At 43.2% G+C, this 57,671-nt stretch carries 50 protein-coding genes, 1 pseudogene and 1 other annotated feature (2 of these 52 cut by a window edge); of the genes and pseudogenes, 48 read left to right on the top strand and 3 right to left on the bottom strand.

Annotated features, from left to right (window positions below; translation table 11 throughout):
- The 31 genes from A8805_RS15535 to A8805_RS15390 form a co-directional block, all read left to right on the top strand.
- Window positions 1-841 carry the 3' portion of an MFS transporter gene (locus A8805_RS15535; protein ID WP_109712780.1) on the top strand. The gene continues 395 nt to the left of window position 1, outside the view, so only the last 841 of its 1,236 coding nucleotides appear in the window; the start codon falls outside the window, past its left edge; its stop codon occupies window positions 839-841.
- A 30-nt stretch (window positions 842-871) separates the two neighbouring features.
- On the top strand, window positions 872-1,663 hold the full coding sequence (gene allE, locus A8805_RS15530) for a (S)-ureidoglycine aminohydrolase (protein WP_109712778.1): 792 nt from the start codon (window positions 872-874) through the stop codon (window positions 1,661-1,663).
- Window positions 1,664-1,722: 59 nt separating this feature from the next.
- Window positions 1,723-2,775, top strand: a complete 1,053-nt coding sequence (gene allD / locus A8805_RS15525; RefSeq protein ID WP_109712776.1) for an ureidoglycolate dehydrogenase — start codon at window positions 1,723-1,725, stop codon at window positions 2,773-2,775.
- Window positions 2,776-2,791: 16 nt separating this feature from the next.
- Entirely contained in the window at window positions 2,792-4,549 is a 1,758-nt protein-coding gene (gene fdrA, locus A8805_RS22630; protein ID WP_242992425.1) for an acyl-CoA synthetase FdrA, read from the top strand.
- A gap of 15 nt (window positions 4,550-4,564) precedes the next feature.
- Window positions 4,565-5,833 (top strand): DUF1116 domain-containing protein, encoded by a 1,269-nt coding sequence (locus A8805_RS22625; RefSeq protein WP_242992424.1) that lies wholly within the window; start codon window positions 4,565-4,567, stop codon window positions 5,831-5,833.
- An 11-nt stretch (window positions 5,834-5,844) separates the two neighbouring features.
- Window positions 5,845-6,678, top strand: a complete 834-nt coding sequence (locus tag A8805_RS15515; RefSeq protein ID WP_181392867.1) for a DUF2877 domain-containing protein — start codon at window positions 5,845-5,847, stop codon at window positions 6,676-6,678.
- Window positions 6,668-7,915 carry a dicarboxylate/amino acid:cation symporter gene (locus A8805_RS15510; RefSeq protein ID WP_109712772.1) on the top strand — a complete coding sequence of 416 codons (1,248 nt, stop codon included), beginning with the start codon at window positions 6,668-6,670 and terminating at the stop codon, window positions 7,913-7,915. Before A8805_RS15515 ends, A8805_RS15510 begins: the two co-directional genes overlap by 11 nt.
- Window positions 7,916-7,919: 4 nt before the next feature.
- The gene (gene arcC, locus A8805_RS15505; protein WP_109712770.1) at window positions 7,920-8,855 is read left to right on the top strand and encodes a carbamate kinase; all 936 of its coding nucleotides are present in this window, start codon (window positions 7,920-7,922) and stop codon (window positions 8,853-8,855) included.
- Window positions 8,856-8,985: 130 nt separating this feature from the next.
- Window positions 8,986-10,614 carry a PucR family transcriptional regulator gene (locus A8805_RS15500; RefSeq protein WP_109712768.1) on the top strand — a complete coding sequence of 543 codons (1,629 nt, stop codon included), beginning with the start codon at window positions 8,986-8,988 and terminating at the stop codon, window positions 10,612-10,614.
- 132 nt (window positions 10,615-10,746) lie between these two features.
- Window positions 10,747-11,745 (top strand): LacI family DNA-binding transcriptional regulator, encoded by a 999-nt coding sequence (locus A8805_RS15495; protein ID WP_109712766.1) that lies wholly within the window; start codon window positions 10,747-10,749, stop codon window positions 11,743-11,745.
- A gap of 453 nt (window positions 11,746-12,198) precedes the next feature.
- Window positions 12,199-13,242, top strand: a complete 1,044-nt coding sequence (locus tag A8805_RS15490; RefSeq protein WP_109712764.1) for a LacI family DNA-binding transcriptional regulator — start codon at window positions 12,199-12,201, stop codon at window positions 13,240-13,242.
- 37 nt (window positions 13,243-13,279) lie between these two features.
- The gene (locus A8805_RS15485) at window positions 13,280-14,680 is read left to right on the top strand and encodes an L-fucose/L-arabinose isomerase family protein (protein WP_109712763.1); all 1,401 of its coding nucleotides are present in this window, start codon (window positions 13,280-13,282) and stop codon (window positions 14,678-14,680) included.
- A 2-nt stretch (window positions 14,681-14,682) separates the two neighbouring features.
- Window positions 14,683-15,516 carry a transketolase gene (locus tag A8805_RS15480; protein WP_109712760.1) on the top strand — a complete coding sequence of 278 codons (834 nt, stop codon included), beginning with the start codon at window positions 14,683-14,685 and terminating at the stop codon, window positions 15,514-15,516.
- On the top strand, window positions 15,509-16,441 hold the full coding sequence (locus A8805_RS15475; protein WP_109712758.1) for a transketolase family protein: 933 nt from the start codon (window positions 15,509-15,511) through the stop codon (window positions 16,439-16,441). Before A8805_RS15480 ends, A8805_RS15475 begins: the two co-directional genes overlap by 8 nt.
- Before the next feature lie 70 nt (window positions 16,442-16,511).
- A complete protein-coding gene (locus tag A8805_RS15470) occupies window positions 16,512-17,546 on the top strand; it encodes a D-ribose ABC transporter substrate-binding protein (RefSeq protein ID WP_109712756.1) in 1,035 nt (344 codons plus the stop codon).
- Window positions 17,547-17,704: 158 nt separating this feature from the next.
- Window positions 17,705-18,358: a DUF2291 domain-containing protein gene (locus tag A8805_RS15465; RefSeq protein WP_109712754.1), complete on the top strand. Its 654-nt coding sequence runs from the start codon at window positions 17,705-17,707 to the stop codon at window positions 18,356-18,358.
- Window positions 18,359-18,389: 31 nt separating this feature from the next.
- Complete coding sequence (locus A8805_RS15460) at window positions 18,390-19,946, top strand: sugar ABC transporter ATP-binding protein (protein WP_109712752.1); 1,557 nt, start codon at window positions 18,390-18,392, stop codon at window positions 19,944-19,946.
- A 3-nt stretch (window positions 19,947-19,949) separates the two neighbouring features.
- Window positions 19,950-21,002, top strand: coding sequence for an ABC transporter permease (locus A8805_RS15455; protein WP_109712750.1), 1,053 nt, complete (start codon window positions 19,950-19,952; stop codon window positions 21,000-21,002).
- Between the two features lie 122 nt (window positions 21,003-21,124).
- Window positions 21,125-21,526: a D-ribose pyranase gene (rbsD, locus tag A8805_RS15450; RefSeq protein WP_109712748.1), complete on the top strand. Its 402-nt coding sequence runs from the start codon at window positions 21,125-21,127 to the stop codon at window positions 21,524-21,526.
- A 27-nt stretch (window positions 21,527-21,553) separates the two neighbouring features.
- Window positions 21,554-22,438 (top strand): ribokinase, encoded by an 885-nt coding sequence (locus tag A8805_RS15445; protein WP_109712746.1) that lies wholly within the window; start codon window positions 21,554-21,556, stop codon window positions 22,436-22,438.
- A 56-nt stretch (window positions 22,439-22,494) separates the two neighbouring features.
- Window positions 22,495-23,970: an FGGY-family carbohydrate kinase gene (locus A8805_RS15440; RefSeq protein WP_109712744.1), complete on the top strand. Its 1,476-nt coding sequence runs from the start codon at window positions 22,495-22,497 to the stop codon at window positions 23,968-23,970.
- Window positions 23,971-24,324: 354 nt separating this feature from the next.
- Entirely contained in the window at window positions 24,325-25,383 is a 1,059-nt protein-coding gene (locus A8805_RS15435) for an autoinducer 2 ABC transporter substrate-binding protein (protein WP_109712742.1), read from the top strand.
- 101 nt (window positions 25,384-25,484) lie between these two features.
- Window positions 25,485-27,005, top strand: coding sequence for a sugar ABC transporter ATP-binding protein (locus A8805_RS15430; RefSeq protein WP_109712740.1), 1,521 nt, complete (start codon window positions 25,485-25,487; stop codon window positions 27,003-27,005).
- Window positions 27,002-28,312, top strand: a complete 1,311-nt coding sequence (locus A8805_RS15425; protein WP_109712738.1) for an ArgE/DapE family deacylase — start codon at window positions 27,002-27,004, stop codon at window positions 28,310-28,312. Before A8805_RS15430 ends, A8805_RS15425 begins: the two co-directional genes overlap by 4 nt.
- 21 nt (window positions 28,313-28,333) lie before the next feature.
- Window positions 28,334-29,311, top strand: a complete 978-nt coding sequence (locus A8805_RS15420; RefSeq protein WP_109712736.1) for an ABC transporter permease — start codon at window positions 28,334-28,336, stop codon at window positions 29,309-29,311.
- A complete protein-coding gene (locus A8805_RS15415) occupies window positions 29,308-30,285 on the top strand; it encodes an ABC transporter permease (RefSeq protein ID WP_109712734.1) in 978 nt (325 codons plus the stop codon). Before A8805_RS15420 ends, A8805_RS15415 begins: the two co-directional genes overlap by 4 nt.
- Before the next feature lie 15 nt (window positions 30,286-30,300).
- On the top strand, window positions 30,301-31,044 hold the full coding sequence (locus tag A8805_RS15410; protein ID WP_109712732.1) for a glutamine amidotransferase: 744 nt from the start codon (window positions 30,301-30,303) through the stop codon (window positions 31,042-31,044).
- A 70-nt stretch (window positions 31,045-31,114) separates the two neighbouring features.
- Window positions 31,115-32,242, top strand: a complete 1,128-nt coding sequence (locus A8805_RS15405; RefSeq protein WP_109712730.1) for a M20 family metallopeptidase — start codon at window positions 31,115-31,117, stop codon at window positions 32,240-32,242.
- Window positions 32,243-32,310: 68 nt separating this feature from the next.
- Entirely contained in the window at window positions 32,311-33,369 is a 1,059-nt protein-coding gene (locus A8805_RS15400) for a LacI family DNA-binding transcriptional regulator (RefSeq protein ID WP_109712728.1), read from the top strand.
- A gap of 42 nt (window positions 33,370-33,411) precedes the next feature.
- On the top strand, window positions 33,412-34,314 hold the full coding sequence (locus A8805_RS15395) for a ribokinase (protein ID WP_109712726.1): 903 nt from the start codon (window positions 33,412-33,414) through the stop codon (window positions 34,312-34,314).
- Window positions 34,315-34,388: 74 nt separating this feature from the next.
- Window positions 34,389-37,586, top strand: a complete 3,198-nt coding sequence (locus A8805_RS15390) for a response regulator (protein WP_109712724.1) — start codon at window positions 34,389-34,391, stop codon at window positions 37,584-37,586.
- Window positions 37,587-37,682: 96 nt separating this feature from the next.
- On the opposite strand, the gene A8805_RS15385 is transcribed toward A8805_RS15390, so the two are convergent.
- Window positions 37,683-40,205 carry an FAD-dependent oxidoreductase gene (locus tag A8805_RS15385; RefSeq protein WP_109712846.1) on the bottom strand — a complete coding sequence of 841 codons (2,523 nt, stop codon included), beginning with the start codon at window positions 40,203-40,205 and terminating at the stop codon, window positions 37,683-37,685.
- 444 nt (window positions 40,206-40,649) lie between these two features.
- Here A8805_RS15385 and A8805_RS15375 point away from each other — a divergent pair, with 444 nt between their 5' ends.
- The 4 genes and pseudogenes from A8805_RS15375 to A8805_RS22615 all read left to right on the top strand — a co-directional run bounded on the left by A8805_RS15375 (window position 40,650) and on the right by A8805_RS22615 (window position 44,784).
- Entirely contained in the window at window positions 40,650-42,911 is a 2,262-nt protein-coding gene (locus tag A8805_RS15375) for an ATP-binding cassette domain-containing protein (protein ID WP_109712720.1), read from the top strand.
- Between the two features lie 12 nt (window positions 42,912-42,923).
- Window positions 42,924-43,346, top strand: coding sequence for a MarR family winged helix-turn-helix transcriptional regulator (locus A8805_RS15370; protein ID WP_109712718.1), 423 nt, complete (start codon window positions 42,924-42,926; stop codon window positions 43,344-43,346).
- Window positions 43,347-43,971: 625 nt separating this feature from the next.
- Window positions 43,972-44,309, top strand: a pseudogene (locus tag A8805_RS22620) (recombinase family protein); the annotation flags it as partial.
- Window positions 44,310-44,643: 334 nt separating this feature from the next.
- Window positions 44,644-44,784, top strand: coding sequence for a DUF4368 domain-containing protein (locus A8805_RS22615; RefSeq protein ID WP_242992422.1), 141 nt, complete (start codon window positions 44,644-44,646; stop codon window positions 44,782-44,784).
- A gap of 100 nt (window positions 44,785-44,884) precedes the next feature.
- Here A8805_RS22615 and A8805_RS15360 read toward each other — a convergent pair whose 3' ends face one another.
- Together A8805_RS15360 and A8805_RS15355 are read right to left on the bottom strand one after the other, a co-directional pair.
- Entirely contained in the window at window positions 44,885-45,604 is a 720-nt protein-coding gene (locus A8805_RS15360; protein ID WP_109712717.1) for a flagellar motor protein MotB, read from the bottom strand.
- A 12-nt stretch (window positions 45,605-45,616) separates the two neighbouring features.
- Window positions 45,617-46,423, bottom strand: a complete 807-nt coding sequence (locus tag A8805_RS15355; protein ID WP_109712716.1) for a motility protein A — start codon at window positions 46,421-46,423, stop codon at window positions 45,617-45,619.
- 364 nt (window positions 46,424-46,787) lie between these two features.
- On the opposite strand from A8805_RS15355, the gene rpmG reads away from it, so the two are divergent.
- The 13 genes from rpmG to araA all read left to right on the top strand — a co-directional run.
- Window positions 46,788-46,937, top strand: a complete 150-nt coding sequence (gene rpmG, locus A8805_RS15350) for a 50S ribosomal protein L33 (RefSeq protein WP_009001657.1) — start codon at window positions 46,788-46,790, stop codon at window positions 46,935-46,937.
- A gap of 22 nt (window positions 46,938-46,959) precedes the next feature.
- Window positions 46,960-47,160, top strand: a complete 201-nt coding sequence (secE, locus tag A8805_RS15345; RefSeq protein WP_109712715.1) for a preprotein translocase subunit SecE — start codon at window positions 46,960-46,962, stop codon at window positions 47,158-47,160.
- A gap of 30 nt (window positions 47,161-47,190) precedes the next feature.
- Entirely contained in the window at window positions 47,191-47,709 is a 519-nt protein-coding gene (gene nusG, locus A8805_RS15340; RefSeq protein ID WP_109712714.1) for a transcription termination/antitermination protein NusG, read from the top strand.
- Between the two features lie 52 nt (window positions 47,710-47,761).
- Window positions 47,762-48,190 carry a 50S ribosomal protein L11 gene (gene rplK, locus A8805_RS15335; RefSeq protein WP_109712712.1) on the top strand — a complete coding sequence of 143 codons (429 nt, stop codon included), beginning with the start codon at window positions 47,762-47,764 and terminating at the stop codon, window positions 48,188-48,190.
- 217 nt (window positions 48,191-48,407) lie between these two features.
- A complete protein-coding gene (gene rplA / locus A8805_RS15330; RefSeq protein ID WP_109712710.1) occupies window positions 48,408-49,100 on the top strand; it encodes a 50S ribosomal protein L1 in 693 nt (230 codons plus the stop codon).
- 236 nt (window positions 49,101-49,336) lie between these two features.
- Window positions 49,337-49,972: a hypothetical protein gene (locus A8805_RS15325; RefSeq protein WP_109712708.1), complete on the top strand. Its 636-nt coding sequence runs from the start codon at window positions 49,337-49,339 to the stop codon at window positions 49,970-49,972.
- Window positions 49,973-49,985: 13 nt separating this feature from the next.
- Window positions 49,986-50,123, top strand: a sequence feature (ribosomal protein L10 leader region).
- 158 nt (window positions 50,124-50,281) lie between these two features.
- Entirely contained in the window at window positions 50,282-50,842 is a 561-nt protein-coding gene (rplJ, locus tag A8805_RS15320; RefSeq protein ID WP_109712706.1) for a 50S ribosomal protein L10, read from the top strand.
- A 102-nt stretch (window positions 50,843-50,944) separates the two neighbouring features.
- Window positions 50,945-51,319 (top strand): 50S ribosomal protein L7/L12, encoded by a 375-nt coding sequence (gene rplL / locus A8805_RS15315; RefSeq protein WP_109712704.1) that lies wholly within the window; start codon window positions 50,945-50,947, stop codon window positions 51,317-51,319.
- Window positions 51,320-51,625: 306 nt separating this feature from the next.
- Window positions 51,626-53,050, top strand: coding sequence for a pyruvate kinase (gene pyk / locus A8805_RS15310; protein WP_109712702.1), 1,425 nt, complete (start codon window positions 51,626-51,628; stop codon window positions 53,048-53,050).
- Window positions 53,051-53,362: 312 nt separating this feature from the next.
- Complete coding sequence (locus A8805_RS15305) at window positions 53,363-54,502, top strand: GntR family transcriptional regulator (protein WP_109712700.1); 1,140 nt, start codon at window positions 53,363-53,365, stop codon at window positions 54,500-54,502.
- A gap of 58 nt (window positions 54,503-54,560) precedes the next feature.
- Window positions 54,561-56,165: a xylulokinase gene (locus A8805_RS15300; RefSeq protein WP_109712698.1), complete on the top strand. Its 1,605-nt coding sequence runs from the start codon at window positions 54,561-54,563 to the stop codon at window positions 56,163-56,165.
- A 25-nt stretch (window positions 56,166-56,190) separates the two neighbouring features.
- Window positions 56,191-56,877 (top strand): L-ribulose-5-phosphate 4-epimerase, encoded by a 687-nt coding sequence (locus A8805_RS15295; RefSeq protein WP_109712696.1) that lies wholly within the window; start codon window positions 56,191-56,193, stop codon window positions 56,875-56,877.
- Between the two features lie 96 nt (window positions 56,878-56,973).
- Window positions 56,974-57,671, top strand: partial view of an L-arabinose isomerase gene (araA, locus tag A8805_RS15290; RefSeq protein WP_109712694.1) — the beginning only. The gene runs 799 nt beyond the window's last position; 698 of the gene's 1,497 nt are visible here — the first part of the coding sequence; the start codon lies at window positions 56,974-56,976; its stop codon lies beyond the right edge, outside the window.

Here is a 57,671-nt window from a genome sequence, read left to right as displayed (position 1 = left end):
TGAGAAAAAGGGACTTGCAACAGCCATTGTAAACAGTGGTTCCGCACTTGGTATGATTCTCGGTATGACCGGTTCCAGTTTTGTGGTAAAACAACTTAAATTACCGTGGCAGGTTATGGTATCTATCTCAGCTACTCTGATTGTACTTCTCGTTATATGGTTTGCCATTGCTATAAAAGACAATATAGCAGAGAAAAAGGCAATGGGCCAGGCAAAAGTAGAAGCGAAAGAAAAGGGAGAAGTGAAAGGTAAAACAAACTTGTTCAGCATCAAGCTGATTTCATGCTACTTCTTGTATTTTACGACCTGCTATGCTTACTATCTGATCGTAACCTGGCTGCCGTCCTTCCTGGAATCTGAGCGTGGAATTTCAGGCGGACTTGTAGGTTTGGTAGTATCCATGATTGCCGTAACAGCAGTTCCCGGTGCGTTATTCTTCGCACATTTATCTGATAAGAAACGGAAATACAAGGCAGGAATTGTTACAGGACTTGAATGTGCGGCATTTGTGTTAATTGCAGTTTCCATGTTCGTACCCAGCGCGGGACTCCTTGCAGTGATTCTTCTGCTGTATGGTTTCCTCGGAAAAATGGCAGTAGACCCAGTACTGATTTCTCATGTATCAGATAATGCAGATCCCAAAAGTGTGGCAACTACCCTGGGTATGTTTAATTTCTTCGGAATGTCTTCTTCTGTAGTTGCTCCTGCGCTGACAGGAAAAATCATAGACACTACAGGCTCCGGAGAGTTTGGATTCTATATCGGAGCAGCTCTGCTGCTGATAGGAACAATTTTCTTCCTGATATGTAATGCAGGAAGCATGATGAAAAAAAGTGCATAATGTTTTAACTGAAAGGAGCAAGTAACAAATATGAGTTATTTAAATGGAGTAACAGGATACAGAAAAGATATTTTAAGCACACGATCTATTATCAAGAAGGATAATTATGCGGTAATTGAACCAGACGGCCTGGTGAAAAATACAATTCCAGGATTTGACAATTGTGAAATTACTATTTTAGCGTCTCCTAAATTAGGAGCATCTTTCGTGGATTATCTGGTAGCCGCCGAACCTGGCGGAGGCAATAAGCAGGGATTCGGAGCAGCAGGCGAGGAAATTTTCTTCTATATACTTGAAGGAACAGTGAAAGTATGGAATGGTGAAAAAGAAGCGGAATTAACCGATGGCGGATATATTTTCTGCCCGGAAGGAACGAAACTGTACTTTGAAAATGCAGGGGACAAAAAAGCAAGAGGGTTCTTATACAAGAGGCTTTATGACAGAATCGAAGGATATGAAGCACACACCGTAATTGAAAATATTAACAATGTAGACTGGGTAAACTATGAAGGAATGGAAGATGTTCTCGTGAAAGACTTCCTTCCGGCCGCAGGTGATTTGGGATTTGATATGAATTTCCACATTCTGGCGTTCAAACAGGGTGCATGTCATGGATATATTGAGACGCATGTACAGGAGCATGGTGCTTATGTTTATTCAGGAGAAGGAATGTATGTACTTGACAATGAATGGATCTCAGTGAAAAAGGGTGATTACCTGTTTATGTCAGCTTATTGTCCACAGGCTGCGTATGGTATAGGACGGGGTGAAATGTTTGCGTATGTTTATTCCAAGGATTGTAATCGTGATGTGAGATTATAGTAACTGTTCATGGCTTTGAACAGTTACAGATCATAAATAAAAGAGTGGAGGACAAGATTTTGAAATTAGAGCGCAGCGAACTGAAGGATTTAATGAAAAATAAATTTGTGAAAGCCGGATTAAAGGAAGATCATGCAGATATGATGGCAGAAGTTCTGACCTGGTCTGATGAAAGAGGAATTCATTCACACGGAGCGGTTCGGGTGGAATATTACAGTGAAAGAATCTCCAAAGGCGGAATCACTATAGAGCCTGATATTAAATTTACAAAAACAGGTCCATGCAGTGCAATGCTGGATGCTGATAACGGCTGTGGATATGTGGGAGCAACTGTAGGTATGGAAAAAGCCATTGAAATGGCAAAAGAGAACGGCATTGCTGTAGTGGGGATACGAAATATCTCTCACAGCGGCAGCATTGGCTACTATGTAGAGATGGCAGCAAAACAGGACCTGGTAGCATTGACCCTGTGCCAGTCCGACCCAATGGCTATCCCATTTGGCGGTGCAGAACCATTCTACGGAACCAATCCGATTGCCTTCGGAGCACCCTCAGCAGATGAGAGAAGAGTGATTTTTGATATGGCGACCACTGTTCAGGCTTGGGGAAAAGTTCTGTACGCACGTTCAAGAAAAGCGGAAATCCCAGATACATGGGCAGTAGATGAAGATGGAAAACCAACTACAGATTCCATGAAAGTAAATGCTTTGGTACCAATTGCCGGTGCAAAGGGATATGGCCTTATGATGATGGTGGACATCTTATCCGGTATTATGACAGGTGTTCCTTTTGGTCAGCATGTAAGTTCCATGTATGACGATTTGACAAAAGGAAGAGAATTGGGACAGCTTCATATTGTAATCGACCCGTCCAGATTTATACCTCTGGAAGAGTTTAAGAAGAATATGTCTGCATGCCTGGATGAACTGGCACAAGCAAAACCGGGAGAGGGATACGATAAAGTTTACTATCCGGGAGAAAGAGGACTTTTGCGTAAGGCGAATTATGAAAAGAATGGCGGTATCGAAATCGTTGATGATATTTACAATTATTTAATCAGCGACGATATCCATTTTGACCGCTACGACCACAAAAACCGGTTTGCAGAGTAAAAGGCAGGTAAAGAATATGATTAAAACTGTGATAAAAAAAGGCAGCTATCAGGACTCCGTAGTCCTGATGCTCCTTACAAATAAAATCAATGCAATGGAAGGAATCAACAAAGTTTCCATCATGATGGCGACACCGGCAAACAAAGATATTTTCCGTGCCAGTGGCCTGGACGGAGAAGAGTTGAATGCAGCTGGAGCCAATGATATGGCAATCGTTGTAGATGTGGAAAGAGAAGACCTGGTTCAGGCAGTTCTTGATGAGACAGAAGACTTCTTAAAGAACCAGGCATCTAAAAATGAGGGGAAATCTGGAAGAAAAGCAGCAAAGAACTGGGAACAGGCACTGAAAGAACTGCCTGATGCAAATCTTGCAGTCTTTTCCATTCCTGGAATTTACGCTGCAGCCGAAGCGGACAGGGCGCTTGATGAAGGGCTTCATGTATTTATGTTCAGCGACAATGTGAAATTAGAGGATGAAGTAAGCCTGAAGAAAAAAGCCCACGAGAAAGGTCTCCTGGTAATGGGACCTGACTGCGGGACCGGGATTATTCAGGGCGTGCCGATTGCTTTTACAAATAAAGTAACAAAAGGAAACATTGGTATTGTTGGTGCATCAGGAACAGGTATTCAGGAACTGATTACAATCATTGACAGGCTTGGAGAAGGGGTGACAAATGCTATCGGAACCGGCGGAAGAGATTTAGCTTCTGAGGTGGGGGGTATCACCATGCTGGATTCAATCAATGCAATGGAACAGGATCCGGAAGTGAAAATTGTAATTGTTATTTCCAAACCGCCTGCAAAAGAAGTGCGTGACAAAATCCTAAAACGTCTTTCTAATTATAAAAAACCGGTTGTGACTTTATTCCTTGGAGAAAAACCGGAAGTGCACACAGACGGATTCTATCATGCTTATACACTGGACGAGGCTGCCAGAATTGCAGTGCAGTTAGCCAGAGGTGAAAAGGTTACTGCTAATGCCTTCACACCAAACATCGCAGACCCTTATAGCAAAGAAGAGAAAAAGACTATCAAAGCATATTATTCAGGCGGAACCCTGGCAAGTGAAGCTGCCATGATGTTCAAAGATACTATGGGTCTTGATGTGAAGTCTGGAAAAAAGGAAGGATTTATGTTAAATCATGAAGGCCATATTGTGGTAGACCTTGGTGATGATGTTTATACACAGGGCAAGCCTCATCCAATGATTGATCCGGCAAAAAGAATTGAATGTATGGAGGAAGCGGCAGACGATGAGACTACAGGTGTGATTCTCTTTGATATTGTTCTGGGATATGGCTCCCACGAGGATATGGCAAAAGCACTCCTTCCGGCAATTCAGAGTCTGAAAGAAAAAGCGGAAAAAGACAGCCGCAAATTGTTCTTTGTGACAACGGTATGCGGAACACGTCTGGACCCTCAGGGATATGATTACCAGAAGAAACTCATGGAAGATGCAGGCGTGATTGTATGTGAGAGCAACAAGCAGGCTGTAGAAACCGCACTTTTCTGTGCAGGCTATACCTATCAGGAAGCGGAAAAAGAAATTGTTGAGGCAGAGGCAAAAGAAATTGTTGAAGTGGAAGTTTCCCAGAAAGTCAAAGCTTTATTTGGAAATAAACCAAAGATTATCAACATCGGTCTTCAAAGCTTTGCAGAAGTGTTGAGAGAATTTGACTGCGAAGTGGAGCAGTTTGACTGGGCGCCAGCTGCCGGAGGCGACATGGAACTGATTCAGGCACTTAGTTTCCTTAGAAACTATACTTTTGCATAAAGGAGGGAGAAGAACATGAGCTACCAGACAATCGATGATGCAAATCAGGCAGTGATTGAAAAAATCGTAGCTGCAAATCCGGTACTGTTAGATGTTGTACCGGCCAAAACCGTAATTCGGGAATTTGAAGAGGGGAAAGTTCTTCTTCATGCGGGACCTCCGATTCTGTGGGAAAATATGCCGGACCCTATGCAGGGCTCTTGTATAGGTGCGGTACTGTTCGAGGGTTGGGCTGCAGATGAAACGGAAGCCAGAAGAATGCTGACTGAAGGCGAAGTAACCTTTATTCCATGCCATCATGTACAGGCAGTGGGACCTATGGGTGGCTTAACATCTGCAAATATGCCGGTTTTTGTTGTAGAAAATACTACAGATGGAAACAGGGCTTACTGTACTATGAACGAAGGCATCGGAAAAGTACTTCGTTTCGGTGCATATTCACAGGAAGTAGTGGACCGTCTGACTTGGATGAAAAACGTTCTTGGACCAATTCTTGGGAAGGCAATACGTACTCTGGATGGAGGAATTAATGTAGGTCCCATGATGGCTAAGGCAATCGCCATGGGTGATGAATTCCACCAGAGAAATATCGCGGGATCGCTGGTATTTATGAAGGAGGTTGTTCCGATTATCACAAGGCTGGATATTGATGAGAAAGAAAAGCAGGAAGTCATTCAGTTCCTGGCAGATACTGACCAGTTCTTCTTGAATATCATGATGGCAACCGGTAAGGCAATTATGGATGGAGCAAGATTGATTCAGGAAGGAACTGTTGTCACCGCTATGTGCAGAAACGGAGAAAACTTTGGTATCCGTATCAGTGGAATGGGAGACGAGTGGTTTACTGCTCCGGTTAATACACCTCAGGGACTATATTTTACAGGCTATGACGGAGAAGATGCCAGTCCGGATATGGGTGACAGTGCTATTACAGAGACTTTTGGTGTGGGTGGTATGGCTATGATTGCAGCACCCGCGGTAACACGTTTTGTTGGTGCCGGCGGTTATGAAGACGCAAGAGACACCAGTGAAGAAATGATGGAAATTTGTATTGGAAGAAATCCGAACTTTACCATTCCTACATGGAGTTTTCAGGGGATCTGTCTGGGAATTGATGCCAGAAAAGTGGTTGAAAAAGGTATTACACCGGTAATCAATACAGGTATTGCGCATAAAGTGGCAGGCTATGGACAGATTGGTGCCGGAACTGTACATCCTCCGATCCAGTGCTTTGAAAAGGCCGTGCTGGGTTATGCTCAAAAGCTTGGATATCAGAAAAAATAGAGGAAATGCCAATGGAAATCTCAGCAAAGATTATTTCCATTCAGCTGCAGGACAGGTTAAAGGAAGAACATGTATATTCGATACACAGCCGTTTTCCCCATGGAATTAATGTAGAGGCGGAGGGGAGGCTGGTATTTATCGGAAATAAGGAAAATGAGATTCTTCCATATGGAATTGTGATTTCGCCGGAGAAGCTTTCGGATTTGCACTGGTTGGCAGAATTAGAGACAGTTCTTTGGAAAGACAGCAGTTTTGTTACGGCCAGGGGGTGCCTTAAGACAAAACAGGCAAGGGCTTTTTCAAACACCCTTCCTGTTTTGTCTGCTTTATGGGGAGATCCCCCGACTCTGAATTTCCCGGAGTTTGACAGCCTGCAGACAGGTTTTGGAGAATCCATCAGAAGTGCCGGAGGCCTTCTGGGAGAAAAAAAAGAAAAACTGGCAGAAGCGGTCAGAACCGGGGAAAAGCTGGAAATGATACTTACCCAATGGGTGGGATCAGGTCCCGGACTAACTCCTTCGGGAGATGACTATTTAACAGGAATTTTGGCGGCGGATGAGATTTATCATTTTACCTGCCTCCAGTTTAGAGATGCCATAAAAAATCTGTTGGATCAGGGATATACCACAGATGTTGCAGCGAATCAGCTTATTTGTGCGGCTGAAGGAGCATTTTCCGGTTCCTGGATTGGCTTTATGAAGGCTTATGTCAATGCAGACGAAGGAGAAATGAAGAAAAATTTTTATAAAATTCTGAGTTATGGGCACACGTCAGGAAGGGACATGTTTGCGGGTTTCCTGACAGGACTAGAGATAGCAAAACATGGTGTAAAATATGGAGAATAGTAAAAAAACAAAAAAAAGAATAAGTTTAACAAATCAGATTATAGCAGCTATGGTCCTTGGAATCATAGCTGGGCTTATAGGGGGAAAGGCAATCGCCCCGGTAGAAGTTGTAGGAAATATTTTTCTGCGGCTCATTCAGATGTCCGTTATCGTCCTGATTATGGGGGCTGTAATTGAAGCGGTTGGGAGACTGGAGGTTTCCGAATTGGGAAACCTGGGTGTGAAAATACTTATTTTATTTGGAGTGTCCACCATAATTGCGGCGGCAATCGGATGTATCTTTGGCATGGTTTTACAGCCGGGCAGGGGAGTACTTATTGAGACAGATCTTAATGCAGCAGCGTTTGCCGCGAAGGAGATGAGCCTTCAGGATATGCTTTTATCATTCGCTCCGAACAATATTGTGAATGCTATGACGGAAGGCAATATGATTCAGGTCATTGTTTTTGCTATTTTGTTTGGAATTGGGACCAGCATTATGAAGGGGAAAAAAGGATCAAGCCGTATATTAGACCTGCTGGAGGAAGTTAATGGAATCCTTATAGAGATGGTAAGCAAGATTATGATATTTGCGCCCATTGGAATCGGTGCTCTGATAGCAGCTACGGTTGGAAAATCGGGAGTCGGGATTTTACTTCCTCTTATAAAGTTTCTCTTAATACTGGCAGTGGGAACATTTCTACATCTTGCGTTTTGTGTGGCTGTTACAGCCGCTTATTGTAAAACAGGGTTTTTTAATCTCTCTAGAAAAATTGCAAATATGACTGTGGTGGCTTTTACCACCACATCTTCTGCAGTTACTCTGCCCGTGAAGATGAAAGACAGTGAAGAAAAGCTGGGAGTGAGTAAGCGGATTTCCGATCTTGTAAATCCACTGGGAATGTCATTAAACAGCAATGGACTGGCTATGTTTCTTTCACTGGCAGTGGTAACCATTGCACAAATATACGGTCAGGAGGTTACCATAGAAATGCTTCTGAAGATAGTGGTTCTGGCGTCTCTTGCATGTCTTGGTACCGTGGTAGTGCCTGGCGGCGGAATTGTAGCTCTTACCATAGTAGTTCCAAGTTTGGGACTTCCTCTTGGAGGAATTGCTATCATGGCGGGCATTGATTGGTTTTCCGGAATGTTCAGGACAATATTAAATGTAGACGTGGATGCTCTGGCGGCTATGATGATTGCAAAAAGTGCAGGAGAACTGGATGATAATATTTTGAATAATCATACAGGAGGGTAATAAAGTGAAAGAACAGGTGGTAGTAATTGCGCTGGGCGGAAATGCGCTGGGTTATAATTATGAAGAACAAAGAAAAGCAGTAGAAGGAACGGCGCTGATCATTTCTGATTTAATTGAAGAAGGCTTTAAAGTGGTGCTTACACATGGAAATGGACCTCAGGTGGGAATGATTCAGACTGCCATGGATGAACTGAACCAGATATATTCGATGTATACTCAGGTTCCTATGCCGTCATGTGTTGCAATGAGTCAGGGATATATTGCTTTTGAATTACAGCGCGCCATTAAGGCGGAACTGGAAAAGAGAAATATCCAAAAGAATATAGTTTCTATATTGACCCAGGTAGGTGTGGACGCCAACGATCCTGCATTTGAACATCCTACTAAACCAATCGGCCGTTTCATGTCAAAGGAAGAAGCCAGAATCATGGAAAAGCAGGGCTTGAAATGCATGGAAGATGCAGGAAGGGGCTATCGTCTCACCGTAGCATCCCCGAAACCAAAAAAAATCATAGAACTGGATGTAATCCAGCGGCTTATTGATGAAGGGGATCTGGTGATTGCCTGTGGCGGAGGCGGAATTCCGGTAGCAGAAAAGGGCGGAGAATTGGAAGGGATCAGCGCTGTAATCGATAAAGACTTTGTAAGTGCTCTTTTGGCAAAAGAAATCGGGGCAGACTTTCTTGTAATTCTTACGGCTGTGGAGAAAATTGCTATTAACTTTGGCAAGAAAAACCAGCAATGGCTGGAAAGTATGTCCTTGGATGAGGCGGACGCCTATATTAAGCAGGAACAATTTGCACCTGGCTCGATGCTTCCAAAAGTGGAGGCGGCTATGGAATTTGCAGCTTCCGGGATGAACCGAAGGGCGCTCATCACCCTTTTGGGAAAAGCCAGAGAAGGTCTTCTTGGAAAGACCGGAACGGTTATTTATAAATAATATTGAGGCTTATTCAGAGGCTTTTGCTGCACCTCTGAATAAGCCCTTTTCTTTTGTTTGTGGGGATGATAAGATAATAATATAGAGTAGTCCGTAAAAGCGTGAAAGGGGTTATCCGGGAGGAAAATTAATGATTTTAGAAGAACTGCTGAGAGAAGAACGATTCAGATATCTAAAAGTTTTGAATAAGAACGCTGATTTATCTAGGGACGTAATGACTGTAGAGTCTACAGAGACACCGGATGTAGAAAAGTATATTCCTCAGAATACGTTTTTACTTATGACTGGCATGGCATTTCAGAACAACCCACAGCTTTTGTGTGAATTTCTTGAGGCATTGAACGGGCACGACTGCGCTGGCATTGCAATTAAGCTGGGGCGCTATGTTGATGAACTGGATGAGTATGTCCTGGAAACGGCAGACCGTCTTGGAATTCCTCTTTTTCAGATTCCCATGAATATGACACTGGGGGAAGTATACCATGAAATTTTGTCTTATATATGGAATAACCAGAATGATAACTTTTTAAGTGCGGTGAATATTCATAGAAACATATCTAGTTTAATTCTCCGCGGGAGTTCTATGAAGAATATCTTAAATAACCTGACCGCGATTTTGAATAAGCCTGTGATGGCTGTGGACATGTTCGGAAAGATTCAGGATTATGGATATACCTTCAGCAAGGCCGATAGAAAAAAAGGTGTCGAGATTATAGAAAAACTTATGAATAATGGGGCGCTGGAGAAAGATTCTTATTATCTCTACGAAGAAGAGGAAAAAAGATATTGTATCTATCCAATCAAAGGGATAGGCAGGAACACAAATTATTTGATTGTACTGAATTTTAATCCTGAGGGAAAAGAACAACTTGTCTTAACTATGGAGCTGGTACTTATGGCATTGGGACTTTATTTTTATAGAGATCTGTATGTACAGTACAGCCATATGAAGACCCTGGAGGAGTTTTTCTATATTCTTCTGGAACAGTTGGGTGATAAGATGTGGACGGAAAGACAAGTGTTGTCCATAGGAGGAGCTTATGGATTTACAGCAGCCGCAGAATATCAGATTGTTCTGATATCCATGGAAAGCTCAAAGAGGAAGAAGTTTGATTCTGATTGTTTTTCCCAAAGTGAAGAGAGTTATATTTTGGTTTATGCATGGATAAAACAATGGTTGGAGGAAAGAGAAGAAAAGGACGTATTAATTTTCCCCCAGGAATCAAAATGGAGATATATACTTTTAATACAAGGGAAAAAGACTGAATTAAAAGAAAGATACGCCCAGCTTTATAATTACATAAAAGGAAGATTTGGTAAAAGAATTACTATTGCACAAGGCGGCATTATTTCATCCATTTTAAATATAAAAAATTCCTATCAGGAAGCGGAAGACTGTATGGAGAATGGAGAAAGAAATGAAGAATATTCTTATCTTTTGAGCTATAAACCTAAAGACATCATGGAACTTTTTAAATTTGTACCGGAAAGAGAGCGGAAAGATATTTGCAGATTTACATTAAAGGAACTGGCATTTCCGCAAAACCAAATGCAGGAGGAACTGCGAAAAACGTTGTATACATATCTGTTTTCAGGTAACAGTATTACAAAGACGGCTGAAAACATGTTCCTTCACCGGAATACGATTAAATACAGGGTAAAGAAATGCGAAGAAATTTTGGGAGCAGAACTTTCCAGTGTATCCGATTGTTTCCACCTTCAACTTGCTTTGCTTCTATCTGAGTATGACAATAAATAGTATTTATCTTATAAAAGGTGCTTAAAGGGTTCTGTAATAATATCTTTTCTTTTGAAAGCAGTTGATATATAATAATTTTATGTGTGACTTTAGCTGCCAGTCACTCCATTTTTGAAAGGATGGGCAATTGTTATGAAGGTAAGCATAAGAAAAATCAGTGAGCTTACGGGATTCTCTCCCGCTACAGTGTCTAATGCCCTGAACCACAAGAAGGGCGTGAACCGGGAAACTTCGGAGAAAATTCTGAAGATGGCAGAGGAACTTGGCTATCGTACCGAGGAAAAGATTAAAAAAATCCGCTTTGTTATTTTTCGGAGAAATGGATTGATTATTGATGACAGTCCGTTTCACCCGGCAGTGATTGAGGGGGTGGAGCGCCAGGCAAAGAAGATGGGATATGATACGGTGTTTTGCCATGTAGATGTAAATGATGTGGGATGCCGGGTGCAGATAGAGGAAATTTTGTCTGATACAGAAAGTGCTGTGGTTCTCTTGGGAACAGAGATGATGGAGGAAGATTTCGAACCTTTTCAGCGTGCGCAGAATAAGGTGATTTTGTTGGATGGCTGGAGTGATGAGCATTTCTTTAACAGTGTGCTGATAAGCAATACGGATTCTGCAGCACGGGCAGCGGAATATCTGCTGCATAAAGGGCACCGGGATATAGGGTACATACGCGGAGACTTTCGGATTCAGGCATTCAGATATCGGGAAATTGGGCTGCAGCGGGTACTGAGCCGGGAAGGAATTCCGTTCAGGCAGGAATATGTAGCTACGGTTGGGACAAGGATTGAGACGGCGTACGAAGGGATGAAGCAGTATCTGGATAAGGCTTCTGTAATTCCTACGGCATTCTTTGCGGATAATGATACCATTGCTATCGGAGCAATGCGGGCACTGAAGGAATATGGTTATGGCATTCCGAAAGATGTGTCTATTATAGGGTTTGATAATGTGAGTTTTGGGGCGATTTCCGATCCGCCCCTGACGACTATTAATGTATATAAGCATGAGATGGGGGAGATGGCAGTGAGGCAGTTGGCAATGTCTATCGAAGACCCCAAGAAAGTAAAAATGAAAATACAGGTCTGTACTGACTTCGTGGAACGCGGGAGTGTACGGGAGATATAAAAATGTCTGTGGTGTAAAAACTGCAGACATTTTAGATTATGAATAAACAAGATTTGCCCCTATGTTGCTATTGAAACCGAGCAATTTCTGTACTTTATCCAAATATCAATTTTATTTGTGGCCGGGGATGCCTGAGGTGTAAAAACCACAGGCGTTTTTCGTGTAAAAACTTTTGATGTCTCAAGCTCACAAGGTATTAAAATGCATAGGGAAATAATTTATATAAACGTTTATATGAATATTTATATAAAGATTTAACAAAAACCAGTTTGAAGTAAAGAGGAAATAAGAAGTAGAACTAGAATTATTATAAAAAATATACAAATAAGTAGAGTAAAATCTATGATAAGTAAACAAAATAAAGATTATAACAATATTTTTAAATGAAAACTATTGAAATATTTATGTAAACGTTTATAATGTAGACATAAAGAGTTAAGGGGCGGTGAAAAAGTGAAAGTCAGCATAAAACAAATCAGCCAGGTTACAGGCTTCTCCCCGGCAACTGTCTCAAATGCTTTGAACCGCAAGAAAGGGGTAAACGGAGAAACCTCTAAGAAGATATTCAGGGCGGCTGAAGAACTGGGGTATCAGGCAGAGAAGACAGCTACAAAAATCCGGTTTGTAACTTACCGGAAAAATGGACGGATCATTGATGACAGCCTGATATTTCCCGCAATGATCGAAGGCGTGGAGCGTCAGGCAAAGGCCCTGGGGTATGAGACTACATTCAGCCACCTCAATTGTGAAGATTCCAACTTTGAAGAGCGGTTAAAGGAAGTGACAGATGATGTAAATTCGTTAGTAATACTTTTAGGTACGGAGATGTTAGAGGAAGACTACAGCTCCTTTATGAATTACAAAGGATACATCATTGTGCTGGACGGCTGGTGTGAAGACATGATATTTGATGCGGTACTGATTAACAATACAGATGCTGCCTGCAATGCAGTAGAATACCTGATTGAAAAGGGGCACAGAAAGATTGGCTACCTCAGGGGTGATTATAGAATCAAAGCCTTCCAGTACAGAGAGTATGGATATTACCGGACTCTGGGCAAGTATAGCTGCACAGAAAAGCCGGAGTATATAGTGACGCTGGGAACTCAGATTGAGACAGCATATGAAGATATGAAACATTATCTGGAGAAAGAACCTGAACTTCCCACTGCATTTTTTGCAGATAATGATGTTATTGCTTTAGGCTCTATAAGAGCTTTACAAGAAAAGGGGATAAAAATTCCGGAACAGGTTTCTGTAGTAGGATTTGACGATATCCGCTTTGGTGCGGTATCTATGCCGGGGCTTACAACAATACACGTATATAAGCAGGAGATGGGGGAAGTGGCGGTAAGACGGGCGCTGGACCACATCAAGTATTCCGGGAGACAGGTGAGGATGAAAATCCAGGTTGGCACAAAGTTCCTTGAAAGGGGCAGTGTTATGGATATCAATCATATAGAACAAGCAGGGTTACAGGTCACCTGTGAACAGTAACCAGGCAGGAAGATAAGGAAAGAATGGAGGAAAAAAAGTGGCAGCAATTAAATTAGGTTATGCACCTACGAGAAGAAGCATTTTCAGCGCTCCGGATGCAATTAAGTACAGAGGGCTGACAGCCGGCAGGCTGAAGGAACTGGACATTGATTTTATAGATATAGATGATATCAATGAAGAAGGTCTTCTCTATGATGATAATGATGTAAAGCGGATAGCAGCTAAGTTTAAAGCTGAAGGAATTGATGGGTTGTTTCTTCCGCACTGTAATTTCGGTACGGAGTACGTCTGTGCAAGACTTGCAAAGGAGCTGAATGTTCCGGTACTGCTTTGGGGACCTTTGGATGAGAGGCCGGATGAAAATGGTGTCAGGCTGAGAGATACACAGTGCGGCCTGTTTGCAACCGGGAAGGTGCTCCGCAGATTCCAGATTCCATTTACATATATGACAAATTGCAGACTGAACGATCCGGTATTTGAGAGGGGATTAAGGGATTTTCTTGCAGTATGTAATGTGGTAAAAACTTTCCGCAATATGCGCATTCTTCAGATTTCAACAAGACCTTTCGATTTCTGGACTACAATGTGCAATGAAGGTGAATTGCTGGAGAAATTCAACATCCAGCTTGCACCGATTCCAATGACTGAGCTGACGGAAGAGGTAAAAGCAGTGAAATCTGAAGGTAAGAAAATAGCTAAGACAATTGCATATATCAACGAAAATATGGATGTCAGGATTAAAGAGAGCCAGGTGGAAAATGTGGCGGCTCTGGCGGTCGCTATGGAGCAGCTGGTTGATAAATATGGATGTAAGGCAGGGGCTATCCAGTGCTGGAATGCATTGCAGACAGAATTGGGAATCATGCCTTGCGCAGCCAATGCCATCCTGAATGAAAAAGGAATTCCGATAGTCTGTGAGACGGATATTCACGGAGCCATCACTGCCCTTCTGGTAGAGGCAGCAGGAATGGATGAGACAAGAGGATTCTTCGCAGACTGGACCATACGCCACCCTGATATTGAGAACGGTGAGCTGCTGCAGCACTGTGGGCCGTGGCCCATTTCAGTGGCAAAGGAGAAGCCGCAGTTGACATACCCCCTGGCATTTGAGCACCCGGGCAGCCTGACGGCAGAGGCAAAACACGGTGATATTACACTGTGCCGTTTTGACGGAGACAATGGCGAATATTCCATGCTTTTGGGGAATGCAAAGGGTGTAGAAGGGCCAAAGGGAATGGGAACTTATCTTTGGATAGAGGTAGAGAATATTAAAAGGCTGGAAGCAAAAATTGTGGAAGGTCCATACATACACCACTGTGTGGGCATTCACAAGGATGTGGTGCCGGTGTTATATGAGGCATGTAAATATATTGGTGTGAAGCCGGACTTGTATGACCCTGTTGAAGAAGATGTAAAAGCATATTTAAGAGGAGAATAAGGATGGAAAATCTGAAAGCATTGGCTTATGAGTTAAGAGAGAATGTAATCGATATGATTGTGGAAGGCAAAGGCGGACACATCGGCGGTGACATGAGTGTCATGGAAGTGCTGACGGAGATTTATTTTAACCAGATGAATATCAGCCCTGAGAATGTGAACGACCCGGACCGTGACAGGTTTGTTATGAGCAAAGGACATTCTGTAGAAGCTTATTACGCCGTACTGGCTGCAAAGGGGTTCTTTGATATTAAGGATGCCATTGCACAGTTCAGCAAATTTGGCTCCAAGTTCATTGGACACCCGAATAACAAAATACCTGGTATTGAGATGAATTCAGGCTCTCTGGGGCATGGACTTCCGGTTAGCGTAGGAATGGCTCTGGCTGGTAAGATGGATGACCGGGATTACAGAGTTTACACGGTGATGGGAGACGGTGAGCTGGCAGAAGGTTCCGTATGGGAAGGCGTTATGTCCGCCAGTCAGTATAAGCTGGATAACCTGTGTGCAGTGGTTGACAGGAACCGTCTGCAGATTTCAGGAAATACAGAGGATGTCATGGGGCATGATGACCTGCATGATAGATTTGCTTCCTTTGGGTGGAATGTCATTGATGTAAAGGACGGAAACGATATCGGACAGTTAAAAGAGGCATTTGAAGAGGCCAGGACTGTAAAGGGCAGACCTACTGTACTTATTGCCAATACAGTGAAGGGAAAAGGCTCGGCCGTTATGGAGAACAAGGCAAACTGGCATCATAAGGTTCCTACAGGGGAGGAACTGGCACAGATTAAAGAAGATCTTGCCCAGCGAAAGGAGGCGGCGCTTCATGGCTAAGATAGCGAATAAACAGGTGATATGTGAAGTGTTAATGGAAGCAGCGAAAACAGATAAAGATGTAGTAGCACTTTGCAGTGATTCAAGGGGCAGTGGTTCATTCACCCCATTTGCTGAGGAGTTTCCAAAGCAGTTCGTAGAGACCGGAATTGCAGAGCAGAATCTGGTAGGTATTTCAGCAGGACTTGCAAAATGTGGTAAGAAGCCCTATGCGGTATCCCCTGCATGTTTTCTTTCGACCAGAAGCTATGAGCAGGCTAAAGTGGATGTAGCATATTCCAACACCAATGTGAAACTCATCGGTATCAGCGGTGGTGTTAGTTATGGTGCATTGGGTATGAGCCATCATTCTGCCCAGGACATTGCGGCTATGTCAGCAGTTCCGAATATGAGAGTCTATCTTCCAAGCGACAGGCTGCAGACGGAATGTCTCACGAAGGCATTGCTGAAAGATAATAAGCCGGCTTACATACGTGTGGGAAGAAATGCAGTGGATGATGTGTACGTGGAAGGTAATGTACCGTTTGAGATGGACAAAGCAACGGTGCTAACAGAAGGAAAGGATGTTGCAATCATTGCATGCGGAGAGATGGTAAAACCATCTGCAGAGGCAGCAGCACTTCTGAAAGAGCAGGGAATCAGCGCTACAGTTATAGACATGTACTGTGTAAAGCCATTGGATAAAGAAGCCATTGTTAAGGCAGCATCTAATGTGAAGGCAGTCATAACGGTAGAGGAACACTCACCCTTCGGGGGCCTGGGGTCTATGGTCAGCCAGATAGTGGGAAGTGAGTGTCCAAAGAAAGTAATTAACATGTCGCTGCCGGATGAGCCGGTGATTACCGGAACATCCAAAGAAGTATTTGACTATTACGGACTGAATGGGGAAGGGATTGCACAAAAAGCTGCGGAAGCAATCCGATAGAGGATATTGACAGGAGGTGCCTGTTAATATATACATTTATTACTTTATAACACATAAGGAGGATTGGAAAATGAAAGGTTTCAAAAAGGTATTAGCTACAACACTCGCAGCAGCTATGGTAACAGTCATGGCAATTGGATGCGGCTCCAGCAAGGACACAACCGATACAAAAGCAGAGGAAAAAACAGAGACATCCGACAGCGCAGAGGCAGATAAGAGCGCAGACGTGTTAAAGGGCGGCGGCTCTAACATCATTTATATTATTACACCGTCTGTATCTAACCCGGCTTTCAAGGCAGAAGCTGACACAGCATCTGCAAAAGCAAAAGAACTTGGATATGAAGTAAAGACCGTATCTCACGATGATGATCCGACCAAGCAGACAGAATTGTTTGACAGTGCAATCGCTGATAAGGCAGCAGCAATCATTTGTGACAATGCAGGCGCTGATGCAACAGTAGAAGCAGTTCAGAAAGCGAGAGATGCAGGAATTCCTACATTTTTGATTGACCGTGAAATCAACGAGGAGGGTGTTGCTATTTCTCAGATCGTTGCAAACAACTATCAGGGTGCAAAAGCAATTGCTGAGAAGTTTGTAGAAGCGATGGGTGAAAAAGGAAAATATGCTGAGTTATTGGGGAAAGAGTCTGACACAAATGCAGGTGTACGTTCTTCAGCATTCCACGAAGTGATTGACCAGTATCCGGACATGGAAATGGTAGCACAGCAGACAGCAAACTGGGAAAAGACAGAAGCATATGACAAGATGGAAGCAATTATCCAGGCGAACCCGGATTTGAACGGTGTTATCTGCGGCAATGATACAATGCTGGAAGGTGTTTGTGCAGCACTTGCAGCCCACAACATGACACTTCCTGTTATCGGTGTTGACGGTTCTGATGAAGCGGCAGCCTTAATCAAATCAGGCCAGGCTACCGGAACAGCTCTTCAGCAATTTGCAGTTATCGCTGAAATGGCAGTAATTCAAGCTGACGATTACTTAAAGAACGGAACAACAGGCTTAGATGAGAAACAGCTGGTAGACTGTATCGCAATTACGTCTGACAATGTAGGTAAATTATCAGGATTTATATTCACAGAATAATCGGATATAAACATAAGCATTAAAAAGACAGGGAGGCGTGTAAACATGCTTCCCTGTGTGTAAAATGGAGTTTCGCCTGGGAAACACTCTTTATGTAAAAAGAAGTATGAAATGACGATAGGAAAATAAATATCCTACAGGATATGGAGGAGGCAGCTATGAAAAAGCGTATAATAGCGCTCGGACTTACACTGGCACTTGTTGCATCTGCCCTGCTGACAGGGTGTGGAATTGTAAAAGTTGTAAAAATTGGAGAAGAAGGAAAATATACCGGAGAAGTGGAATTTAATGCAGGAGATGATGTGGCAGCAATATGGGAAACCTCCGCACTTCCGGAATTGAATGAGACAGCAGTGGATTTAACAGAGTTCCTCACGGAATCAAAGGGGAATCTGACCGCACTTGCTGATAAATATGGAAAATATTCTATGGGAACTTCCGGAGAACTAAGTTATGTGGTAAAAGGCACCGGAACGGTGGAGGAAGTCAATACCGAGTCCCAGGCAGGATATTTAACGGTGAAGCCGGATGGTTATAGTGGAGCGGAGGCTATAAAAATTCAGATCGGACCTGTATACAAAGGATCATCCATCCGGGATACGTTAAGCTTTATCAAGTTCGGCGATTACAAGAATCAGGAAGAATGGGCAGCAGTATCCCAGGGAATCAATGCAATCGTTGCAAAAGATGTTGTGGAACCGGCAGAGCCTGAATCCCTGCAGGGAAAGACACTCTCTTTTGTAGGCGCATTTACGGTGTCATCAGGAAGCACAGATGTGCTTATTACACCGGCAGTTCTGGAAGTACAGTAATCACTGCTGAATAAAAAGGAGAAAGTAGACTATGGGTGAAAATGATAAATGCAGGGACGATGTGTTTCTACATGCGGAAAAAATAAGTAAGATTTACCCCGGTACAAAAGCTCTTGATGAAGTATCCTTCGATCTGCTTAAGGGAAAGGTGAATGTGCTCATTGGAGAAAATGGTGCCGGAAAATCTACTCTGATGAAGATGATTGCCGGAATTGAGCAGCCCAATGAGGGGAAAATGTATATCGGAGACCGGGAAGTGTATTTCAAGAATACGACAGAGGCAAGAAAACATGGAATTGGCATTATACATCAGGAACTGAGTCTGTTTCCTAATCTGAACGTGTATCAGAACATTTATATGAACAAAGAGAAGACTAAGGGCAGGATAGCACTGGATAATAAGTCACATATGGACGGTGCGAAAAAGGTTCTGGAGAGGCTGGAGCATCCTCTGGATTTGAATGCCAAGGTTGGGGAATTGCGTGTAGGACAGCAGCAGATGATTGAGATTGCCAGAAATTTGGTGGAAGATGACCTGAAAGTACTGATTATGGATGAGCCCACATCTTCCCTGAGCCAGCAAGAGGTTAAAGTTCTGTTTAAGATTATGAAAGAGCTTACGGCGGAAGGAATTTCTATCGTATACATTTCCCACAGGTTAGAAGAGATTATGGAAATCGGTGATCATGTAACCATACTCCGGGACGGTAAATATGTGGCAGATTCCGATGTAGGGGATATTGATGTGCCTTGGATTGTGCAGCAGATGACAGGGGGCTCCAAGTCTTACCCTAAGAGAAACAGGAAGGTGGACTGGAGTAAGATTGAAAATGTGCTGGAAGTAAAGGATTTATGTCTGCCAAAGGCGGGCGGAGGCTATCTTGTAGATCATCTGGACTTTAATCTGAAAAAGGGAGAGGTTCTTGGAATCTATGGATTAATGGGAGCCGGACGCAGCGAGGTGTTTGAATGTCTGATGGGGCTTCATCCTGAGCATACCGGGCAGATACTTATGGGGAGCAAAGAATTAAATATCAAATCAATCTCACAGCAGATTGACAATGGATTTGCTTTAATCCCTGAGGACAGACAGGGCCAGGGCCTGGTGCAGACACTGGATATAGAGAAGAACTGCTCATTGTCGGCATTAAAGCGTTACACGAAAGGTCCGTTCCTTGACAATAAATTAGAAGGGGAAAAAGTAGACGGACAGATTCAGGATATACATATTAAAGTGGCAGATAAGAAGCTGCCTATTCTTTCCTTGTCAGGTGGAAACCAGCAGAAAGTAGTTATCGGAAAAGGTATTCTGACAGAGCCTAAAATTTTATTAATGGATGAGCCAAGCCGCGGTATTGATATTGGCGCTAAAACGGAGGTATTTGATATCATTAACCAATACGCGGAGCAGGGATTGTCTATCATCGTGATTTCTTCGGAGCTGCAGGAGATTGTAGCAATCGCAGACCGGGTAATTGTGTTATCCAACGGCCTGAAAACAGGAGAATTTTATGGGGATGAGATACATCAGGATACATTGGTATTGGCTTCATACAAGGGCCATCATAAAGAGGAGAAGGAGAGTTAAATTATGGCAGCGAATCAAAAAACAGGAAATAATAAATTGGCGATGACCCTTTTGAAGGGGCGTACCTTTATTGTATTAGTTATTCTGCTCATATTCTTTAGTGTTACGGCAAATAACTTTTTGAGTGCAGGAGCACTTCTGACAGTAGCAAAGCACGTGGCGCTCTACGGTATACTGGCAATCGGCATGACATATGTCATCATTACCGGCGGCATTGATTTGTCCGTTGGCTCCATCGCAGGACTTGCCGGAATGATTGCGGGCGGCCTGATTGAAGAAGGGCTTGTATTAAAGATTTTTGGTGTAACCTTATATTTCAGCGTGCCGATGATAGTTCTTATTACCGTACTTCTCGGAGCGGTTATGGGCATGGTGAATGGAATTGTAATTACAAAATTTAATGTGGCTCCGTTCATTGCAACCTTAGGTACCATGTATATCTGGCGAGGATTTGCAAATATCCGTTCCGATGGTAAAACCTTCTCAAAACTGGCAGGAAATGAAGGGCTCGGAAATACCGGCTTTGAAGTGTTTGGCCGTAATATTGCAGGAACAGCCATTCCGGCAGGTGTAGTCATCCTCATTCTAATTGCCATTGTAGCCGGGCTGATTTTGAAAAAAACACCTTTTGGCTGGCATGTACTATCCATCGGAGGGAATGAAAGAGCATCTAAATTATCAGGTATCAAGGTAGATAAAGTAAAAATATGGGTCTATGCATTTTCTGGATTTTGTTCCGCAATTGTAGGTATTATTGCAACATCCCAGTTAGTATCAGCGACTCCGAAAACAGGCGAATCATGGGAAATGAACGCCATCGCTGCATCCGTACTTGGAGGAACCTCCATGGCAGGCGGCGTGGGAACCATCGGAGGAACGATTGTAGGTGCATTCGTTATCGGTGTTATCAACGATGGTATGACAATGTGCGGGGTTACAGAATTTTGGCAGAAAATTATCAGAGGGCTCGTTATCATCCTGGCTGTTATCATTGACCAGGTACAGAGAAACTTACAGGCAAAAATGGCACTCCAGGCCCGTAACGAGAATAAGTAAAAAGATCAGGAGAAGATCAGGAGGCCATCAGGAGGTCATCAAGAGGGTCAGTCCCTTTTGAAAAGGGACTGACCCTCTTGAGAGCCGTATTCAGAATATTCTGAAAAGAAGGGGTAAACGGTATGAAAAAAAGAGGTATTATAAATGCACAATTAGCAGGATTGATTGCCGGCCTGGGGCATAAAGATAGATTTATGATAGCGGATGGCGGGATGCCTGTCCCAAAGGATGTGGAGATTGTGGACCTGGCTTTGTGCGGGGGAGTTCCTGGATTCCGGCAGGTAATGGATGCAGTGCTGGACGAGGCGGAAGTGGAATATTATATCCTGGCAGAAGAAATTGCAGAGAAGAATCAGGAGTTACTTTCTTATATACAGGGGAAGCTCCCTGGTGTAGGGTCAGAGAGGGTCAGCCATATAGAATTAAAAAAAATGACGAAGAATATCAAGTTTGTAATACGGACAGGAGAGTTCACACCTTATCCAAACATTATATTGAGAGCTGGCGTTGCATTTCCGGCCTGACATAAGAAACTTTGAGGGACAATAATTATGAAGGTATTAAATTTTGGATCATTAAATTTAGATTATGTGTATTCTGTTGACCATATGGTGGCGCCGGGAGAGACGCTGGCCTCCTTTGGCATTGATATATTCTGCGGGGGAAAGGGGCTGAACCAGTCCATTGCACTTGCCAGGGCAGGGGTATCCGTGTATCACGCCGGAATGGTGGGCGAAGAAGGCGGGGAACTTTTGAAAGCCTGTGAGGAAGGCTGTGTAAAAACCGACTATATCCGTACAATTTCAGGTAAATCAGGACACACCATCATTCAGGTGGATAAGGAGGGGCAAAACTGCATCCTGCTGTACGGCGGTGCGAACAGGCGGATTACGGAGGAATACGTGGATGAGGTGCTGAGCCACTTTGAAAAGGGGGATATTCTGCTGCTTCAAAATGAAGTGAATCTGCTGGATTACATCATAGACCAGGCTTATGAGCGGGGCATGATGATTATTCTGAATCCATCACCTTATGACAGCGCCTTGGATGCTTGCGATTTCGGAAAAATTTCTATGTTTCTGCTTAATGAGATTGAGGGAGAACAGGTAACTGGTGAGACAGATACGGAGGAGGTGTTGGAGAAACTGAAAACCATCTATCCCAATGCAAAGGTTGTGCTGACGCTGGGAGGAAACGGAGCTGTTTACCAGTACAGGGATGAGCAGTACAGACAGGGGATTTACAGAGTAAAAGTGGTTGATACTACGGCAGCGGGAGATACATTTACCGGATATTTCATTTCTTCAGTTATTCAAGGACTTCCAGTACCAGAAGGTCTTGCATTGGCGGCGAAGGCATCTGCAATGGCAGTATCCCGTCAGGGAGCAACAGCCTCCATACCATTAAGAGAAGAGGTTCTGAAGGCAGAACTGTGAATGATTTTGCCTTATACAGCGTGAGAAATTTTAGAGACATATAAAGGAGCAGCACTATGGCGGAACAATATATTATTAGCATTGACCAAAGCACCCAGGGAACGAAGGCACTGCTGTTTGATGAGAGGGGAAGTCTGATTAAGCGTACAGACAGATCTCATGAACAGATTATTAATGAAAAAGGATGGGTATCCCACAATCCCTCTGAGATTTATACAAATGTCATTGATGTAGTGGCCCAGCTTACGGAAGGAATTGATAAGACAAAGATTATAGGTGCGGGTATCAGCAACCAGCGTGAAACCTCCCTGGCATGGGATAAAACAACTGGGGAACCTTTGGGAAATGCAATTGTATGGCAGTGCGCCAGAGCAGCAGAAATCTGTGAGCGGATAGAAAAACTAGGAGAGGCAGAGAATATCCGTAAGAAAACGGGGATGAATTTGTCTCCCTATTTCCCGGCCGCCAAAATTTCCTGGATTTTGGAAAATGTAGAAGGGGCAAAAGAAAGAGCAGATGCAGGGAATATCTGTCATGGAACCATTGATAGCTGGCTGGTGTATAAACTGACAAAAGGCCAGTCATATAAGACGGATTATTCTAATGCCTCAAGAACTCAGTTATTTAACATCTTTGATTTAAAATGGGATGAAGAGGTATGCATGTTATTCGGTATTAATGCAAAGAATATGGCCGAGGTCTGTGATTCAGATTCAAATTTTGGAGAGACAGACTTTGAAGGGGTACTCCCCCGCTCAATCCCGATTCATGGAGTGTTAGGAGATTCGCATGGTTCTCTGTTTGGACAGGGCTGCTTACAGCCTGGAATGACGAAGTCTACCTACGGAACAGGCTCCTCCATTATGATGAATATTGGCGGAACTCCGGTTCTGAGCACCCACGGGGTTGTAACTTCTCTGGCGTGGAGTATAGGGGGAGAAGTCCATTACGTGCTGGAAGGAAACCTGAATTATACGGGGGCGGTTATTACCTGGCTGAAAGATGATCTGAAATTGATTCAGTCTCCGGGTGAAACGGAAACTTTGGCAAAGGAAGCTGTGCAAGGCGATTCCCTCTACCTGGTTCCGGCATTTTCCGGCCTGGGAGCACCTTACTGGGACAGCCACGCAGCGGCCTCTATCCTGGGAATGACCCGTACGACCGGTAAAGCAGAAGTTGTGAGGGCAGGCGTGGAATGTATCGCTTACCAGATTACCGATATCATCAGAGCTATGAGTGAGGATGCCGGGGTCAAAGTAGGGGAACTCCGTGTAGACGGCGGCCCCACGAGAAATACCTATTTGATGCAGTTCCAGAGCGATATTGCGGATGCCGTCGTACAGGTACCGGATTCCGAAGAACTTTCCGGTATTGGCCCGGCTTATGCAGCAGGGCTTGCTCTGGGCATATGGGATAATACGATTTTTGAGAAACTAAACCGGGTGAAGTATGAGCCGGAAATGGATGGGACGCTGCGAGAAGAGAAATATGCAGGGTGGAAGGCAGCGGTGAAAACCGTGCTGACGAAGTGAAAAATGTAATAAAGAAAATTCAGATGAATGGCAGGTCTCCTCTCAGGGACCTGTCATTTTTTTGTTTCTCTAGAGATCTGAAGGAGCGGATATAGCAGTTGGAGTTTCCAAAATATCTTTAGTAAAACGGTTTTCCAAAACGCTATATGTGACAAAAATTTATTTTTGATTTGTATAAAATGACTATAAAATCAAAGAAATACATCAAAATAAACAAAAAATATATAAATAAATAGTAAAATAATGACGATTGACTTTTGGGTTTTTGTAAAGTACTATGAATTTATAAAAAATGGAAAAACGTTTTACTAGATGGTTTTTCCAGGAAAACAAGGAATAAGGAGGAGAAGAAGTATGAAAAACAAATGGAAGAAAATGATGGCGGCATTACTGGCAGCAGCTATGGCAGCAAGTTTACTTGCAGGGTGTGGAAGCTCTGGTAAGGAAGAGGAAAAAGGCACGGGCACCAAAAGTGAGGAGAAGACAGAAAGCTCAGGAGATAAGCTGAAAATTGCATTTATACCTCAGCTTATTGGTATTCCATATTTTACGGCCATGGAAGACGGCGGAAACAAAGCGGCTGAAGATTTGGGAGTTGAATTCTTGTATACCGGAGCTACACAGGCCAACGCAGCAGAGCAGGTAAAGATTATGGACAGTCTCATCAAACAAGGTGTGAACGCAATGTCCTTATCCGTACTGGACAGCTCATCCACCAATCCATATATTGAAAAGGCGCAGGAAGCAGGAATTCATGTGTATACAAGTGACTCTGATGCACCGGACAGTACAAGAGAATTTTATGTGGCGCAGGCGCTGGATGAAGATCTGGGAAGAACGCTTATGGACAGACTGGCAGCCCAGATTGGTGAAAAGGGACAGGTTGGTATTGTTTCTGGAGAATCTACTGCTACAAACCTGAATACCTGGATTTCTTACATGGAAGAACAGCAAAAAAACAAATATCCGGATATAGAGATTGTTGATATCCGTTATACACAGGGCGGAAGCAGCGAGCAGGCATTAAAACAGGCACAAGAACTAATGACCAGATATCCTGACCTTAAAGGACTGGTTGCAGTTGCATCTTCCACAATTCCAGGTGTGGCACAGGCAGTTCAGCAGGAAGGAAAAGCTGGAGAAGTAAAAGTGATTGGCTACGGGTCTCCGGCTACGGTAAAACCTTTTATTGATGCAGGTGTTATGGAAGAGTCCATTTTATGGGATGCGTATGAACTTGGCTATCTGACTGTATGGGCAGGAAAAATGGTTGCAGAAGGCAAAGAATTTGAAGAAGTAAATGAGATTGAAGGAGTATCCAATCCGGTTAAATGGGATGCTGAAAATAAAATTTTACTATTAGGAGAACCGTTGATTATCACAAAAGATAATGTGGATGATTTTGATTTCTAGACAAGGTCCGGGCAGAAGTTAGGCACCGGGAAATAGGGAGTATATTCAAAGTGAAGACGCAGGATATGCTCCCTTCCTTTAGTAGAGAGGAGAGAAAGAAGTTGGCAGAAGAAATCATTTTAAAAGCAGAGGGAGTGAGCAAGTCATTCGGCGGAGTAAAGGCCCTTCAGAATGTTAGCTTTGAACTGAAAAAAGGAGAGGTTCTGTCTGTAATTGGAGAGAATGGTGCAGGTAAATCCACGTTGATGAAGATTATTGCCGGTGCCCTGAAAAATGACAGGGGCCATATTTATTTTCAAGGAGAAAAGCTGAGTCTCAATTCTCCGTTAGATGCGGTGAAAAAGGGTATTTCAATTGTGTATCAGGAGCCGAATATTTTTGCGGATATGTCTGTGCTGGAAAATATCTTTATGGGCAATGAGCTGGTAAGTAAAAACAAGACAATCCAGTGGACGGAAATGTACGAGGAAGCTAAGGAAGCACTGAAAATGGTAGGGCTCTCCGGGGATATTCTTCATCTGACCATGAGCAAACTGTCTATAGGAAATCAGCAGCTGGTGCTCATTGCCAGAGGTATTTATAAGAAATGCAAGATACTGATTTTGGATGAGCCTACCTCCATTTTGAGTCATAACGAATCTGAAAAACTGTTTGAAATTATTGCCGATTTAAAAAAACGCGGAGTAAGCATTATGTACATCAGCCACAGAATCCCTGAAATTTTGAGAATATCCGATGATATTATTGTTTTAAGGGATGGATGCCTGACCGGTACTCTTCTTCCGCAGGAAGCTACAGAGGAAACAATTATTACAGCAATGTCAGGCAGAAAAATTAATATGAGCGTATATGAAGAACGGACATGGGGAGAGAAAGCGATTCTGGAGGTTAAGAATTTATCATATAAATCCGCGTTTCAGGATATTTCCTTTGAAGTGAAGCCGGGGCAGATTCTTGGAATGTACGGTCTGGTCGGTGCCGGAAGGTCTGAAGTTGCCAGAGCTATCTTTGGAGAGACAAGTGCAGAGCGCGGGCAAATACTTTTTGAGGGGCAGGATATCAGCCGGATATCCATCAATGAGGCAATTGAAAAGCGTATATTCTATGTACCCGAAGACCGGGGGGCGCAGGGCCTGTTTGATATACATCCAGTCAGGGATAACATGAGTGTCTCTTTCCTGGACAGTCTCTCAAATAAAATTGGAATTATCAATAAGAAAAAAGAGAAACGGGTCGTACAGGATAATATTGATAAATACAGCATCAAGACACCGGGCCAGTCTATAAGTGTCAACAGCCTGAGCGGCGGAGGGCAGCAGAAAGTCCTGTTTTGCCGCTGGCTTTTGCAGGAGCCCAAGGTATTGATTCTGGATGAACCGACCCGCGGTATTGATGTAATGACAAAAACTGAGATACACAAATACGTAATTGAACTGGCGAAGACAGGAGTGGCGGTTATTGTAATATCTTCTGATTTACCGGAGGTTATGGAGCTCAGTGACAATATTATTACTTTGTATAAAGGAAAAATAACAGCCAGATTCGACAGAAATACTGTTACAGAAGAGGATGTGCTGAAGAATGCATTGAATTTGAAGGAAGACCAGGAGGTAGCGGGATGAATCAAAAGGAACTTGTATATCAGTGGATAGAGGAAAATAAGCAGGAAGTAGTAGGGCTGCTTCAGGCATTAATCGAGGTGCCCAGTGTAAATCCTTATTTTGACGAAGAGGATGTCTACAAAAAAGAAGGACTGGCACAGGAGGTTTTAAAAGTATATCTGGAAGACATGGGAATGAAGACGGAGTTTACTTATCCTGACGCAGAAAAACTTGCAGAATATGAAGGAAAAGCAGGTTATTATGCAGACCATACTTTTGAAAACCGTCCGAATTTATTTGCTAAATTAGAGGGATGCGGCGGCGGAAAATCAATGATGATGTCAGGACATATCGATGTGGTGCAGAGAGGGAGTAAATGGACAAAAGACCCATTTGGAGCAGAAATTTCCGGTAACAGACTTTACGGACGTGGGGCAGTTGACATGAAAGGTGGAATTGCAGCCATGACAGCAGCCCTGAAAGCGATACAAAAAAGCGGGCTTCAGTTAAAAGGAGATGCCATGATTGGCACTGTAGTAGACGAAGAAGCAGGCGGTATGGGAACACTGGCGCTGGTGGCTGAAGGGTACCGTGCTGACGGATGCCTGATTACAGAGCCGACACATCTGAAAATTGCACCACTGTGCAGGGGGATTTTGTGGGGAAAACTTACGATAGAAGGCAGAGCAGGACATATTGAGTTGAAGCAGGGGGATTTCAGAACCGGCGGAGCCGTAGATGCTATTGATAAAGCTTCCCTTTATCTGGAGCAATTCAGAAGGCTGAATAAAGAATGGTCCGTGACAAAAGAGCACAAATATCTGCCCATTCCATGCCAGATACATATTGCTGAATTCCATGCAGGAGAGTACCCGACTACATTTGCAAACAGGGCGGAGCTTACATTTAATGCCCAGTATCTTCCGTCTGAGAAGGATGAAAACGGACTGGGCTCTAAAGTAAAGAAGGAAATCGAGGATTTTGTACAGGCTGTGGCACAGACAGACCCATGGCTTAAAGACAACGTGCCTCAGATAGAATGGCTTATTGATGCGGACTGCGGAGAAACACTGGACGACCAGCCGTTTTTCCAGATTGCAAGGGACAGTGCGCAGGAAGTAAACCCGGATTCCATTGTGGAAGGAATCTGCTGCCATACAGATATGGGATGGTTCTGCAACGTGGGAATTCCGACTCTTAACATCGGCCCTGGTGATCCAAGGCTGGCACATCAGGCAGATGAGTTTATTGAAATAGAGGAACTGGTAACCTGCACGAAAATGATAGCATCCATTTTAATGGACTGGTGCGGTGTGCAGGATGCATAGAGAGGATGGAGGTAAATTCGGATGTTGAAGAAATATGTCCCCAAACCAGGGAGAAGAGAGTATGTTACGTTTTTACTTCTGGCTGTGGAAATTATATTGTTTGGAATACTTGCGCCCAACTTTCTGACAGTGGATAACTTAATCCGTGTAGTGCAGAACAATGCGGAAATTGCTATGGTTAGTATCGGAATGACAATCGTAATGCTTCTGGGAGGAATTGACTTATCTGTCGGTTCTGTAATGGGGGTTATTGCAATTGTTATCGGATATATGCTTCAGGCAAAAGTTAATATTTTTGTAATCATAATTACAGCAGTGCTGATTGGCATCGCGGTAGGATTTATGAATGGATTTCTTGTATCCAAGTTCAATATTCCTGATCTCATTGTAACGATTGCCACTATGAATATATGGAAAGCAGTTATCTTTGCCCTTCTCGGCGGAAAATGGCTGACCGGTTTAAATCCCAGCTGGGGAGCCGTCACAAGAGCAAAGGTACTGGGAATACCGGTGCTGTTAGTATTGATTATTGTGGTATATGCAGTATTTTATTACTTTTTAATGTACCGGCGTTTCGGACGGTATATTTATGCTACAGGCTGTAATCCCCAGTCGGCAAACCTAAGTGGGATTAATGTGAAAAAAATTCGCCTGGTTTCTTACTGCATCTCAGGAGGAATCGCGGCATTTGCAGCAATGCTTTATATTGCAAGAATGGGAAGTGTAGAGATGACTATTGGTTCTGACCTGCCGATTGCCTGTATTGCGGCGGTAACTATTGGTGGTACAGGAGCCAAGGGAAACGGAAAACGAGGAAGTGTTATCGGAACACTGGCAGGCGTTTTATTTATTGCATTTTTGAAAAACGGTATTGTTATTCTTGGAATTCCTTCGCTTCTGGAAAACTGTTTTATCGGTACACTGATTGTATTATCCGTATTGTTTGATGCGGTGACCGCAAATGACAGATTCAAACAAGGCAAGGAGGCAGCACTATGAAAAAAATAGCCTTTTCAATTGCAAAAAGCAGGACAAAATTTTTACTCTTACTGCTTGTGGCAGAGATTATTATCTTATCTTTAATCAGCCCCTATTTCCTTAGCGTAAATAACCTGATGCAGGTTACACAGTTTGGAGCGTCACTGACTCTTATATCGCTGGGCGAAGCTTTGGTAATGATTGCAGGACGTGATGGAATTGATATTTCGGTGGGTTCGGTTATGAGCCTTTCAGGAGTTATTTTTGGTCTGGTTGTGATAAACGGCGGCAGCATTTTTGCAGCTGTACTGATTGCACTGGCAACAGGGGCCGTTCTGGGGCTGATTAACGGGCTTTTGGTAGCCGTGGCAAAGGTGCCGGCACTGATTGCCACATTGGGAACACAGTATATTTATGGCTCTCTTGCCCTTTACCTGACAGGAGGAGTTCCAATCAGCGGGTTCCCGGACGGATTTAAGGTACTTTCCCTGGAAAGTACGTTTGGCATTCCAAACCAAATATTGTTTGTGATTATACCTGTTTCTATTTTGGTATTTATCTTGATTTATAAAATGAAATTTGGGCGCAGGGTATATTTGATGGGAACCAATCCTGAAGCAGCAAAATTTACAGGAATCAAGGAAAAGAGAATTCGTTCCAGTGTTTATATCCTGGCAGGAGTTCTGGCTGCAATCAGTGCAATTATCAACAATTCCTGGCTTATGACTGCCCGGGCTGATGCTGGTACAGGTATGGAGATGCAGGCGATTACAGTAGCTGTTCTGGGCGGAATCGCAGTAGCAGGGGGCAGCGGCCATCTGGGCGGTGTATTGATAGGAGTGGTAATTATTACCATGATGAATTCAGGCCTGCAGATTGCAAATGTAAATTCTATATGGCAGCTGGCAACATTGGGGTTGATTTTGATTATTGCGATTATTCTGAATCAGCTTATGAGCAGATATGTCGCAGCAGTAGAAAAAAACAAAGAATAAAAGGAGAATGTAAGTATGAGTAAGAAAGTATTATTAGCCGGAGAATCATGGATAAGTTATACGACCCATGTAAAGGGATTTGACAGTTTTTATACATCTGCATATGAAAGCGGAGAAAAATGGCTGGTTGCTGCACTGAAAAAAGGGGGGTATGAGGTAGATTTCCTGCCGAATCATGTGGCCCCGGAGCAGTTCCCGTTCACGGTTGATGAATTGAAGAAATATGACTGTGTGATTTTATCTGATATCGGAGCAAACACATTGCTGCTTCCGGTATCCACATTTATGAAAAGTGAAAGAGTACCGAATCGTGCAAAGGTAATCAGAGACTATGTTATGGATGGAGGAGCACTTTTGATGGTAGGGGGATATCTTACATTTTCGGGTGTAGATGCTAAGGGAAAATGGCATGACACTGCTGTACAGGATGTTCTGCCGGTTGAGGTGCTGACGGTGGATGACCGTATGGAACACTGTGAAGGGGTACGCCCTGTTACCGTACAGGAGCATGAGGCACTAAAGGGAATTAAAACAGAATGGCCGGAAGTGCTGGGATATAATAAGACGGTTGCAAAGCCGGAAGCCTTTGTTGCGGCGACTGTTGACGGGGATCCGTTTATTGCTTTTGGAACATACGGAGCAGGAAAGAGTGCCGTGTTTACCACCGATTGTGCACCCCACTGGGCACCGCCGGAGTTTTGTGAATGGGAGAACTACGATCAGATCTGGCAGGGCATTGTAGGCTGGCTGACTGATTAGCAGAAAAAGGGATACGTCTGCTGCCTGGAGGGGCGGCAGACGTTTCTATAGGTTTTACAAGGAGAAACAGATGAAGTACGATGCAGAGACATTTTTAATGGAAATATTGAGGATACCTACGGTTAACGGAAAGGACGACGAACGGGCACTGGCGGTATTTCTCCGTGATTTTCTGAAGGACTGCGGAGTGAGCGCTGTTGTTCAGGAAATTGACAGCAAACATGCGAATGTTGTAGGTGTTTTGGATGGAAGATCCAAGGAAACTGTCATCTGGAACGGACATCTGGATACAGTGCCTTACGGTAAAATGGGAGAGTGGAAGACAGACCCTTCTGTACCGGTGAAAAAAAACGGATGTATTTATGCCAGAGGAGCCAGCGATATGAAGAGCGGTCTGGCAGCCATGGCATATGTATTGGGAAGTATGAAGGAAAAAGGGCATGTACCTTCCCATACTATTTATTTTTGCGGAACATGTGATGAGGAGAAGGGCGGGCTTGGAGCCAGACATCTTTTAGAAACACAGATGCTAAGAAAGCCTGCACTGCTTCTCATCAGTGAGCCTACCGGACTGCGTCCCGGAACCGCTCAGAAGGGCTGTATATGGATGCAGATGAAGATACACGGAAGGACCAGCCACGGGGCATATCCGGAGCAAGGCGTTAATGCACTGGAATATGGAATCCATATTTTTGAGAATTTGAAGGAACGCATTGAGAGATATAACCACGAGGTTCTGGGAAAGCCAACTTGCCAGATTACTATGGCAAAGGGGGGAATCGTTCCTAATATGACACCGGATGCGGCAGAAATTATGCTGGATATCAGGGTAATCCCGGGAATTACCACGCGGATGGTCAGTGAGTGGGTGCAGGAGATTATTGACCAGTGCAGACAAGAAACAGACGGGGAACTGAATGTAGAAGTACATATTAAAAATGACAGGCAGGCTATAGAAATTGACAGCGGCAATTTATGGCTTAAAAAACTTCAGTGGGAGCTGGAACTCAGGATGCTGTCAAAAGAGCGGATAGGAATTAATTATTTTACAGATGCATCTATTCTGGCAAAAGGAATACCGGATACACCTGTCCTGCTTTGCGGACCCGGGCAGCCTGAGATGGCACATAAGCCGAATGAATATGTTGAAGTGGAAAAATATTCGCGGTATATTGGGATTTTAAGCCGATTATTTTAACCATATTGTGGAAATCTACGGTATAATAGAGACAGAAAAATATTATAGTTCGGTAAGGATGTGAAAAGTTGAGAACGACAATTAAGGATATTGCAAATTATACAGGTTTTTCCGTTACTACCATATCCTTGGTCCTGAATAATAAAGCGGATAAGATTCCTAAGAGCACAAAGGATACGATTTTGGAAGCTGTTGAAAGATTAAATTATCGTCCGAACCAGCTGGCAGTAGGATTGGTAAAAAAACGGACTCAGACAATCGGCCTGATTATATCAGATGTAAGCAATGTATTTTTTTCCACATTGGCAAAAGGTGTGGAGGATTCCTGCCGCAGGCAGGGATGGAACTTGATTTTGTGCAATACGAATGATAAACATGAGCGGGATATGTCCTATATTCAGGTGCTGGCGGATAAGGGAGTAGATGGAATTCTATTTTGTATGGCGAGAGACAGCGCTAAGAAAAAGGCAAAGGAAAGTATTCAGCTGCTGAAGAAGCTGAAGATTCCTTTTGTTATGATAGACCGTTATCTGGAGGAGGCGGACTGCAGCTCAGTCATAGTAGACCATATGCAGGGAGGCTATATAGCTGTAAAATATCTGCTGAGCCTTGGACACCGAAATATTGGATGTGTGACGGGGCCAAGTGGCTTGGAAGATTCCCGGGAGCGTCTGAAAGGATACAAGAAGGCGCTGGAGGAATATAATATTCCTTATCAGGATGAGTTTATTTATGAAGGGAATTATGACCGGGAAAGCGGTGCGGGAGCAGTAGAATTCTTTGAAGGCAAGAATATAAGTGCTGTGTTTGCTTTTAATGACATGTCTGCCTACGGTGTTTATAACAGTTTGAAGAAAAAAGGAATCTCAGTACCGAAAGGAATGTCCCTGATTGGATATGACGATATATTCTTTTCGGAAATTTTGGATGTACCGCTGACAACAGTGAAGCAGCCTATTTATGAGATGGGTGTGGAGAGTGTGAAGCAGTTGATTGAAGAGGTAGAAAGCAGTGAGGGTTCACGCAAATGTATTGTATTCCAGCCGGCATTAATTGTGAGAGAAAGTGCAGGACGCGGGCCGGAACGAACAGAAGAAGGTTCTGGATATCCAAAGGAAATTGGATGAAGTTTATATTATGATAATAACAAAGATTTCGAGGGACAATATATGAAGGTATTAAATTTTGGATCATTAAATTTAGATTATGTGTATTCTGTTGACCATATGGTGGCTCCGGGCGAGACGCTGGCTTCCTTTGGCATGGATATATTCTGCGGGGGAAAGGGGCTGAACCAGTCTATTGCACTTGCCAGGGCAGGAGTATCTGTGTATCACGCCGGGATGGTGGGCGAAGAAGGCGGGGAACTTTTGAAAGCCTGTGAGGAAGGTGGTGTAAAAACCGATTATATCCGTACAATTCCAGGCAAGTCCGGACACACCATCATTCAGGTGGACAAGGAGGGGCAAAACTGCATTCTGCTGTACGGCGGTGCGAACCGGCGTATTACGGAGGAATATGTGGATGAGGTGCTGGCACATTTTGAAAAAGGGGATATTCTGCTGCTTCAAAATGAGGTGAATCTGCTGGATTATATCATAGACCAGGCTTATGAGCGGGGCATGATGATTATTCTGAACCCTTCACCCTATGACAGCGCACTGAATGCCTGTGATTTTAGTAAGATTTCCATGTTTTTGCTTAATGAGATTGAGGGAGAACAGGTAACTGGTGAAGCAGATACGGAGATGATGCTGGAGAAACTGAAAACCATCTATCCCAATGCAAGGGTTGTGCTGACACTGGGAGGAAACGGAGCTGTTTACCAGTACAAGGATGAGCAGTACAAACAGAGGATTTATAGGGTAAAAGTGGTGGATACCACGGCAGCAGGAGATACGTTTACCGGGTATTTTATTTCTTCGGTTATTCAGGGGCTTCCGGTACAGGAAGGCCTTTCACTGGCGGCGAAGGCATCTGCAATTGCAGTATCCCGTCAGGGGGCAACAGCCTCCATACCATTAAGAAAAGAAGTTTTGGATGTGGAATGGAATAAACAGGAACTTTGTTGAATTATAGGGGAAAATAGAATATACTAATAAGTAGGAACGGAGGAGTTATAGAGAGGCAGAGGTAGGAAGACGCGATGGGGAATTGGAAAAGACTTTTCGCATTGACATTGAGTATGTTAATGCTTGTAACCATAATGTTTCCAGGAACAGTGCATGCAGCCCGGGAGAAGACCCTGAGAATCGGTTATATAGATTATCAGGGTTTTATTCAGCAGAATGAAGACGGAACTTACGAGGGCTATGGAGTGGATTATTTGAATGAAATCTCCAAATACACAGGCTGGAAATATGAGTATGTGTTTGGCACCTGGCCAAAGCTGCTGGAAAAGTTGAAAAATAAAGAAATTGATTTCCTCTGTTCAGCTCAGAAGGTGGAGAGCCGAAAGGCTAATTTCGATTACTCTGAATACCCAATCGGATATACCCAGGGACTTTTGTATACTCTGCCGGAAAATGATAATATATATTACGAGGATTACAAGGCACTGAATGACACAAAAATAGGCGGCTTGCGAAGTTCTGCTACCAATGATTTTTTAAAACGATATGCAAAACGGTGTGGCTTTAAGTATAAACTTGTGGAGTATGACAGTGAGGCAGAGATGGTGCAGGCATTAAAAGTGGGTGAGGTGGAGACAATTGCCACAGACCGTTTTGCCTATCATAATGACCTGAAGCTGGTAGCACAGTTTGGTGCAGATGCTTACTATATGATGTCCTATAAGGGCAGCCCTTACATAGAAGAAGCAAACTTTGCTTTGAGCGAGATTAAGGTGGATTTTTCTTTTGAGACAGAACTTTTTAAGAAGCATTACAGTGAAAGTACTGAGGAAACGGGACTTTTGCTTACCCGTGAAGAAATGGAATATATAAAATCTGCCCCGGTTATTACAGTGGGCAATCTGGCAGACCGGCATCCGATGTCCAGATTGAATCCGGAAACAGGAAAGGCAGAAGGAATTAATGAGGATATACTGGATTTGATTTCACAGGTCAGCGGACTTACTTTTGAACAGCAGATAGTTCCCCAGGGGGATAAACCAATCGAAGCACTGAAAGAGGGTCGGTTTGATTTGATTGCAGGGATAATTCAGGCAGATACTTTTAGGGAAGATCAAGAGCTTTCACTTTCTGATCCATTTTTGAAAAGTGATTTGGTTGTTGTTGTGCGGAAGGGATATAGCTATAATCCCCAGAATAATACGGTGGTGGGGGTTAACCGGACTTTCCGGACATTGCAGGAACATATAGCCGCAGAATATCCGAATGCCCGGGTTGCTGGCTACAAAACGGTAGAAGATGCTCTGAAAGCAGTTCAAACCCAGGAGGCTGATGCTGTAATACAAAATATCTATATGATGACCTATCTCCTGCAAAACCCCCGTTATTCAAATCTGCAGATTTTACCTACCCGTTTTATGGAAGAAAACTCTTCTATCGTAGGACTCCGCAGTGCAGATTCCAGACTTATGTCAATTATTAATAAGACGATTGGCGTAATTGGGGAGGAGAAAGTGAATGAAATTGTAACTGCAAGAACAATTGCAGATCCATATCATGCCACTTTACTGGATACGATGTATGAATACCGTGTACTGTTTTCCGTTTTAGGAGTTTTGGCAGTTACAATATTTACGGCTATTGGGGTTATTTGGAAAATGCGGCGGAGAAATTTGCTCCGGTTACAGAGCAAGAATGAGCAGCTGGCGGAAGCGGTGAAACGGGCGGATATGGCAAGTCAGGCTAAAAGTCTTTTTCTTGCAAGAATGAGCCACGAAATAAGAACCCCCATGAATGCTATTGTAGGACTTACTACCATTGCCAAGAGTCATAAAGACAGTGGGGAGAAGATGGAGGAATATCTGAATAAGATTATGTCCGCCTCTAAGGTTTTGCTGGGAATTATTAATGATATACTGGATATGTCTGCAATTGAGAATGAAAAGCTGAAGATAGCCAGCACCCCCTTTGATTTTAAGCAATTATTAACAGGCATTTCTACGATGTATTATGGACAATGCAAGGAAAAAGGTGTCAAGTTTGATTTGATTTTATCCGGTGTATCAGAGGAAATTTTGGTAGGAGATGCACTTAGAACTAATCAAATCCTGCTGAATATAATGTCCAATGCGTTTAAGTTTACTCCGCCAGGGGGCTCCATACGGTTCCTGGCCACACAGACCTTGATTCAGGATGGAACGGTTTATATCCGTTTTAAAATAACAGATACCGGTATTGGAATGACGGAAGAGATGAAAGAACGGCTGTTCCAGCCTTTTGAGCAGGAGAGCGCAATGACTGCTCTGAAGCATGGCGGCTCGGGTCTTGGGATGTCTATTACTAAAAGTCTGGTGGACATGATGCAAGGCAAGATTGAGGTCGAAAGTCAGAAAGACGCAGGAACTACCTTTACTGTAGATCTGCCGTTTGGCCTGCCGGACGAAAGCTTTGGTGAAAAAGAAGAAGTAAAAGATATTTGTGCTCTGGTGGTGGACGATGATGCAGATGCCAGAGAATATACTTCAAGTATACTGAAACGTTTGTGCATTAGCCATGATACTGCAAGTTCGGGAGAGGAAGCAGTGGAAAAGCTGGTCCTGGAACATGAAAAGGGACGGGGATATGACGTTTGTTTTATAGACTGGGTGATGGCTGGTATGGATGGAATTGCTGTCACACGTAAAATTAGAGAACTATTTGATGAGGACACCATTATTATCATTGTTTCGGCCTATGATATTTCGGAAGTGGAGGAGGAAGCAAGGGAAGCGGGGGCTGACATGTTTATCACAAAGCCAATGTTCCAGTCTACCGTAGTAGATTTATTAATGACCCTTTCCGGCGGCATATACAAAAGTCAGACGGTAGAGCCGGATGAGTATGACTTTACGGGGTATCGTGTGCTTGTGGCAGAAGACAATGCAATGAATATAGAAATTGTTATAGATTTGCTTGGACTGGTAAAAATGGAAGTGGACTGTGCTGAAAATGGAAAAGAGGCGGTGGAAATGTTCGAAAAGAGTGAGCCGGGAACCTATGCGGCTGTTCTGCTGGATATTCAGATGCCTGTTATGGACGGACATGAAGCATCAAGGGCCATACGCGCGGGAAATCATCCCGAGGCAAGGACTATGCCCATTTATGCCATAACGGCCAATGCATTTACAGAAGATGTTTCTGCGGCTCTTGCGGCCGGGATGAATGGTTATATTGCAAAACCAATAGACAATGGACTTCTGTACAGTACGCTTGCGAAGCATTGTAAAAAATAAAAAGTTTTAAGTATGAATGGCAAAGCAGCCGGGAGAGCCACTTTTTATGTGCTCTTCCGGCTGCTACCATATCTTATGCCTGAAATTGTTTTACATCTATACAAAGAGGTTCACATTGGCTTCCTCCGCACTTCCAAGGTAAGAAGTGACACCTGCAAATTCCACGCCGTCAATGAGCTCCTCCTTCTTAATTCCCATGACATCCATGGACATGGTACAGGCAACCAGTTTTATTCCGCCTGCCAGAGCGTGGTTCATCAGTTCTTCCAGAGAACTTACATTCTTGTCTTTCATGACCTTTTTCATCATTTTTGTACCCATACCACCCATGTTCATCTTGGATAATTTTAGTTTCTTTGTCCCTCTTGGCATTATAGTACCGAACATTTTCTCAATAGCTGATTTTTGGACATGCTGCTTTTCCTCTTTCCGCAGTGCATTCAGCCCCCAAAATGTAAAGAACATAGTGACTGGGCGCCCCATGGCAGCCGCGCCGTTAGCAATGATGAAGGATGCCAGGACTTTATCCAAATCCCCGCTGAACACAATTAAAGTTTTTCCCTGAGGTATGGCAGATGATGGAGGGGATGCCTGAATTGTACCACACTCACAGCGGCCAGCACCCTTTTTAATATAAACAATATTCTCCCGGTCCTTTCTCTCTGTTTTTATGAGCAGATTCCCGGTCCGTCTGCACCATGCGTCTATATCTTTTGCAAATCCCATGTCTGTGGCGGATACCTGTAATATCTGGCCTTCTTTTAATCCGGAAAGTGCTTCATGTACCTTCATGATTGGTCCCGGGCACTGCAGGCCGCAGCAGTTTATAATTGTAATTTCTTTACAGTCGCATAGGGGCGTCTCTCCGTTGTCACCATCTGCAAGTCTGCTTCCTGAGTTACCTCGGGAATCCCGGTTTTCAGGTTCTCTGTTACGGGAAAACCCTTGATCATGCATAGATTTATAAAATGCAGTTCCTGCTGAAAGTATTTTCACCTGACTGAATCCGTTCTGTGTCAGGATTCGGGCTGCATTGTAGGAGCGGACACCTATAGCGCAGTAAGGAATAATGAGTTTGTCTTTATCAAGCTCCCCAAGCCGGCTGCGCAGCTTACCCAGAGGAATATGGACGGAATCTGGAATAGAGAATACCATCCGCTCTACATCCTCTGTAACGTCCAGAATTATGTAAGTATTTTTTTTATCTTCGTCTGTCAGCAGTTCATCCATCTCGTCATATTCTATAAATGACGCCAGACCCTCCAAGACATTCTGTGCTACGAAGCCCAGCATATTAACCGGGTCCTTGGCAGAGGAGTAAGGCGGTGCATAAGCAAGCTCCAGCTCTGCTAAATCGTAAATAGTACCTTTTAGCCGCATTGTTACGGCTATGGTATCGATTCGTTTATCTACTCCGTCCTGCCCCACAATCTGTGCACCATATATACTTCCGTTTCGGTCAAAAATCAGCTTCAGGGTAATGGGAGTGGCCCCTGGATAATACCCTGCATGGGATTTCTGGTTAATCAGAACGGTCTCATAATCTATGCCTTTTTGTTTTCCGGCTGCTTTTAGAGCCTTTTCATTCATTCCCACAGCGGCTGCGGTTAAATCAAATACCTGTGCCACGGAAGTTCCCATTGTGCCTTTATAAGAAACCTGCTCTCCGTCGATATTGTCGGCGCAGATACGTCCCTGCTTGTTAGCAGGACCGGCCAGAGGAATCATTGTTTTATCTCCTGACACATAATGGTCCACTTCAATCACATCGCCCACAGCGTAAATATGCTCATCAGAGGTTCTCAAAAACTCATCCACAATAATCCCGCCTCTGGAGTTTAATTCCAGACCTGCTCCTTTTGCGAGTTCACTGTTGGGGTGGACTCCTATGGAAAGAAGTACCATGTCTGCAATGATTTCCCTGCCGCTTTTCAGATGAATGACTGTATGCTCTTCGACTGTCTCAAAAGAGCTTACTCCATCTTTTAGAATCAGCTCCACATGATTTGCAGAAATGTTTTCATGTAAAAGCTGTGCCATTTCATAGTCTACCGGAGCCATAACCTGGTCCTGCATTTCAATAATAGTAACTTCAATCCCTGCCTTATGAAGGTTTTCTGCCATTTCCAGTCCAATAAATCCGCCCCCTATGACAGCTGCTCTTTTGGGCATTTCTTTTGTGACAACTTCTTTGATGATATCTGTGTCAGGAATTGTCCACAGTGTATAGATGTGGCTGCCGTCAATTCCGGGTATAGGCGGTTTCAGAGGCGAAGAACCTGTGGCTATGAGCAGGGTATCATAACTTTCTTCATACTCTTCCCCTGTCTTTAGATTTCGGACTTGTATGGTCTGTGCATTTCTGTTAATCTTTTGCACTTCACTGGAAATCCGTACATCTATGTTAAATTTTGCCTTCATAGCCTCAGGCGTCTGCAGGAGTAAAGCATCCCGGCTTTGGATTACATCTCCGATATAATAAGGCAGGCCGCAGTTAGCGTAAGAAATATAGTCCCCTCTTTCAAACATAACGATTTCCATAGCTTCATTTCTTCTTCTTAATCTTGCTGCGGCAGTTGCACCTCCCGCCACGCCGCCGATAATTATTGTTTTTGACATTGCCATTTCCCTCTCTTTCACTGGAATCACTTTTGCAGCTAATTATATAAAAGAAAGGAAAAAGTGTCGGTGATTTAGTCACACAAAAAAAGAACTTCGCAAAGGTAGTCCGTCATAAGACAGTACGAAACTTTAAACTGTTAATGGGCAACTGTCAAGTAAAATGTCTAAAACAAGCGTATCGCTCACCGTGAGCGATACGCTTGTTTTTACTGCCTGTCGTAATGGGCAGTTTCCATAAGGAAGCAACTACCGACCATCGGAACAACGCGATAGACAGCCAACAGACGAATGTATGTATAATGCTGCCGCCGTTTTTGGCGGCTTCTCTTTATCAAGTATAGAAAATTTGTTCTGAACGTTGAAATCGCAATTCAGGTGTGCTAAAATATAGTTAACCCACTCATATATTAACTGTATCATGTAAAACAACGAGGTAAAAGTATGTCTGATAATTATATTCAGGTATCAGGTGCAAGGGAACGAAATCTAAAAAACATAAATGTCTTGATACCCAAAAAAGAAATCACGGTTTTTACAGGTGTTTCCGGTTCAGGGAAATCATCTTTAGTATTTGATACAATAGCGGCAGAATCGCAAAGACAATTAAATGAAACTTACACCAGTTTTATCCGTCACCGTATGCCATATTACGGAAAGCCCGATGTGGACAGTATCGAAAATTTGTCCGTAGCCTTTATTATTAATCAAAAACGATTAGGCGGTAATGCCCGGTCAACGGCCGGGACAATTACAGATATTTATTCTGTATTACGTTTACTTTTTTCCCGAATTGGGAAACCATTTGTAGGTTATTCAGATGTATTTTCATTCAACAACCCGGCTGGAATGTGTGAACATTGTGAGGGCTTAGGAAAAATTGAAACCATTGATATAGAAAGACTGTTAGATAAAAATAAATCCTTAAATGAGGGAGCTATCCGTTTTCCAACTTTTGAACCCGGAGGTTGGCGATTAACCCGCTATATTCATTCAGGCTTTTTTGATAACAATAAAAAATTGAAAGACTATTCTTCTGAGGAATTGGAACTGTTACTTTACGCTGATGGAATTAAGATCAAAAATCCCGCTCCTGAATGGCATAAAACCTCATTGTATGAGGGTTTGATTCCACGTATTGAACGGAGTTTCCTTAAAAAAGAAGATGGTGAAAAGGTCAGATATGGAAAAGAAATCGAGCGGTTTGTTGTAAAACAGGATTGTCCCCACTGTCATGGAACACGCTTGAATGATAAGGTATTGTCTTGTAAAGTGAATGGTAAAAACATTGCGGAATGTGCAGATATGCAGATAAATGAGCTTTTGGATTTTGTCAGGTCTGTTCATGCTCCCGTAGCCGCTACAATCGTTTCGGAACTTGTGAATCGGATTCAGCACATGGTATCCATAGGACTGGGCTATTTAAGTTTAAGCAGAGAAACATCTACACTTTCGGGTGGGGAATCTCAAAGAATTAAAATGGTTAGCCAACTTGGCAGCAGTTTGACTGACCTTACTTACATTTTTGACGAACCAAGTATAGGGCTACACCCTCATGACATAAGCAAAATTAATGAGCTTATGCGATTGTTGCGTGATAAAGGGAATACTGTTCTGATCGTCGAGCATGACCCGGACATGATAAAAATTGCAGACCATATTATTGATATGGGGCCGGGTGCTGGAACCCACGGAGGGAAAGTTGTATATCAGGGGAATTTAAATGGGCTGAAAACAGCGGGTACTATCACAGGAAAGTATTTATCTTATTGCCCCAAGCTAAAGCCTGACACTCGTACCTCGAAAGACTGGCTTTCCATTAAAAATGCAACCATGCATAATTTAAAAAATCTTTCAGTTGATATACCAAAAGGAGTAATGACTGTTGTAACCGGGGTTGCCGGTTCAGGAAAAAGCACGCTAATTAATGGCGTATTGCCACGGCTATATCCTGAAACTGTTTTTATTGACCAAAAAGGGATTCAAGCGTCAAAACGTTCCAACATAGCGACCTTTACGGGTATCTTTGATATTATCAGAAAACTATTTGCGAAAAGAAACGGCGTAAGCGCCTCTCTATTCAGTTTCAATTCACAAGGTGCTTGTCCTGCCTGCAAAGGCTTAGGGGTCACTTATACAGATTTGGCTTTTATGGATACAATCGTTACGGTATGTGAGGAATGTCACGGAAATCGCTATACGGACGAAGTACTTGCCTATCAGCTAAGAGGAAAAAATATTGCTGATGTTCTTAAAATGACGGTCACGGAAGCCTTAGAATTTTTTGAGGAAAAAGAAATTGTTACGGTACTAAAACGGCTTTCAGACGTTGGTATCACTTATGTATCTTTGGGACAGCCATTAAGTACGCTTTCAGGTGGAGAATTACAGCGAATTAAACTTGCTTCCGAACTTGAAAATGGAGGTCAGATTTATGTTTTGGACGAACCGTCAACAGGCTTGCATATGGCTGATATAAAACAGTTGATTAATGTAATGAATCGCCTTGTAGAACGAAATTCCACTCTTATTGTTATAGAACACAATTTGGATATTATCTGTCAAGCAGATTGGATTATTGACATAGGCCCCTATGCAGGGCAAAATGGTGGTAAAATTATGTTTACAGGATTACCGAAAGATTTAATCAACTGTCCAGATTCTTTAACTGGAAAGCACCTGAAAAAGTATATTAATGAAAAATAGGAGGCTGACTTAATGGCTATAAAAGAATTAGAGGAAAGTTATGTTCCCTTTCAATGCATGATTGTATCAGATTCAAATCGGTTCAATGTTGAGGGCGTTTCAACAGCACAATACTATATACTCGACACATTGAATAAGCAGGGAGCAAAAACCACAAAAGAACTTGCTGAAATGAGAGGTATCTCACAATCTGGTATTTCAAAATTAACAAAGCGTTTGCTGGAAAAAAAGTATATTATTCAGGAAAGGCAGACGAATGACCGCCGTTCTTATAATATTGTACTTACCAAAGAGGGGCAAGCGTTTTTGAATCGTGTCGAGGATTTTGGAAATGAAATAATGAATCTAATTGAAGAAGCATTGACAGAAGAAGAAGTCCACGTTTTTTCGCTGATGTGCAAAAGGATTACAAACTTATACACAGAAAAGCAATAGACATACTTAGCAGAACACAAGAAAAAGTATCTGCCCTACGGTAAATAAAAAAACCGTGGTTATAGCAGATGTTTCGTTGTGCTGTAATTGCATAGACAGAGCCAAGCAGCGGTTTTGAAATAAAATCAAAGCCGCTGCTATTTTTTCAAAAAGGAAATTGCAGGGGGCGTAATAAGTGCGCCCTGTTTTAGCTGGCGGCTTGGGAAATGGAGGATTCCAATGTGTCCAAAGCCGCATTTCTGCATTAAAGATGGGCCGTTACTGCATAGTGACGGCTTGGCATAGCTAATGTTCTAAGGCAATATAATTTCAAAAAATCATATAAAAAAATGAGCGGCTACTGCGCCCATTTTTCATACGACACCGTTCGAGGTTTTTTCGGATAGGTGTCTTTTTATTTACTCACTTTTGGGACAAGACTCCATACAACTTCGGGCCAACTTGGCCCGAAGTCACCGAAAGGAGTTTTCTATGAACAGCAGTTATGATGGGAAACGAACTTTGCCCGCCAAGTTGTTGAACCTCATGGTTCAAAGCGGTGACAACCATGACAAATAGCTATACACATGGTAAAATAGAGGTAGACATTGAACCTTTGGCAGACTGCCCGGAAAAGGAGGAAAATATGCGGCAGTCTGAAACAATTACAGCTTTATATTTTTGGCTTTCCCGTGATGATGAACTGCAAGGGGACAGCAACAGTATTCTGAATCAAAAGGCAATTTGGAACAAATTGAAACCGGAAAGGTCAAAGCCGTTGTGGTCAAGGATATGTCCCGGCTTGGGCGTGACTACTTAAAGGTAGGGTTTTATACCGAAGTTCTCTTTCCAGAAAAGAATGTACGCTTCATTGCCATCAACAACGGAATTGACAGTAACAATCAGCAGGACAGCGATTTTACTCCATTTTTGAATATCATCAACGAATGGTATGCGAAAGACACCAGCAAAAGCTTTGAAACCTGGCAGGACCATTTTGTTTGTTCTACTTCAAGGCTCAAAGGGGTAGAAACGTGTTCCACACACTTCATTCGTGCGGTAGTATTGGAAGAAATGGTGCTCTGGCATTTACAGTACATCACCAGCTTTGTAACAGCATATGGGGATATTTTTCGTGAGAAAATGAACGCCAAGTATACCACTGACCGAAAAAAAGAAACCGCCCTGCGGCGCAAGCAAATTGCGCAGGCAGAACGGAGAATATCTGAGCTTTCCAAGCTGTTCAAGCGAATGTACGAGGACAATGTAAACGGAAAATTGAACGATATTCGCTTTGAAGAATTGTCCGCCGACTATTTTGAATGATTTGGTTAGCAAGGTCTTTGGGAAATCCCCCGATAAATCTGATGGAAAACGCAGGCAGAATATTCACATCAGCTATGACTTGGTGGGGATTCTGCCGGAACTGAACACCCCGGTAAATGAAGAAATGGCGTAGCTTTTACGCTACGCCATACTTCGTTCAAATACTGTTTTACTAAGGACACCCTAAGGGTGATTCTTTTTGTGATAATTTATTTGAAAATATCTTAGTTATTCTAATTTGGTGCATCCGTTATAGTGATTTCTACTCTTCGGTTAGAAGACCGCCCTTCCTCTGTATCATTATTAGCTACGGGGTTGTAATGGGAGTTCCCCTCTACGGACATTTTTTCCGGACTAAGCCCATTGTCTGTCAGGAAATTAAGAATTGTTACAGCTCTGTTTACTGAAAGCTGCCAGGAGTGAGCCTCATTTTGAGGGTCACGGTCTCCCAAATCTGCTGTATTACCTGTAATAGTAAGGTGATTCACATCGTCATATACCTGGGATACAACCTGTCCTACTTTTTTTAAAGTTGCCTCGCTGTCCGATTTTAATATAGTAGAATCCCCCAAAAACAAAAGCTTGTCTTTTAAACGAATAGAAATAGAGTGGTCTGATTTTATCAAATCCACATTATCTTCCAAATTCTGCTGATGAATATATCCATCAAGCTGGGAATAAATAGACTCCAGTGGACTTACATTTTCCATGACGGTACCGGCATCAGAACCAGAACCGCTGCCGCTGCCGGTACCGATATCCTCTGAGGCTGTCGGACCATTAAATGCTTCTGATAATGCACTGGACATAGCTTTCAATTTAGCTTCATTCTCCGAACTCATACCATACATAATAATGAATAGAGCTAGTAGAAGGGTAATTAAATCTGCATATGTAAGAAGCCACCGCTCACTATTTTCGCTTTTCTCTTCCTCTTGCCCTCTTTTTTTCAAGTGTTATCCCCCCTAGTTTTCAATACCAGCCCTGTAGTGCTTAGTACCATCTGGAAATGCCTGATAATACATAGCCAGCTCGTTTTCCATGCTTCTGGCATTCAAACCTTTAGACATGCTGCATACACCGTCAATAATAATTTCTCGCTGTATCTGACACCTTTTTGTATAAAGCTTTATTTTGTTTGCAAGCGGGAGATAGATGACGTTGGCAAATGAAACTCCGTATAACGTTGCAATAAAGGCTGTACTGATCTTGTGCGCTAATTCAGCAGAATCGCCAAATCCAGCAGCAAGAACTACAACAAGACTCATAACCGTACCGATAACACCCATAGTTGGGGAATATCCGCCTGCCGCTTCAAACACGCCTGCTTCCACATGCTTTTGGTGGACGAAAGAGCTAAGCTCGGCTTCCATGACATACTGTATATTTTCAACATCTTTTCCGTCCTGCAGTAAAACAAGGCCTTCCTTTAACGGCAGCATGTCATCTTTCTGCAAATCGGCTTCTTTTACAATGGTGTCCAGGGCAACAACCCCGTTTGTCCGAAAGGTTTTGGATATTTCTAATATTCTGTCAATAAGTTGTTTTGTGCTGTTGGAACTGGGCTGTTTAAAGGTCTTGCCGACAGTCCGGAATGCGCGTACAATATCTTTTAGTGGATAAGATGCGATAGTTGCGCCAATCGTACCTCCTACAACAATAACAAAAGGACTTAGCGCTGTCAGACTATGAAATGATCCTCCTTCCAGGATAAAACCCGAAAGTATGGCAGAAAGACCCAAAACAACTCCTATAAGTAGTGAAACTTCCAATTTTTTTCCTCCTTAGTATCTTTCCGTATTTAATTAATGAAGTGATTTCACTTGTTTGTATGGATAAAATCACAAACACTGATAGTGAAAAGTTTATTTTCACTCATTAAAATCACGGGATATATCATAGCAATTATATCAAATGATTAACAATAGGCGTGTTAAGAATTTGCTAAAAAGAATTACTGTTTATCATATTCCATGCTGCTTTTAAATTTAGAATGAAAAAACTTGACTTTTCACCATTTATTATGATACAATCTTCTAGCGAATGGAAGTAGGTCTTTTTTTTATGCCTAAATTTAGATGGCTTCGCAACCATCATGTAACACGTAGTGAATAAGAAAAAAGCGAGGTGGAAGTTGTGCGCACAAGAATCACATTGGAATGTACAGAATGCAAGCATCGTAATTACAACATGACCAAGGATAAGAAAGCTCATCCGGACCGCATGGAGACTAAGAAGTATTGCAAGTTCTGTAAATCACACACACTGCACAAGGAAACGAAATAGTCGTTGGAAGGAAGTGGATGTCATGGGTGAGAAAACAGCAAAAACTCAGAAGAAGAGCTGGTTCAAAGGGCTTCAGGCAGAGTTTAAGAAAGTCGTCTGGCCTGACAAGAAGACACTGGTAAAACAGACCACGGCAGTCGTTTCAGTTTCCATATTATTAGGAGCATTAATTTCGATTGTTGATGCAATACTAAAATATGGAATTGATTTATTGGTAAAATAATCAACTGGAGCATAGCAGAAAGGTGATTTTATGTCAGAGGCAAAATGGTATGTAGTTCATACCTATTCCGGGTATGAGAACAAAGTGAAAGCTAATATTGATAAGGCAATTGAAAATCGTCATCTGGAAGACCAGATTCTGGAAGTCAGAGTCCCGATGCAGGAAGTGATTGAACTGAAGAACGGTGTTCAGAAAGCAAGTCAGAAAAAGATGTTCCCGGGATATGTTATGATTCATATGTTTATGAATGATGATACATGGTATGTGGTTCGTAATACCAGAGGGGTGACAGGATTTGTTGGTCCTGGTTCCAAGCCGGTTCCTCTTGAGGAAGAAGAGATGGACAGACTGGGAATCAAGCAGGAGAATGTCATAATCGATTTTGCAGTCGGCGATACCGTCACCGTATTAAGCGGTGCGTGGGAAGGTACTGTAGGTGTCATCCAGTCAATGAATGAGCAGAAGCAGAACTTGTCTATCAATGTAGAGCTGTTTGGCCGTGAAACACCGGTTGAACTTAGTTTCGCAGAAGTAAGAAAGATGGATTAAAAACCGTGGGAGGGATTCCTATCCCGCCAATACCACAAGGAGGTAATTAAAAATGGCAAAAAAAGTACAAGGTTATATTAAATTACAGATTCCAGCTGGTAAAGCAACACCAGCACCACCGGTAGGTCCTGCACTTGGACAGCACGGTGTGAATATCGTTGAATTCACAAAGCAGTTCAACGCAAGAACAGCAGACCAGGGTGACCTGATTATCCCTGTTGTTATTACAGTATACAATGACAGAAGCTTCAGTTTCGTAACAAAGACCCCGCCGGCAGCAGTTCTCATTAAAAAGGCCTGCAACATCAAATCCGGTTCAGGCGTTCCGAATAAGAACAAAGTTGCTACAATCACAAAGGCTCAGTTAGAAGAAATCGCAAAAACAAAAATGCCTGACTTAAATGCTGCATCAGTAGAAGCAGCTATGAGCATGGTAGCAGGAACATGCCGCTCAATGGGCGTTGTTGTTGAGGAGGCGTAGAGTACCTAGCGAAACATTGAACACTTGGCGAGGTTTTTCACGAGTCTGGTGAGAAAGTTCACCTTTGCGGTGTGTGTTTACGAGCTTAGTACGAACCCTATCTGGCCGCTTGGCGAGGTTTTACGAGCCTAGTGGAGCACGATAATAGAGCACTTAGTGAATTTGAATTAAGTGGGAGGGGCACGATCCCGCCAATACCACAAGGAGGTTATTTAAGATGAAACGAGGAAAAAAATATATTGAAGCTGCGAAACTGATTGAGAGAGGAAATCTCTACGAGAAGGCAGAAGCAGTAGCATTAGTAAAAAAAGCAGCAGTAGCTAAATTTGACGAAACAATCGAGGCTCATATCAGAACAGGATGTGACGGGCGTCACGCAGACCAGCAGATTCGTGGTGCAGTTGTACTGCCACACGGAACAGGTAAGAAAGTTCGTATCCTTGTATTTGCAAAGGATGCTAAAGCAGAAGAAGCTCAGGCAGCCGGAGCAGATTACGTTGGGGGAGAAGAATTAATTCCTAAGATTCAGAACGAAGGCTGGTTCGAATTTGACGTTGTTGTTGCTACACCAGACATGATGGGTGTTGTTGGACGTCTTGGACGTGTACTTGGACCAAAAGGTCTGATGCCAAACCCTAAGGCTGGAACAGTTACTATGGATGTAACAAAAGCAATCAATGACATTAAAGCTGGTAAGATTGAGTACAGATTGGACAAAACAAACATTATCCATGTGCCGATTGGTAAAGCATCCTTTGCCGAGGAGCAGCTAGCGGACAACTTCCAGACGCTTATCGATGCAATCATCAAAGCAAAACCGGCAGCGGTAAAAGGTCAGTATTTAAAGAGTGTTACACTGACATCTACAATGGGACCTGGTGTAAAAATCAACCCCATGAAGCTTGCTTAATCCGTCCCGAATTTGATGAAATATTAAGATAAATAAAGAGCTGCCGCAGCATTACTGAGAAATCAGTATGCTGCGGCGTTTTTTTGTGAAAATCTTTTTGACATTACGAATAAACCTAAATTGAAAAGTCTGTTTTCGCTTGCTTGAATGCTTCGGTTGGGAATGCTAAAATGAGATAAAGAGTTGGGAATACGGGAAAGGGACATATTGATTGGGCTGAGCGGGAGGTAATGAATATGTTAGAAAAGAATGATTTAACAGCGATACGCCAAATACTGAGAGAGGAGATACAAGAGTCTGTTGAAAAGAACAACATTGTGATATTCAATAGGATTGATGAGGCAATTGAGAAGAACAATGTCTTGATATTTAACAGGATTGACGAGGCAATTGAGAAAAACAATGTTTTGATATTTAACAGGATTGACGAGGCAATTGAGAAGAACAATGTTTTGATATTTAACAGGATCGACGAGGCAATTGAGAAGAACAATGTCTTGATATTTAACAGGATCGACGAGGCAATTGAGAAGAACAATGTCTTGATATTTAACAGGATCGACGAGGCAATTGAGAAGAATAATGTTGTAATATTCAATAAGATAGACGCTGCGATAGAAGAGAATAATGTTTTGATATTTGACGAGATGGAGCGCTACTATCAGATGAATCGCAATGAAATATTAGAATTAAAAACTAAAATGGAAGAGTTGGAGCAATATTATAAAATTAAAAAGCTTGAGGATAATACAGTGACAATTCTGCTCAGAATCACAGAAGAAATTAGGTCTGATGTAAATGAAATCAAAAGAATGATGAAAAAGTGCGGGAAATGTTGGGATATTGACGAAAAAGCGTTGACAACCGCCTGAATAAGTGTTAATCTACTATAGCAATTGACTGCCGAAGACAGCAGGTGCCGTAAGGCATAAGTTGAACACGCCTGCCGAGGAAGATTAGAATTCTTAGTATGAATTTTTATGCCTCTGTGTCTTTGGATACAGGGGCTTTTTTATGTAATAAGAAAGTGCATTTCTTACTACATAAAAACCCTCCGGGGATGCGCACTGGGTTGTAAGAGGTAGATGTCGCTATGCGACCAACCCAGGCGCAAGAGTTTGCTTGCAAACTCTTTATTCTTGGCAGTACACGCATAAAAAAATAAGGAGGTGTACCAGAACGTGGCAAAAGTTGAATTAAAACAACCAATCGTAGAGACAATTTCAGAAGAAATCAAAGATGCTCAGTCAGTTATTCTTGTTGACTACCGTGGATTGACGGTATCTCAGGACACAGAACTCCGTAAACAGCTCAGAGAAGCAGGTGTGGTTTACAAAGTGTACAAGAACACAATGATGAAGAGAGCTTTTGAAGGAACTGAGTTTGAAGGTCTTCAGGGATGTCTGGAAGGACCAAGCGCTATCGCTATTTCTAAGGATGATGCAACAGCATCTGCAAGAATTCTCTGTAACTTTGCAAAGAGTGCAGTAGCACTTGAGTTAAAGGGTGGTGTGGTTGAAGGAAATGTTTATGATATCGCAGGTCTGACAGAACTGTCCAAGATTCCTTCAAGAGAAGAGTTGCTTTCCAAATTGCTTGGAAGTATCCAGTCACCAATCACCAATTTTGCTCGTGTTATTAAGCAGATCGCAGAACAGAACGGCACAGCAGATGCAGAGGCGGCTCCAGTAGAAGCAGCAGCAGAAGCTCCGGCAGAAGCGGCAGAGGTACCGGCTGAATAAGCTGGAAGAGGAATTCCCGGGAATTCGGGTAGTCCAAAAAGAGAAACTAAAATGAAAAGGATTGAAGTAATCCTAAAATAATATAAAATGGAGGATATAAAAATGGCTAAATTGACAACAGCTGAAATGATTGAAGCAATCAAAGAGTTATCAGTATTAGAATTAAATGAATTAGTAAAAGCTTGTGAAGAAGAATTTGGTGTATCTGCAGCGGCAGGAGTTGTAGTTGCAGCAGCAGGAGATGCAGCTCCGGCAGCAGAAGAGAAAGATGAGTTTGATGTAGAATTAGTATCAGCAGGTGCTTCTAAAGTTAAAGTAATCAAAGTTGTTCGTGAAATCACAGGACTTGGATTGAAAGAAGCAAAAGAATTAGTTGATGGAGCTCCTAAAGTAGTAAAAGAGGGCGCATCTAAGGCAGAGGCTGAAGAGATTAAAGCTAAGCTGGAAGCAGAAGGTGCAGAAGTTAACCTGAAATAATTGGGACTTTTGTATACCTTCTTGAACATTAGTAGTTCAAGAAGTATACCTTATTGAACATTAGCAGTTCAATAAGTATAAGATATAAATATTGGGACTGTTGCGGGATAACTGAAGGGTTACAGGGCAATGGTCCCTTTTTTGAAGGGGCAGAGATTGACAACTTAATCTCTCAAGACCTATAATATATGTATCTATAGTTTTAAGGGAAATTATAGTGGCAGTGGTTGGGAGTACGGGGAATATAGGCATATTTGAATAAAATATGCTGACTTAAGAGGGTTGAGAAAGGAAGGATGGCGTAAAATGAGAAAAACAAAAATTATTTGTACGCTTGGTCCGTCTACGGACAAAGATGGTGTGTTGGAACAGTTAATCCGAGAAGGTATGGATGTAGCCAGATTTAATTTTTCCCACGGGTCACATGAGGAACAGAAAAAACGTTTGGACAGCCTGAAGGAAATACGGGAACGCCTGGATAAACCGGTGGGGGCTCTTCTTGATACAAAAGGACCCGAAATAAGAATCTGTACTTTTAAGGAGGGGAGCGTACAGCTTGAGGAAGGGCAGCCATTCCTCCTGACACCGGAAGATGTGGAAGGTACCAATGAGATGGTATCCATTACCTATTCGGACTTGTACAAGGATGTAAAACCGGGAGACAGTGTTTTGATAGATGACGGGCTGGTTGGATTGAAGGTGGAGGAGATAGATGGCTGCTGCGTACGCTGTAAAGTAGTAAACGGCGGAACGATATCTAACCGCAAAGGCATAAATCTTCCTGGGGTTAAAGTGAAGATGCCGTTTATCAGTCAGAAGGACAGAGAGGATATTCTGTTTGGGATACAGGAAGGTTTTGACTTTGTTGCTGCTTCTTTTACTCGCTGCGCCGAAGATGTGAAAGAAATCAGGGGGATTCTGAATGATAATGGCGGTGCCCGTGTAAATATTATCGCTAAGATTGAAAATCAGCAGGGTGTAGACAACATCGACAGTATCATTGAGGCTGCAGACGGAATCATGATTGCCAGGGGAGACATGGGTGTAGAGATACCGCTGGAGGAGGTGCCTGTTATTCAGAAGGACATTATCCGTAAGGTTTATAATGCCGGAAAACAGGTCATTACAGCCACCCAGATGCTGGATTCTATGATGAAGAACCCAAGGCCTACGAGAGCTGAGACCACGGATGTAGCCAATGCTATTTACCAGGGCACCAGTGCAATCATGTTATCCGGGGAAACAGCGGCTGGAAAATATCCGGTGGAAGCGCTGCGGACTATGGTAAAGATTGCAGTACGGACAGAGAGTGATATTGACTACAATCAACTATTCAGTCTGCGGTGTAAGGAGATTCGTCCTGATATGACAACAGCCATATCCCATGCCACCTGCATGACTGCTATAGATCTGGGGGCAAAGGCGATTATCACAGTGAGTAAATCCGGACATACCGCCCGCATGGTTTCCAAGTACCGTCCAGGCTGTATGATTGTAGGCTGCACTCCGGACGAGCATACTTACCGCCAGTTGAACATGTCCTGGGGAGTGCTGCCTGTAATGATTCGGGAAGAGTACAGCATGGAAATCCTGTTTTTGCATGCAACGGAGGCGGCTGAGAAAAAGGGATACGTAAAAAATAAGGAAGTGGTAGTCCTGACTGCCGGGGTGCCGCTGGGCAAGCCGGGGAATACAAATCTTCTGAAATCTACAGTAGTAGGAGAATATTAGAAATACCGGAAATGAATCCGGCGGGAAAAATAGATTTTCCTGCCGGAAGCGGGGCACCAGGCAGCAGGGCATTTGCTGCGCCGGTGCCCTGTTTTTAAAAGCCGGCATACGCAGGCTTTAAACGTGCCGTAGACTGGGATATGCAGAAGATGTCTACATACAACTTTTAAATTGATGTGCACCAATTACAAGATAATACACAAGAGTTGTATGTACATTTGTGAAAGACTCCAACTTGAATTTAAGGGAGTTATATTGTAAGGTTATTTATAGAAAAGGCAATGTCAAGTTGGCGCTGAAGGGACAGGGTCTATGGCGGAAAAGAAAGCAAAATATGAAGAAATAGCTGATTGGATTATATCTGAAATGGAGCAGGGAAAACTGCAGGCAGGAGACAAGGTTTATTCAGAGCATGAACTGGTATCCATGTTTCAGGTGAGCCGTCAGACTGCACGTCATGCAGTGCTTGTTTTAGAGCAGCATGGAATTGTAAGGCGCATGAGGGGGAGCGGGACTTATGTTAATGGAAAAGATGAGAGAAAAGGCCCCGTCCGTGCCAAAACAATGCAGATTGCAGTTATGACAACTTATGTAGATGAATACATTTTCCCCAGCATGCTTAAGGAAATGGAAGGCAGATTGTCCTGTGCAGGCTATACCCTGCAAATTTCTTTTACTCACAATACGGTTGAAAAAGAAAGAATGATTTTGAGAGGTTTTCTAAAGAACGATTCTGTGGATGGGATTATTGCCGAACCGGTAAAGAGTGGGTTACCGAACCCTAACTTGGATATATACCGGGAACTGCAAAAACGAAAGATACCGGTATTGTTCTTAAATAGTTTTTATCCGGAGCTGGAGGCAGTGCATGTAAGTTTGGATGATTATCTTGCAGGAAAGTTGGTTACAGAACACTTATTGCAGTGCGGACACAGGAAAATTGCGGCAGTTTTCAAATCTGATGATGGCCAGGGCCATAAGAGGTATGCGGGATATATGGATGCTTTGATGGAATGGGATATAAAAGTGAAAGGTGAGCGGATTGCCTGGATAGATACCTGTGAACTGAAGGAAATGAAGAAGGATGGAGCGCGCTATCTGCGGCGTTTGATGGGATGCACGGCATGTGTCTGCTACAATGATGAGGTGGCAAATCAGTTGGTAGGCATCTGTAAAGAGGCGGGCATAAAGATTCCGGAAACTCTTTCTATTGTGGGGATTGACAATTCAGATTTGGCAGGGCGGTGTGAAATACCTCTTACTTCAGCACAGAATCCCGTGAAGGAAGTGGCAGGAATAGCAGCGGAGAAGATGCTGGAAATGCTGGATGGAATTAAGCCGGAGGAAAGTCTGGAGTTAAAGCCGGAGATGATTATCAGGAAATCCGTTCAGATTTTGACACAGCGGGAGGAGTTATCGACAGCGGGCTATGAAACTCATTCAGAAATCTAATTAGCACTTCAGGGTACTTTATTAAGACTATAAATTATTTAAAATGGAGGAAAATAGAATGAGCGATTTAAGTAATGTGAAAAGTGACATTATGGAAGGGCGGGCAACACTTGGAATTGAACTGGGGTCGACAAGGATTAAGGCAGTTTTAATTGGCACGGATTTTACTCCTATAGCGTCAGGCAGCCATGAATGGGAGAATAAATATGATAATGGGATCTGGACCTACGCGCTGGAGGATGTTCACAACGGACTTCAGGACAGCTACCGGAAGATGGCAGATGAGGTAAAGGAGAAGTACGGTGTCACCTTGAAGCGGACGAAAGCTCTTGGTTTTAGTGCTATGATGCACGGCTATCTGGCGTTTGACAAAGGAGAAAAGCTTCTTGTGCCTTTCCGTACATGGCGGAACACAAACACTGGGGAAGCAGCAGGTAAATTAACAGAACTATTCCAGTACAATGTACCACAGAGGTGGAGCGTAGCTCATTTATACCAGTCAATTCTGGAGGGAGATGCACATGTAAAGGATGTAGATTTCTTTACCACTTTGTCTGGCTATATCCACTGGAAAATGACTGGGCAGAAGGTGCTGGGAATTGGTGATGCTGCAGGAATGTTCCCTATTGATATTGAGAAAAAAGATTTCCATGGAAGAATGCTGGAGCAGTTTGATGCTCTTGTTGCTGACAAAGGATATTCCTGGAAAGTGAAAGATTTACTGCCAAAAGTGCTTACTGCGGGACAAGATGCCGGATGCCTTACAGAAGAGGGGGCAAGACTGCTTGACCCATCAGGGGAACTGGAGTCTGGAATACCTGTGTGCCCTCCGGAAGGAGATGCGGGAACCGGAATGGCAGCCACCAACAGTGTTGCAGTCAGAACGGGAAATGTATCCGCGGGAACCTCTGTGTTTGCCATGATTGTACTGGAAAAAGAACTTTCAAAGGTTTACACAGAGATTGATATGGTGACAACACCTTCCGGTGAGTTGGTTGCCATGGCTCATGCGAATAACTGTACATCAGACTTAAATGCCTGGGTGGGTCTGTTTAAGGAATTTGCAGAGGCGTTTGGCATGGAAGTGGATATGAACCGCCTGTTCTCACTGCTGTATAACAAGGCACTGGAAGGGGATGCTGAGTGCGGCGGACTTCTGTCTTACGGTTACTATTCCGGTGAAAATATAATAGAACTGGATGAAGGACGGCCATTATTCGTTCGTACTCCCGACAGTAAGTTTAATCTGGCCAATTTCATGAGAGTGCATCTGTTTGCGGCTTTGGGTGCTCTGAAGGTTGGAATGGATATCCTGACAAAAGATGAACATATTCAGATTGACAAGATTTTGGGACATGGAGGGCTGTTTAAGACAAAAGGAGTTGGACAGAAGATTATGGCGGCTGCCATGAATGCACCTGTGTCTGTCATGGAGACTGCGGGAGAAGGCGGAGCCTGGGGGATTGCACTGCTTGCTTCCTATCTGGTACAAAAGGAAGAGGGCGAAACCTTGGCTCACTATCTGTCCGAGAGAGTATTTGGCGGTGATGAGGGATCTTGTATAGAACCGGATGAGAAGGACGTGGAAGGATTCGAGACATTTATTGAACGTTACAAAAAAGGTCTTAGTATCGAGCAGTGTGCAGTAGAAAACCTGAATTAATAAATAGCAGATGGGAGAAGAGAAGATGCTGGAACAATTAAAGAAAGAAGTATACGAGGCAAATATGCTGCTGCCAAAGCATGGATTAGTTACCTTTACATGGGGAAATGTCAGCGGTCTGGATAAAGAGACCGGACTGTTTGTTATTAAACCGAGCGGGGTGGATTATGACCAGCTCACTCCCGGAGACATGGTAGTTATGGATTTGGACGGAAACAAGGTAGAGGGAAATTATAATCCATCTTCCGATACCGCTACTCATTTAGAATTGTATAAGGCCTTTCCTGATATCAGAGGAATTGTGCATACCCATTCCGAGTGGGCAACAAGCTGGGCACAGGCAGGACGGGGAATTCCATGTTATGGTACGACCCACGCTGATTATATGTACGGCGAAATCCCGTGCGTCAGAAACCTGACGAAAGAAGAGATAGACGAAGCGTACGAGAAAAATACGGGTGTATTGATCGTAGAATATTTTAAGGATAAGGACTATATCTCTATGCCGGCAGTACTCTGCAAGAATCACGGGCCGTTTACCTGGGGCAAAGATGCATACGATGCGGTACACAATGCAGTAGTTCTGGAAGAAGTAGCAAAAATGGCAGCAAGATGCGAACTGATAAACCCACAAGCTCTGCCTGCTCCCCAGGAATTACAGGATAAACATTACAACAGGAAACATGGGGCAGATGCTTACTACGGACAATAAAAGGAGAATATTCTGACAATGGAGCGCAAAGGGGACAGTCCCTTTTGAAAAGGGACTGTCCCCTTTACGGCACTTATCAAAAAGGAGGACTTAACAATGGAACAGAAACAGTACAAATTTTGGTTTTGCACGGGGTCACAGGATTTATACGGTGATGAGTGTCTCGCTCATGTTGCAGAGCATTCGAAGAAAATTGTAGAGGCGCTGAATGCCTCTCAGGTGATACCTTTTGAGGTGGTATGGAAACCTACTCTGATTACAAATGAGCTGATTCGAAAGACGTTCAATGAAGCAAATATGGATGAGACTTGTGCAGGTGTAATTACATGGATGCACACATTTTCACCGGCGAAGTCATGGATTCTGGGCCTTCAGGAGTACAGAAAGCCGCTTCTCCACCTGCATACCCAGTTTAACCAGGAAATTCCTTATGATACGATTGATATGGACTTTATGAATGAGAACCAGGCAGCTCATGGGGACAGAGAGTATGGCCATATTTTCAGCCGCCTTGGCATGGAGCGCAAAGTAGTTGCCGGTTACTGGGAAGATACAGCAGTGCAGGCCAGGATAGGAACATGGATGCGGACAAGTATCGGTGTGATTGAGAGCAGCCATGTCCGCGTAATGCGTATAGCAGACAACATGAGGAATGTTGCTGTTACTGAGGGGGATAAGGTAGAAGCGCAGATTAAATTTGGATGGGAAGTGGATGCTTACCCGGTAAATGAAATTGAAGCAGCAGTTGCCCAGGTTTCTCAGGCAGATATCGATGTATTGGTAGAAGAATATTA

It is taken from the genome of Faecalicatena contorta (genome assembly GCF_003149105.1).
In the GTDB taxonomy this organism is placed as follows: domain Bacteria; phylum Bacillota; class Clostridia; order Lachnospirales; family Lachnospiraceae; genus Muricomes; species Muricomes contortus_C.
The sequence above is the reverse complement of the archived record's forward strand: the minus strand, read 5'-3'. Positions and strand labels throughout refer to the sequence as shown.

What these genes read in the sequence shown, in the direction of transcription:
- allE (WP_109712778.1), top strand. Translation starts at nt 872, where the DNA reads ATGAGTTATTTAAATGGAGTAACAGGATACAGAAAAGATATTTTAAGC.
- fdrA (WP_242992425.1), top strand. Translation starts at nt 2,792, where the DNA reads ATGATTAAAACTGTGATAAAAAAAGGCAGCTATCAGGACTCCGTAGTC.
- A8805_RS22625 (WP_242992424.1), top strand. Translation starts at nt 4,565, where the DNA reads ATGAGCTACCAGACAATCGATGATGCAAATCAGGCAGTGATTGAAAAA.
- A8805_RS15515 (WP_181392867.1), top strand. Translation starts at nt 5,845, where the DNA reads ATGGAAATCTCAGCAAAGATTATTTCCATTCAGCTGCAGGACAGGTTA.
- A8805_RS15510 (WP_109712772.1), top strand. Translation starts at nt 6,668, where the DNA reads ATGGAGAATAGTAAAAAAACAAAAAAAAGAATAAGTTTAACAAATCAG.
- A8805_RS15500 (WP_109712768.1), top strand. Translation starts at nt 8,986, where the DNA reads ATGATTTTAGAAGAACTGCTGAGAGAAGAACGATTCAGATATCTAAAA.
- A8805_RS15495 (WP_109712766.1), top strand. Translation starts at nt 10,747, where the DNA reads ATGAAGGTAAGCATAAGAAAAATCAGTGAGCTTACGGGATTCTCTCCC.
- A8805_RS15480 (WP_109712760.1), top strand. Translation starts at nt 14,683, where the DNA reads ATGGAAAATCTGAAAGCATTGGCTTATGAGTTAAGAGAGAATGTAATC.
- A8805_RS15475 (WP_109712758.1), top strand. Translation starts at nt 15,509, where the DNA reads ATGGCTAAGATAGCGAATAAACAGGTGATATGTGAAGTGTTAATGGAA.
- A8805_RS15470 (WP_109712756.1), top strand. Translation starts at nt 16,512, where the DNA reads ATGAAAGGTTTCAAAAAGGTATTAGCTACAACACTCGCAGCAGCTATG.
- A8805_RS15465 (WP_109712754.1), top strand. Translation starts at nt 17,705, where the DNA reads ATGAAAAAGCGTATAATAGCGCTCGGACTTACACTGGCACTTGTTGCA.
- A8805_RS15460 (WP_109712752.1), top strand. Translation starts at nt 18,390, where the DNA reads ATGGGTGAAAATGATAAATGCAGGGACGATGTGTTTCTACATGCGGAA.
- A8805_RS15455 (WP_109712750.1), top strand. Translation starts at nt 19,950, where the DNA reads ATGGCAGCGAATCAAAAAACAGGAAATAATAAATTGGCGATGACCCTT.
- rbsD (WP_109712748.1), top strand. Translation starts at nt 21,125, where the DNA reads ATGAAAAAAAGAGGTATTATAAATGCACAATTAGCAGGATTGATTGCC.
- A8805_RS15445 (WP_109712746.1), top strand. Translation starts at nt 21,554, where the DNA reads ATGAAGGTATTAAATTTTGGATCATTAAATTTAGATTATGTGTATTCT.
- A8805_RS15440 (WP_109712744.1), top strand. Translation starts at nt 22,495, where the DNA reads ATGGCGGAACAATATATTATTAGCATTGACCAAAGCACCCAGGGAACG.
- A8805_RS15435 (WP_109712742.1), top strand. Translation starts at nt 24,325, where the DNA reads ATGAAAAACAAATGGAAGAAAATGATGGCGGCATTACTGGCAGCAGCT.
- A8805_RS15425 (WP_109712738.1), top strand. Translation starts at nt 27,002, where the DNA reads ATGAATCAAAAGGAACTTGTATATCAGTGGATAGAGGAAAATAAGCAG.
- A8805_RS15420 (WP_109712736.1), top strand. Translation starts at nt 28,334, where the DNA reads ATGTTGAAGAAATATGTCCCCAAACCAGGGAGAAGAGAGTATGTTACG.
- A8805_RS15415 (WP_109712734.1), top strand. Translation starts at nt 29,308, where the DNA reads ATGAAAAAAATAGCCTTTTCAATTGCAAAAAGCAGGACAAAATTTTTA.
- A8805_RS15410 (WP_109712732.1), top strand. Translation starts at nt 30,301, where the DNA reads ATGAGTAAGAAAGTATTATTAGCCGGAGAATCATGGATAAGTTATACG.
- A8805_RS15405 (WP_109712730.1), top strand. Translation starts at nt 31,115, where the DNA reads ATGAAGTACGATGCAGAGACATTTTTAATGGAAATATTGAGGATACCT.
- A8805_RS15395 (WP_109712726.1), top strand. Translation starts at nt 33,412, where the DNA reads ATGAAGGTATTAAATTTTGGATCATTAAATTTAGATTATGTGTATTCT.
- A8805_RS15390 (WP_109712724.1), top strand. Translation starts at nt 34,389, where the DNA reads ATGGGGAATTGGAAAAGACTTTTCGCATTGACATTGAGTATGTTAATG.
- A8805_RS15385 (WP_109712846.1), bottom strand. Translation starts at nt 40,205, where the DNA reads ATGTCAAAAACAATAATTATCGGCGGCGTGGCGGGAGGTGCAACTGCC.
- A8805_RS15375 (WP_109712720.1), top strand. Translation starts at nt 40,650, where the DNA reads ATGTCTGATAATTATATTCAGGTATCAGGTGCAAGGGAACGAAATCTA.
- A8805_RS15370 (WP_109712718.1), top strand. Translation starts at nt 42,924, where the DNA reads ATGGCTATAAAAGAATTAGAGGAAAGTTATGTTCCCTTTCAATGCATG.
- secE (WP_109712715.1), top strand. Translation starts at nt 46,960, where the DNA reads ATGGGTGAGAAAACAGCAAAAACTCAGAAGAAGAGCTGGTTCAAAGGG.
- nusG (WP_109712714.1), top strand. Translation starts at nt 47,191, where the DNA reads ATGTCAGAGGCAAAATGGTATGTAGTTCATACCTATTCCGGGTATGAG.
- rplK (WP_109712712.1), top strand. Translation starts at nt 47,762, where the DNA reads ATGGCAAAAAAAGTACAAGGTTATATTAAATTACAGATTCCAGCTGGT.
- rplA (WP_109712710.1), top strand. Translation starts at nt 48,408, where the DNA reads ATGAAACGAGGAAAAAAATATATTGAAGCTGCGAAACTGATTGAGAGA.
- A8805_RS15325 (WP_109712708.1), top strand. Translation starts at nt 49,337, where the DNA reads ATGTTAGAAAAGAATGATTTAACAGCGATACGCCAAATACTGAGAGAG.
- rplL (WP_109712704.1), top strand. Translation starts at nt 50,945, where the DNA reads ATGGCTAAATTGACAACAGCTGAAATGATTGAAGCAATCAAAGAGTTA.
- pyk (WP_109712702.1), top strand. Translation starts at nt 51,626, where the DNA reads ATGAGAAAAACAAAAATTATTTGTACGCTTGGTCCGTCTACGGACAAA.
- A8805_RS15305 (WP_109712700.1), top strand. Translation starts at nt 53,363, where the DNA reads ATGGCGGAAAAGAAAGCAAAATATGAAGAAATAGCTGATTGGATTATA.
- A8805_RS15300 (WP_109712698.1), top strand. Translation starts at nt 54,561, where the DNA reads ATGAGCGATTTAAGTAATGTGAAAAGTGACATTATGGAAGGGCGGGCA.
- A8805_RS15295 (WP_109712696.1), top strand. Translation starts at nt 56,191, where the DNA reads ATGCTGGAACAATTAAAGAAAGAAGTATACGAGGCAAATATGCTGCTG.